The following is a 51,029-nucleotide window of genomic DNA, read 5'->3' on the forward strand; positions in this document are numbered from 1 at the left end:
CGGCTCGCGCCGACACGCAGGCGCCCGCGGCCGCGGCTGGCCCTCGTCCGGACGAACCGCCATCGCCGACGGCGCCGGCCGGCGCGCCGGCCGCGTGCGTCGCGCCGCTGCCGGTGGGCAGTTGCGGCGAACGCGCGGGCGGCTGGTGGGGCGTGCTCACGCTGATCGTCACCGAGGCCGGGCTGTTCGGCTACCTGCTGTTCTGCTACTTCTACCTGCAGTCGCAATGGCCCGCGCCGTGGCCGCCCGAAGGGATGCCGAAGATCGGGCTCGCGGCCGTCAACACGGTCGTGCTGCTGTCGAGCAGCGTGTTCGTGTGGCTCGCCGAGCGCGCGGTGCGGGCCGGCCGCCAGGGGCGCGCGGTCGCGATGCTCGTCGTCGCGCTGGTGCTCGGCATCGCGTTCGCGCTGGTCCAGCTGCACGAATGGCGCGACCATCCGTACGGCCCGACCGCGCATCTGTACGGCAGCCTCTACTTCACGATCACCGGCTTCCACCTCGCGCACGTCGTGGCCGGCCTCGCGATCCTCGCGCTGCTCGCCGGCTGGACCGCCGCCGGTTTCTTCGGCCGCGAACGGCGCGTCGCGCTGACGGTCGGCGGGCTCTACTGGCACTTCGTCGACATCGTGTGGCTGTTCATCTTCACCGCGCTGTACGTGTCGCCGTTCTGGCTGAGGAGCACCGGATGAACGATGCACGACGCACGTGGACACCGCTGCTCGCGATCGCCGCCGGCCTGGTCGGCGCACCCGCGCTGTGGTTCGCGCAGATGCTGGTGTCCGAGACGCTCGCGTCCACCGCGTGCTATCCGCTCGGCGTCGCGCAAGCCGCGCCGCGCTGGGCGCACGTCGGCGTATGGCTTGCGCTGATCGCCGCGGGCGCGTTCGCGCTGGCCGCGGCCTGCGCGACGTGGCTCGCGCGCGCGTGGCGGCGCCGGCACGATGCCGATGCGCCGGCCGCGACGCGCGACGACAGTACCCGCTTTCTCGCGCGCTGCGGGATGCTCGCCGCGCTCGGCTTCGTGATCGGTCTCGTATTCACGGGGATCGTCACCGCTTTCGTGGGGCCTTGCAGTCCATGGCGCTGATCTCGCTCGCTTCGTTGCCGTTCCGCGTTCCGGGCCGCCGCGCGCGCGTCGCGTTCGCCGTTTGCGTCGCGCTGTGCGGATGCGACATGCAGCGCGACGACAATGCGGCCGCACCCGGCGATGCGGCCGACGCCGCGTCGGCGGCGGAAGCGCCCGAGCCCGCGTCGGGCTGGCGGTTCGTGCGGATCGGTGCGTCGGCGGCCGACGCAGCTGCGTCGATGTCCGCGCGCGTGAAGGACGACCGGCGGCTGTCACGCGAGCGGGATGCGTCAGTGGCAGATTCGACATCGCCCGCGGCATCCACCCCACCGCCCGACGCCGCTTCCGCTTCGACCGCCCGCCGCCCGGTCATCGCCGCGGCTGCCGCGAGCGCCGACGCCGCGACGCTCGCGCGCGGCCGCTACCTCGCGCTCGCCGGCGATTGCGCCGCGTGCCACGACGCGGCCGACCATACGCCGTACGCGGGCGGCCAGCCGGTGAATTCGCCGTTCGGGCCGATCTACGCGCCGAACATCACGCCGGACCCGACGCACGGGATCGGCCACTACACGCTGCGCCAGTTCGACGATGCACTGCGGCGCGGCGTGCGCGCGGACGGCAGCCGGCTGTATCCGGCGATGCCGTACCCGTCGCTCGCGCACCTGACCGACGACGACGTGCGCGCGCTGTATGCGTACTTCATGCGCGGCGTCGCGCCGTCCGCGAATGCGGCCAAACTCACGCAACTGCCGTTTCCGTTCAACCAGCGCTGGGCGCTGGGGCTGTGGAGCCTCGTGTTCGCGAACCGCGACCGGTTCACGCCGCAGCCGTCGCAGTCGGCCGAATGGAATCGCGGCGCGTATCTCGTGCAGGGGCTCGGCCATTGCGGCGCGTGCCATACGCCGCGCGGGCCTGCCTACAACGAACGCGGCTACGACGAGCGAAGCCCCGCGTTCCTGACCGGCGGCATCAACGATCACTGGTTCGCGCCGAACCTGACCGGCGCGAGCCCGGACGGCCTCGGCCGCTGGTCCGCCGACGACATCGCCGCGTTCCTGCGCAGCGGCCATGCGGCGCGCGGCGCGGTGTTCGGCGCGATGGCGCCGGTCGTCGGCGAAAGCACCGCGTTGCTGACCGATGCCGACCGCCATGCGATCGCCGTGTACCTGAAGTCGTTGCCGGCGCAACCGACTGCCGCGACGAATCCGCTGGGCGTCGGCGTGCCGCGGCTGACGGCCGCCGGCCCGCGTCCGGAAGGCGGCCAGCAGGCGCCGGGGGCCGGCGTGTATGCGGGGTTCTGTGCGCGTTGCCACGGTGCGGACGGTCGAGGCGTACCCGATCACGGGCCGGCGCTCGCGGGCAGTTCGATCGTGCTCGCGGCCGATCCGACCAGCACGATCCGGATCGTGGTCGAAGGGGCGCGGCCCACGCCGGGCAAACCGGGGCCGGTGCAACGTATGCCGGCGATGCGCGGCGCGCTGACGAGCCGCGAAATCGCGGCGGTGGTCAGCTACGTGCGCGGCGCGTGGGGGAATCGGGCGGCGCCGGTGTCGGAGCGGGAGGTGCGGCGGTTGCGGGGAGCGATACACAAGTAGCGTGTCGGTGTCGTCGCACGCGCATCGAAACCGTTCAGCGATCGCCGACGATTCGATCTCGGGTGTTCATCCACACGGAGCCTGACTTCATCGACGCACCGGATCAGCGCGCCAGCACCGCCACCGCCTTGATCTCGACGACATAACCCGGCGCGCCGCCGAGCATGTGCGCGCCGACGGCCGTCCACGCAGGCCGCGGATGCGCATCGAAATAGCGGTCGCGCACCTGCATGAACAGCGGCAGGTCGCGCATGTCGGTGTGAAACGTCGTGAGGTCGACCACATCGTCGAACGATGCGCCGGCCGCCTCCAGCACCTGCTTCAGGTTCTCGAACGCCTGCACGATCTGCGCTTCGCGATCCTCGACCAGCTGCATCGCCGCGTCGCGGCCGATCTGGCCGGATACGTAAAGCGTATCGCCGACCTTCAGTCCCGGCGCGTAGCCGATCTTCTCGTACACCGCTTCCATTCCCGCCGGAACGATGGCTTTGCGTTCATGCATGATTGTCTCCGTGGCCGGCATCGTCGCGCCGGCCGTCTGCGGTTGTCGATGAAACAATGGCCCGCGATACGCCCTTCAACCCGTATCGCCACCCGCCACCGGCAGCACCGTGCCCGTGATGTAGCTCGCCTCGTCCGACGCGAGGAACAGGATCGGCGCGATCTGCTCGTCGAGGCTGCCGTAGCGCTTGAAGTACGTCGATTCCGTCACCTGCCGCACGGCCTCGCCCATCCACGCCTGTTCCTGCTCGGTGTCGCCGGCCGCATTGCGCGGCACGCGGCGCGGCGGCGCGCTGGTACCGCCCGGCGCGGTGGCGACGACGCGGATGTTGTGTTCCGCATATTCCATCGCAAGCGCCGACGTCAGCGCGTTGACGCCGCCCTTCGCCGCCGAATACGGCACGCGCCGGATGCCGCGCGTCGCGTTCGACGAGATGTTGACGATCGTGCCGCCGCCGCGCGCGAGCAGGTGCGGCAGCACGGCGTGACAGGCATAGAGCGTCGGCATCAGCGAGCGGCGGATTTCCGCGTCGATCTGCGCAGGCTCGAACTCGGCGAACGGCCGCATGCGGATCGCGCCGCCGACGCCGTTGATCAGGATGTCGATGCGGCCGAACGTCCGCACCGCGTGCGCCATCGCGGCATGCGCGCCTTCGTACGTCTCGAGATCGGCGACGAAGCCGGCCGTATCGCCGCCCGGCGCTTCCGCGGCCACCTCGGCCACGAAATCCGCACGATCGACGAACAGCACCCTGCCGCCCTCGGCCGCCGCGCGCAGCGCGACACCGCGGCCGATGCCCTGCGCCGCGCCGGTGACGACGACGACCTTGCCGGAGAATCGTTGCATGGTCATGCCGCCTTTGCCGTGACGTTGGGGGTGAACTTCTCGTAGTGGAAGCTGTTCGGCTTCACGCCTGCGTCGTCGAAGTACTGGCGCACCGCATCGACCATCGGCGGCGGCCCGCACAGATACACGTCGACGTCGCCGTCGTTCAGCGCGTCGGCCGGGATGTGCTGCGTGACCCAGCCCTTGCGCGGATGGCTCGACGCGGCGTCCGCGACGACCGTCGCGAAGCTGAAGTTCGGCAGCCTCGCCGCCACCGCCTCGAGCGCGTCGACCAGCACCAGATCGAGATCGCGCGTCACGCCGTAGACCAGGTGCACCTTCTGCTGCGAGCCGCTGCGCGCGAGCACCTCGAGCATCGACAGGAACGGCGCGAGGCCCGTACCGCCGGCGAGGAACAGCAGCGGCCGCTGCACGTCGCGCAGGTAGAAGCTGCCGAGCGGCCCGTGCAGTTCGAGCGTGTCGCCGGGCTGCGCCGATTCGAGCCACGTGCTCATCACGCCGCCTGGAATCTTCTTGATCAGGAAGCCGACCTTCGCGTCGCCCGGCGCCGACGAGAACGAATACGAGCGATGCTGGCCGCTGCCCGGCACGCCGATGTTCACGTACTGGCCCGGCAGGAACACCGGCGCGCTGGCGCCGACGTCGAGTTCGAGCACGACGGCCGCATCGTTGTGCTGCTCGACCTTCGTGACCGTCGCGGCAAAGGCGCTCTGCCCGGTCTTGCAGGCGACCGACGACGTCGGCACCGCGATCACGCAATCGCTTTGCGGCACCATCTGGCACGTCAGCACGAGGCCGCCGTCCTTCTCGTCCTCGGTCAGCGCATCGTCGATGTAATCGTCGCCGAGGTCGTAGCGGCCGCTTTCGGCGCGGCACTTGCAGGTGCCGCACACGCCGTCGGAGCAATCCATCGGCAGGTTGATCTTCGCGCGAAAGGCTGCATCGAGCACCTTCTCGCCGGCCTTGCAGTCGATGAAGCGGGTCACCCCGTCCTCGAAATTCAGTGCAATCCTGTAGCTGGACATGGCGTCACCTCCACTTCCTTTCATGACGAAACGACGGGCGTCAGACGTGATAGACGTCGAGCACCTGCCGGATGTAATCGTTCTTCAGCACGATCTTCTTGCGTGAAATCAGCAGCGCGTCGCCCGTGCGTCGCAACGTGACGAACATCGTGCCGAAAAAGTGATCGGTCACGCGATAACGGTGGTTCAGCGTGTGAAAGTTGTAGCGCACGTCGACCTCGTCGTCGCGTTCGGCCAGCACCTCGACGTTCGTGACGTTGTGGCTGGTGCGCGGCTCGGGCGTCGATGCGCCGCTGCGCTCGGTCTTGATCCGGAACACGCGATCCTCGAGGCCGCCGCGGTCCGCGTAATACATCAGCGAGATCTGGCTCTGCGGATCGTCGGTCGGCCGATCGTCGTCGTCCCATGCGGGCATCCAGTACGTGACGTCCTCCGTGTAGCAGGTCAGCCACGCGTCCCACTCGCGATCGTCAAGCAGGCGCGCTTCGCGATACAGCGCCGCGCAAATCGTCCGGTAATCGAAGCTCATGCCGCCACCTCCCCGCGTTCCTTCTTCAGCGCATCGCGCATCAGGTTCACCCAGTGTTCGTGCTGGCACACGAACAGCCCTTCGTCCTCGCTGCGCTCGCCCGAAATGCGCGGCTTCAGCCCCATCTTTTTCGCGTTCTCGTCCGGCCCGTCGACCCACAGCGGCGCGCCGCGCGACAGGTCGTTCCACATCGCCGTGATGCCCGCATAGCCGGCCTGGCACGCGCGGAACTCCTCGAGATCGTCGGCCGTGCCCATGCCGGTCACGTTGAAGAAATCCTCGTACTGGCGAATCCGCGTCGTGCGATCGGCCTCGCTCTCGCCTTTCGGCGCGAAGCAGAAGATGCTGACTTCCGTCTTGTCGACCGCGAGCGGCCGCACCACGCGAATCTGCGTGCTGAACTGGTCCATCAGGAACACGTTCGGGTACACGCACAGGTTGCGCGTCTGGTTCACGATGAAGTCGGCCTGCACGTCGCCGACGCGCGCCCGGATCTCGTCGCGGTGCTGATACACGGGCCGCACCTCCGGGTTCATCGTCTGCGTCCACAGCAGGATGTGGCCGTGGTCGAAGCCGTACACGCCCGCGACCGACTTGCTCCAGCTGTTCGCGTCGACCGCCTTGGTGCCGTCCGCCTTACGGCGGCCCATCGTCGCCGCATAGTTCCAGTGCACGGTGCTGACGTGATAGCCGTCGCAACCGTTCTCCATCTGCATCTTCCAGTTGCCTTCGTAGATGTAGGACGAGTTGCCGCGCAGCACTTCGAGCCCGTTCGGCGCCTGGTCGACGATCTGGTCGATGATCACGCGCGCTTCGCCGAGGTAGTCCTCGAGCGGCAGCACGTCGGCGTTGAGGCTGCCGAACAGGAAGCCGCGATAGTTCGCGAAGCGCGCGACCTTCTTCAGGTCGTGCGAGCCGTGCGTGTTGAACTGCACCGGGTATTCGGTCGTCTTCTCGTCCTTCACCTTCAGCAGCTTGCCGGTGTTCGAGAAGGTCCAGCCGTGGAACGGGCACGTGAAGCTGCCCTTGTTGCCGTGCTTGCGGCGGCACAGCATCGCGCCCTTGTGCGCACACGCATTGATGACCGCATGCAGCTCGCCGGTCTTGTCGCGCGTGATGACGATCGGCTGGCGGCCGATCCACGTCGTGTAGTAATCGTTGTTGTCGGGAATCTGGCTTTCGTGCGCCAGATACACCCAGTTGCCCTCGAAGATGTGCTTCATCTCGAGCTCGTACAGCGCCGCGTTCGTGAAGATGTCGCGGCGGCAACGGAAGACGCCGGCCGCCTTGTCATCCTGCACGGCGGTTTCCAGCAGGTGATCCAGGTCGTTCGTAGCGTCGATCGTGATGGACATGATGGCTCCTTCCATGCGCGTGCCGCGTCCTGCAAGCACGCTCGCATCGGTATCGGTTGAATCTCGGGGGACCGGCCGGCAGCGGCGGCGCACGCGCGCCGCCGTGCCGCCGGTAGTTATGCCGCGGCGGACGCGCGCAGGCGTTCGACGATCTGGTTGTCCTTGCCCTGCACGCGCGGCGTCAGCACGAAGTTGAACTCGATGTCCTGGTACGCATCGGCCTTCATGCCGAGCGCCGTGCCGCCGGTTCTTTCGGTCACGGGCGGGATCAATTCCTCGCGCGTCGCATACGCGAAGTCGTCCCAGATCAGCGGATCGCCGTCGATGTTGAACTGTGTCGTCAGCTTGCGGTGATCGTCGCTCGTCACGAAGAAGTGCACGTGCGCCGGACGGTTGCCGTGGCGGCCGAGGCGGTTCAGCAATTGCTGCGTCGCGCCCTGCGGCGGGCAGCCGTAGCCGACCGGCATCAGTGTGCGGAATTCGTACTTGCCGTCGACGCCCGTTTTCACCGCGCCGCGCAGGTTGAAATCGCTCTGCTTGCCGGTCGGGTCGAAGTGCGAATAGAAGCCCTTCGAATTCGCGTGCCAGCATTCGACCACCGCGCCGGCGATCGGCTTGCCGTCGAGACCGGTGACCGTGCCGTGGATCACGAGCGGGCCCGCGCCGTCGTCCGCGTCGAGGTCGATCTTCGCGACGCTGTCGCGCACCGGTGCTCCGGCCACGTACAGCGGCCCCTCGATCGTGCGCGGCGTGCCGCCGTCGAGCCCGATCGCCTCGTCCTCGGCGTCCATCCGGATGTCGAGATACTTCTCGAGACCGAGGCCAGCCGCGAGCAGCGCTGCTTCGCCATCCTGACCGAGCTTGTTCAGGTAGTTGACGCCCGCCCACACTTCGTCGGGCGTGATGTCGAGATCGTCGATCGCCTTGAACAGGTCGCCGAGCAGGCGCAGCACGATCTGCTGCGTACGTGCGTTGCCGCCGGTGCCGCTCCCGCCCGCGTTCGACGCGGCCTTCAGCAGGTCCTGCACTTCCCGGGTATCGAAAACTTTGACGCTCATGATGCTGTCTCCACGTGTATTTGGGGGATGACGGTCGTTGCCTGACTCGACTTACCGCGCGACTTTCGTCAGCCCGTCGCGGGTGAAGCGCCTGACCTTGTCCTCGTCGAGCGCGATGCCGAGACCGGGGCCGTCCGGCACGGTCAGTTCGAAGTCGCTGTAATCCAGCGGCTGCGTCAGGATTTCTTCGGTGATCAGCAGCGGCCCGAACAGTTCGGTGCCCCACTGCAGGTTCGCGATACTCGCGAACAGGTGCGCGGATGCCACCGTGCTGAACGCGCCTTCGAGCATCGTGCCGCCGTACAGCTCGATGCCGGCCGCATCCCCGATCGCGGCCACGCGCTGCGCGGCGAACAGGCCGCCGCTCTGTTCGATCTTGATCGCGAACACGTCCGCGCCGTGCTGCTTCGCGATGTCGAATGCGCTGTCGGGGCCCCGCAGGATTTCATCGGCCATCAGCGCGACGGGGAAGCGGCGCATCAGGCGCGCCAGCGCCGCGGCCGATGCGACCGGCTGCTCGACCAGTTCGCAGCCCGCATCGGCGAGCGCCGGAATCGCGCGCGCGGCCTGCGTTTCGCTCCACGCCATGTTCACGTCGACGCGCACCGACGCGCGATCGCCAAGCGCCTTCTTGATCTCGGCCACGTGCCGGATATCCGTTTCCGGCGCCTTCGCGCCGATCTTCAGCTTGAATACGTTGTGGCGGCGCGCGTCGAGCATGCGCTCGGCTTCGGCGATGTCGGTGGCCGTGTCGCCCGACGCGAGCGTCCATGCAACCGGCAGGCGATCGCGGCGACGGCCGCCGAGCAGTTCGCTGACCGGCACGCCGAGCCGCTTGCCGTGCGCGTCGAGCAGCGCGGTTTCGAGCGCGCTCTTCGCGAAGTGGTTGACCTTCGCAAGCTTGCCGACGAATGCCATCAGCGTCTGGACACGCGTGGCGTCACGGCCGACGATCGCCGGTGCGAGATACGCGTCGATCGCGAGCTTCATCGCTTCCGGGCTTTCCGGGCCGTAGGCCATGCCGGCGATCGTCGTGCCTTCACCGATACCGGTCACGCCGTCGCTGCAGAACACCTTCACGAGCATCAGCGTCTGGCCGTGCATCGTGGCCACCGACAGCTTGTGCGGGCGGATCGTCGGCAAGTCGACGAGACGGGTTTCGATGCGTTCGATGGTGGCGGAGGACATGGGGCGCGCTGCGTGGGGGCTGTTCATGGAACGGATTTATACGCGGCGGGAAAATGGGGCGTCCAATACTTTTGGGCGGGATTTTTGATACCTGGTGGGTATTGAAATCCGGCCGTGGGCGCGAAATATTGCGGTGCGCCATACCTGTTTTGGTTAGGTAGGCGGGCTCGGAGGGTTGATGGAACGGGGTTGCGCGGGGGTGGGGAGCGGTTGGGCGGGAGCCTATCGAGGCTGCTTGCGGCAGTGGGAAAATCGGCTGAAAACCGGTGCCCTACGGAGTCGGATCAGGGTTTTCCTGAGGGGAAAAACGGTGGAGCTGGACGTCCGGCCTTCAGGAGCGGCCTCTGCGAACGATCGAAAGGAGGCGGGTCGACGGAGATTGACGTTGTTGTCGATACGCGTCGTCCAACAGACGCTGACGGCCACTATCGGCCAAAACCGGTCGTGGACCAACAACAGCAACCAGACATCCGGTAGGCAGGTCGAGTTCCGACAACGGACACGCACGCTTTCATGGCGATCCATTCTTCCCATCTGGCCGGTGTTTGTTACGACCGCCCCCTCAATTTCCTGAAGATGAGCGGCATTGCTTCAGCATCCAGCCCATCCATGTCAACCAGTCGCAGGGACTTCACCATGTCCAGCGTCGAACGCTTGTACTTCTTGAAATGCGGCGACTGGATATGTGCGTCGTACGCATCGTGGCTCGCATAGATTTCCACAATCTTGATGTGCGTCGGGCTATCCTTTTGAGCCATCGGGAAAATGCACACTACCCCCGGCTCGACGCGCATCGACGCCTCAGCCTCCTCGTTCAAGATGCGCCGATATGCTTCGAGATGCTGATTGAATATCTCGATTTCGGAGATACGGACTAACATTTTCGGCTCCTGCGCATGGACGTTACCGTGCTGCCCCAACGGCAGTACCGCACACATCACAACGAGCGCGAAGAGGATAAGACGTCGGCACTCGATGAACGGGCCCTTCATATCTATTCTCGCATTCGATGTTCGTCCAGCGGCGGTACGTTCGACCGCGGCGGCGAGTTCGCAAGCTACCGCCATTGAACGTACCGCCGCTCGCGACATTCAGTTCCGCGGCATTGAAATCGTCGGCGGATGTTCCGGAAGCGGTGGCACGATGCCATCCACCGGATGGGGGACATACGGCGCTTCGAGCGCGGCGATTTCGTCCTGCGTCAGCGAGAAGTCGAGCGCGCCGATGGCGATTGCCAGATGCTCGGGCTTCGTTGCCCCGATGATCGGCGCGGTGATCGCCGGCTTCGTCAACAGCCACGCCAGTGCGACGTGCGCGCGCGGCACATGGTGCGCCTCGGCGATACGCGCGACGACGTCAACCACCTTCTGGTCCTGGATTTCAGCGTTCCGATACATTTGCAGCGCAAAGGCATCGTTCTGCGTGCGGCGCGTGGTTTCGCTCCAGTCGCGCGTCAGCCTGCCGCGCGCCATCGGGCTCCATGGAATGACCCCGACGCCCTGGTCGGCGCAAAGAGGCAACATTTCGCGTTCCTCCTCCCGATAGAGCAGGTTGTACTGCGGTTGCATGGAGATGAAGCGTGTCCAGCCGTTGCGTTCCGCGACGTGCTGCATTTTCGCGAAGCGCCATGCCTCCATCGACGATGCACCGATGTAGCGGGCTTTGCCTGACTTCACTATGTCGTGCAGCGCCTCCATCGTTTCCTCCACAGGCGTGCCGTGGTCGAAACGGTGGATCTGGTAGAGGTCGACGTAATCCATGCCGAGGCGGGTCAGACTGTCGTCGATCGACTGAAGGAGCGCTTTCCGCGAGAGAAACCCGGTATTGGGTGAATTGCGCCACGGAAAGAACGCCTTGGTGGCGACGACGACCTCTTCGCGCCGCGCCATGTCGTTGAGCGCTCGGCCCGTGATCTCCTCGGAGCTTCCGACCGAATAGATATTGGCAGTGTCGAAGAAGTTGATGCCCGCCTCGAGCGCTTGCCGAAAAAACGGGCGGGAGGCTGCTTCATCGAGGGACCAAGGCTGGGGCAGGCGGGCAGGCTCCCCATAGCTCATGCATCCCAGGCAAAGACGAGATACTTTCAGACCCGTTCGGCCCAGATTGACATATTCCATGTCACCTTCAAAGGTCTACGGTCACACAACGCCGATAAGCAGACTGCGGCAGGCCCGTGGTTGACGATTTATCCCGCGTCAGCGCTACACGACAACCACGGACCGACACCGCGATAGACGCTGCCGCAGCAGTCAAGCGTCGCGCGACGCGAACAGCGACTCCCAGCCGACGAACGGGCCGAGCGGAATGATCTCCCAGTCGATCAGGCCGACCTTGGCCAGCGGAAACTCGGCGAGCGCCTGTCTCGCGGCATCGACCGAATCGCTTTCGGCAATGATGGCGACGCCCGGGCGGTCCTGACGGAACGAGATTTCGCGCACGAAGCCCGTTTTATACAGATGCCACGCATGGCGCACTTCTTCGAGAAGATGGGGCTGATAGGCGTCCGGGCTGGCCCCCGGCAGCGGGACGTCGAGACAAAGCAATTTCATCGTGCGGCTCCTGACATGAACTGGCTGGTCACGTGAGCGACGCGCTCGCCCAGATACGCAGCGGTATCGATATCGCTCTCGATGGGGGTGATGTCCGGTGATGCATCATCCGATTGCGCCATCGCGCCCAGCCATCCGCCGACACGATTCTTCTCCTGCGGCGACTTGCCCGGGAAGATATCGAGTCCGACCCAGATCATCCCGTGCTGGGCGGCAAACAGCGCCATCGTGACGAGGGAATTCAGCTTGTCGCCGTGCATGGCGCCCGAATTCGTAAAGCCTGCGGCAACCTTGTTCCGCCACGACTGGGGAATCCACGCGGGCCGCGTCGAGTCCTCCATCACCTTTTTGAGCCTCGCGCTGACGGTGCCGTTGTAGGTCGGCGAACCGAAGATGATCGCGTCGCTCGCGGCGAGTTTTCCCAGGGCGTATCGCCATCTGCAACGGCGATCAACTGCGCTTCGGCACCCGGCACGCGACGAACGCCGTCTGCAACGGCTTGGGCCTGTTTCGCGGTGTGGCCATAGCCACTGTCATAGAGGATCGTGATGAGCATTGAAGACTCGCAAGCTTCGGACGGAGGGGCGATGTCCGCCATTGTCACCAGCGTCACTCATTACGAGAAGTTCTGGCAGGGTTGAACCACCCTCAACTGAAAGTTTAGAATCCGGCGGCGCGACGACAGGTCGGCGCGATGTCAGTCATGGAGGAAATGTGGATTCTTCGCAGCGTGTTCGAGCCATCGTTTCTCTCGTCCAGGCCGTGGATGCGGGAAGTTTTGCGGCAGCGGCCCGACAATTGGGCGTCACGTCGGCTGCCGTGAGCAAGAACGTGGCGGGCCTCGAAAAAGCATTGGGTGTGCGGCTGATGAACCGGACGACCCGCACACTCAAACTCACAGAGGAAGGCGAGGCGTTTTTGCGCCACGCGCGCATCGCACTTGAAACACTGGATGCCGCGATCGATACGGTTTCCGCCCAGCGGGCCGTGCCGGCCGGGCGCGTGCGGATTTCGACGAGTGCCGCCTTCGGGCATAACCACGTGCTTCCGGCGCTGCCCGCGCTGCTCGCTCGCTACCCGGCGCTGTCGGTCGAGGTCGATTTCGACGATCGGGTCATCGATATTGTCCGGGACGGCTACGACATTGCGGTAAGAGGCGGCAACATCCCGGATTCCGCGCTCGTGACTCGCCCCATTTGTCGCTTGAATACAGTACTGGTAGCGTCTCCCGACTATCTGGCGAACCATGGCGTGCCCGAAACGCCGGATGCGTTGCACGCGCACCGGCTCATTGCACGGCGATTCCTGAGCGGCCAGGTCGCGCCGTGGAACTTCACGGGCGACGACAAAAGCATCACGACGATCGACCCCTCCGGCAAGGCAATGCTGACACTATCCGCACCGGAATCGCTGGTGCAGGCGGCGTGCGATAGCGTTGGCATCGCGGAGGTCGGGGTGCATCTTGCGCGGGATCGGTTGCGTTCCGGTGCGCTGAAGGTCATTCTCCACAGGTTTCACCATCCCGGAAGCTATGAGATGGTGATGCAGTATCCACACCGGGCGCTTGTCGCGCCACGAGTGCAAGTTACCGTCAAACATCTGCTGGAAGCGCTAACGGCGGATAGCAAATTGCATGTGCCTACGGATGCCTTGGATAGCTATAGCGTGTAGCAGTCAGCCATCGTTGTATTACCAAACGTGTGGTTCCGCGTGGAAATTGCGTGTGCAGCATCGCGACGGCCGGAAGTATTCATCGAGCGACCGCCGAAGATCGACAAACCGACGTTGCACGTCCGATGCGGTGAAAGGCGACTCTGGGTCGGTAACTGCCACTCGGAAGAAGCGTGAGCGCAGGTCTTGTCGCGTCATCAGATCGCATGCCGCAAAAAACCGCCCCCCCAACTGTCCAATTTCCGCACACCGAATCACAAACGGCCCCCAATCCACGCGCCTCCCCCACATGGGAAGAAACCCGGATACCCCCGCTTCCCCGCCCCCGCCTACCCTCGCGCGCATGCCGATCGGCGCCAACCAACGCCGATCCGGCCGATCCGAATTTCCCCAGGAGCGCAAATGGATAGCAACACCCCCGCACTGTTCGACACCGACATCTGGCGCGGCAAGATCTTCAACGGAAGCTGGCACGCGAGCCCGCACGCGGCCGACGTAATCGAACCGGCGACCGGCAACGCGCTCGGCCGCATCGGCGTCGCCGACGCCGCAGCCATCGGCGAAGCATCAGCGACCGCCCACCGCGCCCAGCCCGCGTGGTTCGCCCTCCCCTACGACGAGCGCGCAGCCGTCCTGCGCCGCGCCGCAGCCATCGCCGAAACGCACGCCGACGCGATCGTCGACTGGCTCGTGCGCGAAAGCGGCTCGACCCGCGCAAAAGCTTCCTTCGAAACCGCCATCACCATCAAGGCACTGCACGAAGCCGCCAGCCTGCCATCACGCGCAGCCGGCGAAGTGCTCCCGTCTGCGGCCGGCCGCCTGTCGCTCGCGCGCCGCCGTCCGCGCGGCGTGGTCGGCGTGATCTCGCCGTTCAACTTCCCGCTGTACCTCGCGATGCGCGCGGTCGCGCCGGCGCTCGCACTCGGCAACGCGGTCGTGCTGAAGCCCGATCCGCGCACCGCCGTGTGCGGTGGCGTCGCGATCGCGCGCGTGTTCGAGCTTGCCGGCTTGCCCGAAGGCGTGCTGCACATGCTGCCCGGGGACGGCGCGGCCGGCGCGGCACTGGTCGCCGATCCACACGTCGCGATGATCCAGTTCACCGGCTCCACCGCGGCCGGGCGCAAGGTCGGCGAAGCGGCGGGCCGCCATCTGAAGAAGGTGTCGCTCGAACTCGGCGGCAAGAATTCGCTGATCGTGCTCGACGATGCCGACCTCGACCGCGCGGTCGCCAACACCGCATGGGGCGCGTATCTGCATCAAGGCCAGATCTGCATGGCGACCGGCCGCGTGCTCGTGCAGCGCGCGATTCACGACCGCTTCGTCGCGAAGCTCGTCGAGAAAGCGCGCAGCCTGCGCGTCGGCGACCCGGCCACCGGCGACGTCGGCCTCGGCCCGCTGATCAACGCCGCGCAACGCGACCATGCGGCGAGCGTGGTCGATGCGGCCCGCCGCGCAGGTGCACGCATCGAGACGGGCGGCGGCCATCGCGGCCTGTTCTTCGAGCCGACCGTGCTGAGCGGCGTCGCGCCGGGCAATCCGGCGTTCGACGAGGAAATTTTCGGGCCGGTCGCGATCGTCGTGCCGTTCGATACCGACGAGGACGCGATCGCGCTCGCGAACCGGACCGAATACGGGCTGTCGATGGCGATCCTGTCCGCCGACGTCGGACGCGCACTGCGGATCGGCGAGCGCCTGAACACGGGGCTGCTGCACATCAACGACCAGACGGTCAACGACGAAGTGATCAACCCGTTCGGCGGTGTCGGCGCATCGGGTAATGGCTCGAGCATCGGCGGTGCGGCAAACTGGGAGGAATTCACGCAGTGGCAGTGGCTGACGATCAAGGGCGAAGCGCCGCCGTATCCGATTTGACGAGGAGACCGACCATGTACACCGAACACGACACACGCGCCGTCACCGCGGCCGTCGCGCGCGCCGCCGGCGCGCCCTTCTCGATCGAAGCGGCCCGCATCCGCGCGCCGCGCGGCGACGAAGTGCTGGTGCGCGTCGTCGCGACCGGCTTGTGCCATACCGACCTGATCGTGCGCGACCAGTACTATCCGGTGCCGCTGCCGGCCGTGCTCGGTCACGAGGGCGCCGGCGTGGTCGAGGCGGTCGGCCCGAACGTGAAGACGCTCGCCGCGGGCGACCACGTCGTGCTGACCTACGGCGCGTGCGGTCACTGCACGTCGTGCGTCGGCGGTCACGGCGCGTATTGCCGGCAGTTTTTCGCGCTGAACTTCGGCGGCGCCGACGCGGACGGGCAGACCGCGCTTCGTGACGAATCCGGCCAGCCGCTGCACGATCATTTCTTCGCGCAGTCGTCGTTCGCGAGCTACGCGCTCGCCCGCGAGAACAACGCGATCAAGGTGCCGAAGGAAGCGCCGCTCGAACTGCTCGGCCCGCTCGGCTGCGGGATCCAGACCGGCGCGGGCGCCGTCATCAATTCGCTCGCGGTGCGCACCGGCAGCAGCTTCGCGAGCTTCGGCGCGGGCGCGGTCGGGATGAGCGCGGTGATGGCCGCGCGCATCGCCGGCGCAACGACGATCATCGCGGTCGACATCGTACCGTCGCGGCTCGCGCTGGCGCTGGAGCTCGGCGCGACGCACGCGCTCAACAGCCGGGAGGTCGACGTGGTCGACGCGATCCGGGAGATCACCGGCGGCGGCGTCGACTTCGCGCTCGAATCGACCGGGCTGCCGGCGGTGTTGTCGCAAGGGATCGACGCGCTCGGCTCGCGCGGCACGATGGGCGTGGTCGGCGCGCCGAAGCTCGGCACCAGGGCCGAATTCGACGTGAACAGCCTGCTGCTCGGCGGCCACACGATCCGCGGCATCGTCGAAGGCGACAGCGTGCCGCAGACGTTCATTCCGCAACTCGTGCAACTGCATCTGCAAGGGCGGTTTCCGTTCGACCGGCTGGTGAAGTTCTATCCGCTCGACCAGATCAACCAGGCGGCGGAAGACAGCAGCAAGGGGATCACGCTCAAGCCGATCCTGCGTTTGCCGCATTGAACGCAACAGGCGCCGCCGGCCGCACGCCGACGCACACGGCGGCGCCCCTTCCCGGGAAAATACCCGCCTTCAGGCGCCGGGCTATATTACGCATTCGCGCGACACGCCAGGCCGACACGCCTGGCCCGGACCTCGACTTCAAATGGAGCGCAGCGTGAACACGGCCCCCGAATCCCTTTCACGGCCGGTCGACCTCGACCGGCTCCGCGCCCGCTTCGCCGCGGGCGAGCCGCTGCCGGAAACGGCGTTGCCGGCCAGCGTCGCGCGTTCGTGGCTGCGTTCGCGCGACGCCGGGCTGCGGCCCTGGCAAACCGCCCGCTATGAAATGCAGCGCGAACCGGACGAATCGCGCGCGGACCGGCGGCTCACCCGCTGCGTCGCGCAGGAGATCGAGCCGCTGTGGGCCGCATTCGGCGGCAGCGAATGGACGATCATGTGCGTCAATCCGCACGGCACGATCGTCCATGCGCGCCGCAGCCCGCAATGCGACGACGCGCTGCTCACGCCGATCGTCGCCGGGCGCCGGATCGTCGAACCGAACATCGGCACGACCGCGCCGAGCTGCGTGATTCACGACGGCGCCGAAACCGTCGTCGCGGGCGCGCAGCACTATCTCGACGAGTTGTCGCGAGTGTTCTGTCTGGCCGTGCCGCTCGTGGGTTTCGACGGCGAAGTGATCGGCGCGCTCGATATCACCGGCATCGGCCGGCGTAATATCGCGCAGCTGCGCGAGTCATTCCGGCACGCATCGCTGTCCGCCGAACAGCGGCTCTATGCGATGCTGCGCGACTGCCATCTGCTGCAGGTGCAATTCGATCCGCGCTGGCTCGGCACGCCGCTCGCCGGCGTCATCGCGCTCGACGAAGCGGGCCGCGTGCGCGCGGTGAGCCGCCTGGCCCGCCAGATGCTCGATCTCGCGCCCGCCGGGCCGGTGGCGCCGGTCGATCTCCGGCAACTGTTTCCGGGCGCGACGCCCGCGCAGCAGCGCCGGTTGCTGACACCGGCACGTACGCCGCAGCGGATCGCGCGCGACGATGGTAGCCACGTATGGGTGCGCACCGTGCGTGCGCCGCTCGATCGCGCGACCAGGGCGCGGCACGCCGATGTGCTCGAAGACGCTGCCGACGTGTGCAACGTCGCGTCGGCCGCCGGCCCGCAGGCGAGCCTGCACGAACAGTCGCTCGACGCGATCCGCCGCGCGCTCGACGAGCACGACGGCAACGTGTCGGCGGCCGCGCGGCAGCTCGGCATTTCGCGCACGACGCTGTACGCGAAACTTCGGCAGCTCGATGCGGCTGGGATCAGGCACGACGGGCCGCATTGACGATGCGGGGTGAAGTGAGCCGTGTGGCGATGGCGCCGATCCACGGCGGCCCAAAGTCGCCCGGGATCAACGATACGGGTGCGTCGGCACCATGATGACGCCGCAGCGTGTCGGCCCACGGTGCAGCCGCGACGATCCCTACTCCCGCCACGTCGCCTCCGCGAGCTTCGCCACCAGTTCGTCGTACACCACCCGGATACGACGCGGCATCGGCCCGCGCCGCGGCCGATAGACGTGCAGCTTCCACGGCTCGGGCTCGAGGCTCGGCAACACCCGCACGAGGCGCCCCTTCCTGACGTACGGCCGCACCAGATATTCCGAACACTGGCCTACTCCCACCCCCGCGCACACGGCCTCGATCTCCACCTCGGTGTCGTCCGTCAGGTAAGCCGGCGACGACGGCACGAACTGCTGCTCGCCGCGAAACATCCACGGCCACGGCCGCCCGCTTGCACGATCGATCAGGCACGTCACCGGCATCGCTTCGAGTGCCTTGCGGTTTTTCGGCTCGCCCAGCCGCCGGATCAGCGACGGCGCGGCCACCACCCACATCGGCAGCGGCCCGACCATGCGCGCGACGAAGCGGTTGTCGCCGATCGCGCCGACGCGCACGCCGATGTCGATCTGCTCGTCGACCACCGGCGACGGCACGTCGGACAGCCGCAGATCGGGCACGAGCCCCGGATATCGCTGCATGAGGCCGGTGAGGATCGGCTGCACGTAATGCCGCCCCATGCCCGACGGCGCGGTGATCCGGACGACGCCGACCGGCTCGTCGCGCTGGCCGGTCGCGGGCCCGAACAGCCCGTCGACCACGGCCAGCGCGCCCTGCACCTCGCGCGCGAACGACTGGCCGAACGCGGTGATCCGGATGCTGCGGGTCGTCCGGTGAAACAGCGTTTCGCCGAGCATCTCCTCCAGTTCGCGCACCGCGCGCGTGACGACCTGCGGCGACACGCCGAGCCGCGCGGCCGCCTCGCGAAACGTCGGCGCCGCGGCGGCCGCGGAAAAGATCTTCAGGATGTCGAGGCGGTTGAGCATGGGAAGCCTTTATGATGCTCGCGAAAAAGCGATTTTAATTCCCCAAAAAGGAATTCTGAATGCGCCATTGTTCCATTTTTTTGTCGACGTCGAACGACCACAATGCGCATCGGACGTCGCTTCGACGCAACGGATCACCCCTCACGGAGAAACGCATCATGAACGCAAGCACGCACTCTGCCCCGCTCGACGGTCGCATCGCCCTCGTGACGGGCGCCAGTTCCGGCATCGGCCGCGCGTCGGCGATCGAACTCGCGCGCCGCGGCGCGAAGGTCGTCGTCAGCGCCCGACGCAAGGCCGAACTCGATCGACTGGTCGACGAGATCGCGACCGCCGGCGGCAACGCAACGGCCTTTGCCGCGGATGTCGCGAACGAAGCCGAGCTCCGCAAGCTATTCGATTTCACACTGTCGACCCACGGACGGCTCGACGTCGCGTTCAACAATGCGGGCACGGAAGGCGTGTTCGCGCCGATGCTCGAGCAGGACGCGCAAAGCTACGACCGGGTGTTCGAGCCGAACGTGCGCGGCGTGTTCAATTCGATGAAGTTCGCGGCTGAGATCATGCTGCGTCAGGGCAAGGGCAGCATCATCAACAATGCGTCGATGGGCGGCGTCATCGGCTTCGAGAACGCGTCGGTGTATATCGCGAGCAAGCACGCGGTGATCGGGATGACGAAGACGGCTTCGATCGAATGGTTCAAACGCGGCGTGCGCGTCAACGCGCTGTGCCCGGGGCTGATCGATACGCCGTTCCATCACCGCGGCATCTGGGCGTCGGAGGAAGCACGGCTCGCCTTTGCCGAATCGACGCCGGCCGGCCGCTGGGCATCCGCCGACGAGATGGCGACGGTCGTCGCGTTCCTCGCGTCGGACGATGCCAGCTATGTGTCGGGGCACGCGCTGGTGGCCGACGGCGGCTATTCGGTCGCGTGATGCACCGGCGGCGTGCCGGGCAGCGGCTTCACGGCGTGGGGGCCGCGAGCGCCGCTTCCCGTTTCGCGTGCAGCCGCAACGCGGCCCACGCGACCCCGGCCGCGAAGATCGCGACCACGCCGCCGAAGGTACCGATCCACGGCAGCCCGAAGTCGCCCGCGATATGGTTGCCGAGCAGCGCGCCGGCGCCGATGCCGACGTTGTACAGCCCCGAGTAGATCGACACGGCCAGGTCGGTCGCGTCCGGCGCCAGCTTCAGCACCCATGCCTGCATCGCCAGCCCGAAGCAGACGATCGCGCCGCCCCACACCAGCGTGTGCACGGACAGCGTGACGATGTTCAGCGCGCACGGGAACAGGATCAGCAGGCAGCCCGACAGCGCGACGATCGACGCCAGCAGGAAATCGTCGGGCCGGTGCGGATAGACGCGATTGAAGCAGACCGCGGCCGGCAGGCCGGCGATGCCGAACAGGATCAGCACGTACGTGATCCGGCTGTTGCTCGCATGGTTGATGCTCTGCACGAACGGTTCGATGTACGTGTACGACGTGAAGTGCGCGGACACGACCAGCACGGTGATCGCATACAGCGCGACCAGCGCCGGCTTGCGCAGGAACACGCCGATGCTGCTCAGCGACCCGGCGCCCTGGCTCGGCAGCAACGGCAACGTGGCGCGCAGCAACAGCAGCGCGATGCCCGCCGTGCCCGCGATGATCAGGAACGTGACGCGCCAGCCGAACGCCTCGCCGATCACGCGTCCGAGCGGAATCCCGGCGACCATCGCGATCGCCGAGCCCATCGCGATCAGGCTGAGTGCACGGCTTTTGCGGTCGCTCGGCGCGAGCCGCACCGCGAGCGGGATCGAAATCGACCAGAACACCGCATGCGCACACGCGATGCCGAGCCGGCCGATCATCAGCACCGCGAAATTCCACGCGACGCCGGTCACGACATGGCTGCCGATGAACACCAGCAGCGCCACGCTCAACAGCTTGCGGCGCTCGACGTGGCGCGTGACGAACGTCAGCGGCAGCGACACGACCGCGACGGCCCACGCGTAGATCGTCAGCATCAGGCCGACGGCGGTCGGCTGCATCTGCAGGCTGTCGCCGATCGCGCTCAACAGCGCGACGGGCACGAATTCGGTGGTATTGAAGATGAAGGCGGTGAGCGCCAGGGCCAGAACGCCCCACCACGATTGTTCGGAACTGACGGCGTCGGGGGTTGCCATACGGGGATTCGACGAAGGTTGGGCGTGCGCGGGCGGCCCGCCCGGCGCATCGGCGCGATTGTACCAGCGGTGTTCGACCCGCCGCCGCCGGGCGCGGTGCGTGCGGCGCGGGACATGGCGGTGACACGGCCGTGCGCCGATAATGTGACGCATTGGGTTTTGCCGACGATTTGCCCGACGATCATCGGGCCAGGAGAGTTACATGCGCATTGAAACGTCATTTCTGTTCGATCTCGACGGCACGCTCGTCGACAGCGTCTATCAGCACGTACTCGCGTGGAAGGAAGCGCTCGATGCCGAAGGCATCGAACTGTCGGTGTGGCGCATCCATCGCAAGATCGGGATGAGCGGCGGCCTGTTCCTGAACCAGCTGCTGCGCGAAACGGCCGGCGACATCGACGCCGAGCGCGTCGAGCGGCTCGCACGGCTGCATGCGGCCGCGTACCAGCGGCTGCGCGCGCAGGTCCGGCCGCTGCCGGGTGCGCGCGAACTGCTGGCCGCGCTGTCGAATGCCGGCATTCGCTGGGCGATCGCGACCAGCGGGCGGATGGAAACGGCGGCGATCAATCTGGAGGCGCTCGGCGTCGATCCGGCGAAGAACGTCGTCGTCACGCGCGATCAGGTGAAATACGCGAAGCCGGACCCGGACCTGTTCCTGACCGCGGCCGCGAAGCTGAACGTGCCGATCGAGCATACGGTGGTGGTCGGCGACAGCATCTGGGACATGCTCGCCGCCGCCCGCTGCCGCGCGCTCGGCGTCGGGCTGCTGGCGGGCGGGTACGGCAGCGATGAGCTGGAACGGGCCGGCGCGCTGCGCGTGTACGACGATCCGGCGGATCTGCTGTGGCACCTCGACGAGGTGGCTGCGCGGCCGTAGGCGCCAGTACGCCGCGCCCGGTCCGTTCCTCCGTGAGCGAGCGTTTCAGTCGAGCTTGACGTCATGCGGCCGCACGAGCTCGTCCGGCCGGATAGCCGCGCGCGCGATCGTTCGCGTCGCGGCTTTTTTCGATTCATCGAATCGAAACAATCCCCACCGCCATTGACAAGCCCGATTTTAATATTTTTATTCGCACCTGTTTTCCTGTGTTTTTAAAACACACGGGAAGATTCTTGAAAAATCGAATCGCCTTTCATATAACAAAAACACTTCGCTTCCGGTTCACGATCGCAGTGCCAGAATCGTGAAAATACGCGTTGCGTACGGAGCCGAACCGGCCAGCCAGCGCCAGCCCGCGTCGCCAGACGTCCCAGGCACGATATGGGGTCTGTGTCGCAATGTGGCGTCGTAGCGCCCTTTCCGCCATTTATCCGGGGATTCTATAAATGCGCACGGATCTTTCACCTTCATAACGTTTCGACCGAAGCATTACCTCGATTTATTCGATTGCACGATCACAGGTATCGGCCGGGGTATTTTTGTGCCGGCGTTTCGTAAAGACGTGCGCCGCCGCTCGATCGGCGGGCATTGTTTTGTCCGGTTTGACGGAAATGGACGACGCGAGGATTTCGATGAATCAGATCAGCGAACAGGCGATCGCCGAACTGCGCGCGCCGCACCTGGAACCCGCCCTGCCGATCCGGGTGCTGCATGGCGAGACGGTGAGCGATTACGAGCGGAAAGTGCAGACGACCTACGCCGGCAGCCCGGACGACTGGCGCAAGGCGATCGGCGAGTACCTGTTGTTCCAGTTCGGTGTGTACGACGATCCGCGCTCCACGCCGCCGATCTCGCTCGATGAATCGGGCATTCGCTACTTCGAACGCCAGCTTCATCTCGCCGGCTTCGACGACCCCGTTCCCGCCCGGGTCGAACGCATTCTCGACATCGGCTGCGGCTGGGGCTACATCCTCAAGTATCTGGCCGGCCGCTTCCCCGGCTGCATGCGCCTCGACGGTATCAACGTCAGTCGCGAACAGCTCGACTACTGCGCCCGCTTTCATGCGCAACACGGGCTCGCGGAACGCATCAACCTGTATCAGTGCAACGCTCAGGACGTCGATCGACTGCCCGATCCCGCGACGCCGTACGATCTCGTGATCATTCGCGGCGTGATCTCGCACTTCCCGAACGCGCTGTACGAAAAGGCGATGCGCGCGCTGCATGCGCGTGTGCGCGGCGGCGGCTCGGTGGTGATCTCGGACAATCTGTACAACGTCGACCTGAGCGAATACGCATCCGACACGCCGGACGAGGTCGACCGGATCGCGTGCAAGCACAGGAAGACGCCCGATTATTTCAGGCAGGTGCTGATCGACGCCGGGTTCGCGATCCGCGACATGCGCGTGCTGCCGTCGAACATCGACGTCGCGCGCTGGCTGATGGATGCCAGGGCCAACATCGACCGCCATTTTCCGCACCGTGCGCCGGACACGCTGGAAGAACTGCGCGTGCTCGCCGAAAACTGGTCCGTCGCGCTGATCAAGAACAAGGTGTCGACCTACAGCATCGTCGCGGTCAAACCGGACGCGTAACTTGGAGAGCCGCATGCAAGCATCCGGAACGCCACGCGCCACGAGCGCCCCGCCCAGCGAGACGCAAACGCTGGTGCTGCCGCTGCCGCATCTGTCGCTGCCCGTCGCACGGCACCCGCAGCATGAAGCAATCGAGCGGCAGCTCGCGATCGACGACTACCCGTACATCGTGCAGCACTATCGCAGCGACGCCGCGGCGCGCCGTTTTCTCGCGCAGCGCATTCCCGCGTATGGCAGCCTGTGCTACCCGAATGCGCGGCCCGATCGCGTGTACGCGCTCCACCGCATGATGCACGTCACGACGCTGATGGACGACGCCTTCACGCATCTCGCACGCACCGGCGATCAGGCGGGGCTCGACACGTTGCGCGAGCATTTCCTGGCGGCCGTCGACGGCACGCCGCCGCCGGCCGACGCACCTTCCGCGCGGCTGCTGCACGACACGCTGCAGTTGATGCGCACCCGGAGCGAGGCGCGCCCGGCCTTCTGGCGGCGGTTCGTCGAATGCATCCGCGAGCAGATCCATACGCAGGCCAGCCCGACGGCAACCGACGCAACGCGCCTGTCGTTGGCCGACTATCTGGCGTTTCGCCGGGTCGAGGGCTTCGGCCACTGGATCACGCTGCTCACCGAATACGCGCTCGACATCGACATGCGGCAGCGCCTCGCGCAACACGCGGCACTCGCCGATGCGCGCGATGCGACGATCGACTCGGTGATCCTCGTCAACGACCTGTTTTCGTTTCGCAAGGAATGGTCCGCGCACGAGCGATTCAATGCCGTGTGGATCCTGATGCGCGTCGAGCAACTGAACGCACAGGCGGCGCTCGACCGGCTGGCGGTACTCTGCATGTCGAACGAACACCGTCTGATCGACGCGCGTGAAGCGGTCGCGACGGGCGCGCTGGCCGGCGACGCCGACGCGCAGGCCTACGTGACGGAGCTGTGTTACATGAGTGCCGGCAATGCGGAGTTTCATGCATTCAGCACCCGCTACCACGGCGACGATCTCGGCGGCGGGCGCTTCGCCGGCGGCGCAGTCGCGATGACGGCGCTGCCGACGCTCGAGGAAATCGCGGCGGCGGACCGGCATGCTCGGCCCCGGTGACTGGAGACGCACATGCACGCACCGACCCCTCTTGTGCCAGAACTCGCCGCCGCTTCGCGACATCGCTATCCGGACGGCTGGTTCGCGCTGGCCTACAGCCGCGACGTCAAACCCGGCGCGCTCGTCGTGACGCGCTTCATGGGCGCGGACGTCGTGCTGTATCGAACGGCATCCGGCCTGATTCGCGCGGTCGCGCCGCATTGTCCGCACCTCGGCGCGCATCTCGGGCACGGCGGCGTCGTGCGCGGCGAGGAGATCGTATGCCCGTTCCATCACCTCGCGTTCGCCGCGGACGGCACCTGCGTGCGCGCCGGGCGCGACGGCAAGCCGCCCGCCGCCACGCTGCGGCAGCGCCCCGTATGCGAATGGAACGGCCTGGTGCTCGCATGGCAGGACCGTGCGGGCGCAGCGCCGTCGTGGTCGCTGCCCGAACTCGACCTCGACGGCTATTCGCGGCCGCGCGGCCAGTGCCACACGCTGAACGGCAGCCTGCAGAATCCGGCCGAGAACGGCGTCGACGTCAATCATTTCAGCCCGGTGCACGGCTGGTCGAATCCGGTGCTGGAGCCGCTGCAAGCCGAGGGCCACCGGCTGACGATGCGCTCGACGCTCGTGCTGCTCGGGCAACGGCTGCTGCTGGACATCACGATGCACGGCCTGGGCTGCATGGCCGCGCGCATGGAACTGCCGGACCTCGGGCTGCACGCACGGGTCGTGCTGTTCCCGACGCAGATCGAACCCGACCGCTGGACCTGCCGCGAATTCGTCGCGCTGCGCGTCGAACGTGCGTCGGCGTGGCCGTCGCCGCTGCGCCGGGCCCTGCACGAGGTCCTCGCGAGCGCCGCATACCGGCTGTGGTTCGTGCCGCAATTCAAGCGCGACCTGCGCATCTGGGATCACCGCGACTACGACGCACGCCCGACGCTGATGGCCGGCGAGCTGCCGATCATGACGTTCCGGCGCTGGGCCGCGCAGTTCTACCCGGCGCCCGGCGGCGACGCACCCGACGGGCGAGACGGCCCCGTGTCGGCGGCCGTCGCACATGCCGATCGGGAATTCGCGCGATGAGTGCCATGCCGATGCAGGAGCGCGCGATGCATGCAGCCGGCCCCGTCGACGAAACCGCGCCGCTGCCCTATCCGGACGGGTGGTTCGCGCTGTGTTTCAGCCGCGAGCTGAAGCGCGGGGCCGTGCTCGCGACGCCGTTCATGGGACGCGACGTCGTGCTGTACCGGACGGCCTCGGGCGTCGCCTGCGCGGTCGACGCGTATTGCCCGCACCAGGGCGCGCATCTCGGCCACGGCGGCACGGTCGACGGCGAGCAGATCGTCTGTCCGTTCCATCACTACGCGTACGGCCCCGACGGCCGGCGTATCGCCGCCGGCTGCACGAAAGGCGGCCAACGGCTGACGCTTCGCACCTGGCATGTGCGCGAGTGGAACGGCTTCGTGTTCGTATGGCAGAACGCCGACGGCCTGGCGCCGACCTGGGAACTGCCGGAAGTGGACATGACCGGCTTCTCGGCACCGGTCGGCCAGGCATTCACGCTACGCGGCGTGATGCAGAACCTGCCGGAAAACGGCTTCGATCTCGAACATTTCGGCGCGCTGCACCGCTGGAAGGACATGAAACCGCATACGCCCGTGATCGACGGCCCGCGCATTTCGATGCAGGTGGACATGGCGTGGAAGCACATCAGATGGCGCACGGTGATCGGCGTTCACGGCCTCGGCTGCGTGTCGTCCGACCATGAAATGAAGGCGATCGGCCTCGAAGCGAAGATCTTCGCGTGCGGCGTGCAGGTCGCGCCGTTGCGCTGGACCTTCCGGGACGGTATCTCGTTCCGCTTTTCGTGGCTGTCGAGGTGGCCGGCTCCGTTGCAGCGGATCGTCTACGCCGCGCTCGGCCGGTTGCTGCACCGGCTGTGGCTGGTGCCGGTGTTCAAGGAAGACATCATGGTGTGGAGCCATCGCGACTACACCGGCTACGGTACCCCGGTCGCAGGCGACGGGCCGTATCCGGTATTCCAGCGATGGGCGCGGCAGTTCTATCCGGCCGGCGATCGCGTTGCGGCACGGCATCGCACCGCGCAGGCGGACGCGTTTGCCGGGAAATAGCGGGAGCCGGTGGCGCCGGCAACGACGCACTGGAACGCGCCAGCGCTCTGCTCTGCTCCGCCGCATCCGGCATTTCGCGCACCTTCAGATAGCGCCACCGCCGTGCAGACGTCAGTAATGATTCGCCATATCCGCACAAATTGGCATCGACCGTTGCCGTCACAGAGATCGGCAACGGCAGATTGCTATCCGGCCCATCGCCATCCACTAAATCGACATCGAGCTTCGCGGCCCGCGCAAGGAGCATGACGCGTACGACGCCGGAATCGACGCCCGCTGCGACTAACGCCTATACGTTTTCCCGTTATTCAAGTGCCAACGAATAATTCTCCCGCGTGAATATACGTGGGCGAGCGATTTTATGGCATGCGAGGAACTTAATTATTAATTATCGAACAGGTGCGACCATTTAATCCCCCGATCGATTATAAAACCATTTTCCTCGGACATCCGTGGTCGCACCTCAGCACTTCTGCATCCCGGTACACTAGATCGGGTTCGACGCGCGAATAGGAGTAATCAACACGACGGCACGAGCCACCTGCACCTATCTGCACGTTAAAGCAGGACTCGAAAAGCCATGGTTGACGGCGGAAGCGCTGAGGCACAGGAATGAGCAGCCGTCGTAGCTGATGTCGACATCGTATAGAGCGGGACATGCCAATTGGCTCGGGTTGCCCCTGACAGTGGCCCAGTTCATGTCTTTACGACCATCGAGTACGCAGGCTGACGTAACAGTTTTTTTCATTGTTGCCATTCAATTTTCCTGGATATCGATTAACTCACCTGTTCATTTCAAAAATTACTATCGAAATCCCTATGCCGGACATCAAAAAATTACCGTATTATGAAATCAAGACATCATCGATTCCCTTTTCAATGCCGAAGTGGAAGGAATACGCTGGCGTCAACGGATGTGTTCCTCTGAATACACCGCACGGCGTTTGCATGGACAAGCTTGCTCCGGGCGAACCCAAGCCCTTCAAGCCTCCGGAGCCCAACCCAGCAAAGCCTGAGACGATCAAAGCGCCCGAGCCGGCGAAGGCTCCTCCACCCAAGCAAGCGCCACCTCGCAAGTCATCCGAGCCAGCCGACGCGGAAGATTGCGAGAATCCCCCTCCCTTTGACCTGCTGGATGTTCCTGAGGCGATGGAACGAATGAAATGGCCTGTTGCGGCCAAACTCGCCCGACGATGGTTCAGCGGCCCCAAACACGTTTGGGACAACAGCTTCAAAACTGACCAGCCGTTTGACAACACCACCGTCACGCTCGATTGGGCCCTCAGGTTCGGGAAGGTCAAAGAGCGATATGACGAGCTCATCTCGAAAAATATCTACAACGAAAGCGCCAGAGCAAGGTTGAGAGATCTGCTACGGCGTGCGGTGAAAGAAAAATTCGCATCTTCGGTAGCTTTCGATTTTCAGACGGTCGGCGACAAAGGCAATCTCGTCGAGTTTTGCAGGAAGTGGCAATTTCAACTCATTAATATATCCAGCTTCGACACGACGGGGGGGCTCCCGTATGCGCCTACAGATTTGACTGCTGCTCTGGCCAACTTCAACATCTATGCCGCCATTGGGCGTGCGGAGTTTTCCGGAGACAGATATTAAAAATACGACAACCATGAAAAGACCAAATCCTACTGCACGGACTTGACCGCATCCATAACACATATCTACGCGTACATAAAAGATAGCTATTCTTTCAATGACGGAAAGCCGCCATCGAGCAGCCAGTATTTGGGGCACTGGAATAAAAACGGAATGATCATCACGAACGGAGGGAGACTCAGGGAGCTTCTATATCGAAGCGGCGTCAATTCCAACCTCGGCGACGCCCTTGAGGTTGAATCGAGTATTAAATGGAAGTATCTGCTCGATGATTTTCTGGATAAACCAATTGACACACGAAAAGGTCTGTTCAAGAAATTCAGGGCATGCGATGTGCACTATCCTGTTTTCAACAAAACCTACAACGACTGGAGACTCAAGCATAATCGCGGAGAGGATTTCGTGATATATTCTCGACTTCGATACCTCAAATTGAAAAATCCCATCAAATTGAGCCTGGGCGAAATATGCAGGTCACCAGAAAAAATTTAATCGCGATCGCGGTCGTCTTGGCTTTGGCGATTCCGTCCCTCATGTTTCTGAAATCATATGGCGGGTGCGAAAGCTATACTCAGGCTCTCAACGGTGGAACGAAAGAGTTCGGTGGCGAGAAATATAAAATCGAACTGTGCGGCGCACGCCGCTCTTTTGGCGACGGCGACGAAATTCGGCTCCGGGTGACAGGGCCGGCCGGGGATGTGCTGGCGGAGAGGTATTTCGCGGTGCGCACGATTAATGATGCAACCCCTCGGGAACTGGAGTACGGCGACGACACTATTTTCTACTACGACCAATCGAAGTCGTCGCCCTTGCGCTTCATCCCCATGCCGCCTTCCAGACTGGACGCGTGGACGGCGCGAATACCGCTCCTGCAACGGCTAATCGCGTTATTTTCATAAGTCCATGAGCAAGCATCCAGACATCGCGCGTCACACCGTCCGCCTGACCAGCATCGTCCGGATCTCCGAAATCGCCTTGGTCGGATTCAGCCCCTTCGGGCACACGTCCGTGCAGTTCATGATCGTCCGGCAGCGGAACAGCCGGTACGGGTCCTCGAGATCGTCGAGCCGCTCGGCCGTCGCGAGATCGCGCGAATCGGCGATGAAGCGGTACGCCTGCAGCAGCCCGGCCGGACCGACGAACTTGTCCGGGTTCCACCAGTAGCTCGGACACGACGTCGAACAGCACGCGCACAGGATGCATTCGTACAGCCCGTCGAGCTGGTCGCGCTCCTCCGGCGATTGCAGCCGTTCGCGCGCGGGCGGCGTCGTGTCGTTGATCAGGTATGGCCGGATCGAGTGGTACTGGTTGAAGAAATCGGTCATGTCGACGATCAGGTCGCGCACCACCGGCAGCCCCGGCAACGGCCGCAGCACGATCTCGCGCGGCAGCGTCTGCATGTTCGTCAGGCATGCGAGGCCGTTCTTGCCGTTGATGTTCATCGCGTCCGAGCCGCAGATGCCTTCACGGCAGGAGCGCCGATACGACAGCGTCTCGTCGTCGCATTTCACGCGGCCCAGCACGTCGAGCAGCATGCGGTCGTCCGGATTCACGTCGATCTCGTAGCGCTGCATGTAAGGCGCCGCGTCGCGGTCGGGGTCGTAGCGGTAGATATGCAGGGTACGCGGATCGCTCATCGGTTCCTCCCGGCGCGGGCCGGCATGGGTTCACAAGGTACTTGCCGTGGTGCGCTGTCGCGGCACACGGCGCCGCAAGCGCGATGCCGGTCAGTCGTCGTCCACGCGCTTGTCGATCAGATAGCGGCCGCGCTCGAGGCCCGCCCTCAGCGCCTCGACCTCGGTCAGCCATTCCGGGCCGGCGGCTTCCGGCACCACCAGCTCGATGCGCGCGCCGTTGACGTACACCTGCACCTCGTCGCGCCATGCGCCGCGCTCGTTGGGTCGCGCCCACACGAAAATCTCGTGGCCGCGATACGGGTCCCGAACCTGTGCGTCCTGTTGATGTGCCACGGTGGCCTCCTGTCTTATCTGCGATAGCGATGCAAAAAATGCGCGCCGCATGCTCGTCAGGCGCGCCGCCGGCCTTGCGCGCACGCGCCGTGCCCGGCCGGCACGCTGCTTGCGTCCCTTTTCCGCATCGAACCGCTACCGGGCCCGCCTCGCTGAGGGCCGGAAGGGATGCACATCATGATCGGCCACCTCGAATTACTCGGACGCCTGCTGCTGGCCGCGCTGCTCGGCAGCGTGATCGGGCTCGAACGCGAACGCCTGAACTGGGCCGCCGGGCTGCGCACGCACATGCTCGTGTGCGTCGGTTCCGCGCTCGCGATGCTGGTATCGACGTTCGGCTTCGAGGACGTGCGCGGGCAGAACGGCGTCGTGCTCGACCCGTCGCGGGTCGCCGCGCAAGTGGTGTCCGGCATCGGCTTTCTCGGCGCGGGCTCGATCCTGCTGCGCGGCGAAGTGGTGCGCGGGCTGACGACGGCCGCGAGCCTGTGGGCGGTGGCCGGCGTCGGGCTCGCCGCGGGCGGCGGCATGGTGGTTGCGTCGGTCGGCGCGACGGCGATCGTGCTCGCGATCCTCGCGGGCGTGAAGCCGCTCGAGCGTCGCTTCATCGCGCAGCGCCAGCAGCGCACGCTGCTGCTCGTGGCCGAGCGCGGCGGCCTCACGCTCGGCACGCTGCACGAAGCGCTCGGCCCCGGCCGGGTGCGCGTGAAACGGTTCATCGTCCAGCAATCGGACGACGACCCGGACACCGACGACATCTCCGTCTCGTTCTCGCGCACGAGCGGGCCGGAATTTGCGGCGATCTGCGAGACGCTGCAAAACATCGCGTGCGTACGGACCTGTCAACCCGACACCTCGTCAAGGAGTTTCGTGTGACCCAGACCGACCTGCTCTCCTATCTCGTGACGAGCCAGCTCGCCGCGCGCATGCGCAGCGGCGCCTGGCTCACGACCAGCCAGCTGGTGGGCGCGCTGCGCGCGTGGCTCGCGTGCCAGCGCGCCGAATGCGACTGGCTCGACCGGATCAGGATCGCGCACGCGTCGGCGACGATCGCGCAGGAGATCTACGACATCGCGGTCGCGCACGGCGAGCATGCGCGGCTCGACGCACATTCGCCGGAGTTGCAGGGGCTTCGGGCACGCTGCGATGCGCTGCTGCAGCGGATCGACGGCAACCGCGACGTCGGGGCCCGATGATCGCGCCGGATCGCATGACCCGCGCCGACGACCGGCGCGTCGACGCCGCGCCGGCGGCCGGCCCGCCGCGGCACGGCCTGCTCGAACGCGGGCGCAACTGCGACACGATCCGCGGCGCGGACCGCTTCGCGATGCTGGTCGACGGCGATGCGTACTTCTCGACGCTGCGCGCCGCGCTGCTGCGCGCGCGCCACACGGTGTTCATCGTCGGCTGGGACGTGGACAGCCGGATGCGGCTCGCGCCCGGCGGCGCCGACGACACGCTGCCCGACACGCTCGCGGCCTTCCTGCACGCGCTCGCGTCTGCTCGTCACAACCTGCGCATCTACGTACTCGCGTGGGACTTCGCGATGATCTACGCGCTGGAGCGCGACTGGCCGCCCGTGTATCGGGCCGGCTGGCGCGCGCATCGCGGCATCCGGTTCCGGCTCGACGATGCGCATCCGCGCGGCGCGTCGCATCACCAGAAGCTCGTCGTGATCGACGACCGGCTCGCGTTCGTCGGCGGGCTCGACCTGACGCGCGCCCGCTGGGACACGCCCGCGCATGCGGCCGACGATCCGCGCCGCCGCGACGAGCACGGCATGCCGTACGGGCCGTTCCACGACGTGCACGCGATGTTCGACGGCGACGCCGCCGCCGCGATCGGCGAACAGGCGCGAGCGCGCTGGCTGCAGGCGTGCGGGCGCCCGATCGCGATCCGCGCGCAGCGGCATCTCGACCGCGCGGACGACGACGATCCGTGGCCGCCCGATGCGCGCGTCGACGTGCGCGACGTGCAGCTCGGCATCGCTTATACGGCGCCGCGTCACGGCGGCCGCGAGCCGGTGCGGCAGGTGCGCGCGCTCGTCGAGGACGCGATCCGCGCCGCGCGGCGGCACCTGTATGTCGAAAACCAGTATTTCACCGCCGCGGTGGTGCGCGAAGCGTTGTCCGCGCGCCTCGCCGACACGCACGGGCCGGACGTGACGGTCGTCGCGCCGCGCGTGCAGAGCGGCTGGCTGCAGGAAGCGACGATGGGCGTGCTGCGCGCGCGGCTGCACGCGACGCTCGCGTCGGCCGACCGCTTCGACCGCTACCGGCTGCTGTATCCGCACGTCGACGGGCTCGGCGACGGGTGCGTGAACGTGCACAGCAAGGTCGCGATCGTCGACGACGAATGCATCGTGATCGGCAGCGCGAACCTGAACAACCGCTCGATGCTGCTCGACACCGAATGCTGCATCGCGCTCGTCGCGGCCGGCGATCCCCGCATTCGCGCCGCGATCGCCGCCATGCGCGAGCGGCTGCTGGCCGAGCATCTCGGTACGACGCCCGCGGCGGTGGCCGACGCGTTCGCGTGCGGGGAACGGCCGAACGTCGTGCTCGACCGGCTGCGCGCGAAACCCGGCCGCACGCTGCGCACGCTCGATCCGGCCGTGTCGCCGCAATTCGAAGCGCTGGTGCCGGTCAGCGCGCGGCTCGACCCGGAACAGCCGATCGAACCGGACCGGTTCATCCGCGAATTCGTGCCGCACGAACAGCATCGCACGCTCACCGCGCGCTTTTTCGTGCTCGGTGCGATCGTGCTCGCGATCGCCGCGCTGGCGCTCGCGTGGCGTTTCACGCCGCTGGGTGCGCACCTGAACGTCGCATCGCTGTCGCACGCGGTGGCCGGCATCGCGCGGCTGCCGGCCGCGCCGGTGCTCCTGCTCGCGGCCTACGTGATCGCGGCGACCTGCGCGGTGCCGATCACGCTGCTGATCGCCGCGACGGGGCTCGTGTTCGGCGCGTGGCCGGGTTTCGCGTATGCGGGCATCGGCTCGATGGCAGCAGCCGCCGCGACCTACGCGCTCGGCCGCTGGCTCGGGCGCGACGCGGTGCGCCGGCTCGCCGGCCCGCGCGCGAACCGGCTGAGCGAGCGCATCGGCCGGCGCGGCGTGGTCGCGATGGCCGTGCTGCGGCTGCTGCCGATCGCGCCATTCACCGTCGTGAACCTCGTCGCCGGCGCGTCGCACATCGGGCTGCGCGACTTCCTGATCGGCACCGCGCTCGGGATGCTGCCGGGCATCGTGCTGACCGTCACGTTCGCGCACCAGCTGACCGCCGCGCTCAGCCATCCGGGGCCCGGCGCGTTCGCATGGCTCGCGGCGATCGGCCTCGTGCTGGTCGGCGTGTCGATCCTGCTCGTGAGGATGCTGCGACGATGGCGCTGAGCGAACACGCGGCCCCGCCACCGCACGTCGTCACCGCCGACGCGGCGCCCGCCGCCGCGCCGGGCGGGCGCGACCTGCGGATCGCGACCTACAACATCCACGGCGGCTACGGTGCGTGGCCGGCGCGCGCGGTCGACCGGATCGCGGCCGTGATCGACGAACTGGACGCGGACGTGATCGCGCTGCAGGAAGTGCCCCTCGGCGGCACGCGCGCGCCCGACGTGCTCGCGCATTTGCGCGACGCGACCGGCATGCACGCGGTGGCCGGCCCGACGATCGACACGCCGGAGCGCCGCTACGGCAACGCGGTGCTGTCGCGCTGCCCGATCCGCGCGGCGCGCACACTCGACCTGTCGTTCCACCCGCGCGAGCCGCGTGGCGCGCTCGACGCCGACATCGACTGCGGCGCGGGCACGATCCGCGTGGTCGCGACCCATCTCGGGCTGTCCGCCAGCGAACGCAGCGCGCAGGTGCAGCGGCTGCTCGCGGCGTTCGACACCGGCGCGATGCCGGTGATCCTGCTCGGCGACATCAATGAGTGGTTCGTGCGCGGCCGCGCGCTGCAGGCGCTCGTCACGCGATTCCGGCGCGCGCCGGCGCCGCGCACGTTCCCGACCGTGTGCCCGGTGTTCTCGCTGGACCGGATCTGGATCCATCCGGGCGAGCTGCTGGTCGACGTGGTCGTGCACCGCAGCGCGCGGGCCCGGCACGCGTCGGACCACTATCCGCTGGTGGCCCGGATGCGCGCGACGCCCGCGACGGGCACGGCGCTTGCGCGGTGAGGCGTTTTTCGATCCGACGGAGTCAGCCCATGCGAACCGATGCCCTCGACGGAAAGGATCTCGATTACTGGTGCGCCCGCGCGTTGTGCGCCGATGACGAAGACACGCTGCGCTTCACGGCGGTCGCGCCGACCGTCGTCGTGACGGCCGCGTGCGACGCGTTCCGGCATCTCGACGCGCCGTTCGCGCCTTCGGCGTCGTGGGCCGACGCGGGCGCGGTGCTCGATCGCGTGGAGGATCTGCGGATCGCCCGCCATGGGAACGACGTCGAATGCGACGCGACCTTCGTCGACGGCCCGTCGACGTGCGGCGCGCATGGCCGCGATGCGCGCGTGGCGCTGCTGCGCGCGTTCGTGCGTGCGCGCTTCGGCGACGAGGTGGACGCGCCGCCGTCGTTCCCGCACCGGATCGAACATGGCGCGGTGGTGCGGTATGACCCGGGTGTGCCGATTCCTACTTCGGACGACGATCCGGCGACGGGCGACAGTTCGGATATTCGGTCGATTCCGCGCATGTAAGTGCAAGCGCGTGCCCGGCAATCATGTAAAAACGGCAGCCCCTTCAAGCCGGCCTCCCGCACACACCGTGCTCCGCAGGCGATCCGGCAGCAGGCACGCAGGTTGCGACGCACCGGCGTTACCGCTCGCCGCCACCCGCCCGCGCCACGCCATGGACTCCACACCACCGTTCGCTCCGCACCTCTACTTCTGCGACGCCCGCCTCGTCGGGCCGCTCGACGTATGGCCGCAAACCTTCGCGCATATCGCCGGGATGGGCTTCGATCACGTGCTGGTCGGCGCGTTCTGGGCCGCGAGCGTCGCCGGCTTCCCGCGCCACGTGGCCGATTTCCGGCGGCCGGCCCAGTCGTTCGACACGCGCGCAAGCGCGCTCGAAACCTTCTCGCGGCTCGCGCAGCTCGCGAAAGGCCACGGGCTGCGCCTGCTGCTCGAAGTCGTGCCCGATCGCATCGCGCGCGAGAACCCGCTGCGCGCCGAGCATCCGGACTGGTACGTCGAGCGCACGCACGACGACGCGCTGATCGATCCGCGCGGCACCGCGCACGCGCTGGACATCGCGCATGCAAACGCCGGCGACGAAGCGGTGCGCGACGCGCTGTCCGCGTGGTGGTGCACGCATCTCGCGACGTTCGCCGATGCGGGCGCGGCCGGCTTCCTGATCGACGCACCGCATCATCTGCCGGCCGACTGGTGGCCGGGCTGGCGCGCGGCGCTGCGCCGTGCGCGCCCGGACGTCGCGGTGCTCGCCGGGGTGCCCGGCCATGCGCGCGACGCGCTCGCGCAGCTCGAAGCCGCCGGATTCGACGCGGTGTTTTCATCGGTGCGCTGGTGGGACCTGCGCGCGCCGTGGTTCGCGGACGAGCACCGGCTGCTGCGGCGCATCGGCGCGCCGATCGCGTTTCCCGATGCGCCCGACGGCCCGCGCCTGGCCGACGACTGGCCCGACGCGCCGGACGACACCGTCGCCCGCGCGTATCGCCGCGCGCTGTGGACGGCCGCGGCCGTCGGCACCGGCTGGCTCGTGCCGATGGGCTTCGAGCGCGGCGTGACGGTCCCGCTGATGGCGCGCGACGCGGATGCCGCGCGCTACCGCGCCGCATTCGAGCACGCCCGTTTCGATCTGTCGGGCGCGCTCGCCGATGCGAACGCATGGCGCCGCGCCACGCCCGTCGCGGCGGCACGCGGCGAAATCGTGCAACTGAGCGCGCCCGGCGCGCCGGCAACCGCGCTGCTGCGCGGCACCGGCCCGTTGCTCGACCACGACGACGCGGCGTTGCTGATCGCGTTGAATCCCGATCTCGACGCGCCGGCGACCGTCGACCCCGCGACGATCCTGCCCGGCGTGCCGGGCGGCTTTACGCGCGTCGTCACGCAGGACGGCGCGCACACGCATCCGCCGGCCGCGCTCGAACCGTTCACGCTCGCGCCCGGCGCATATGCGCTGCTGCATGCATGGCGAGCGCCGCCCGTCACGACGCGCGCGGACGCTGCACGCGAGCGCACCGTGCTGTCCGCGGCGCTCGCGGCCGACCGGATCGCGATCGAGCGCGTCGAGCCATCGGTCGACGGCGGCCGCTTCGCGATCAAGCGCGTGATCGGCGAGCCGCTCGTCGTGAGCGCCTCGATCTTCACGGACGGGCACGCGCACCTGGCAGCCGTGCTCCAGTGGCGCGGCGATGGCGACGACACCTGGCGCGAAGTGCCGTTCGAAGCCGAGCCGAACGATCGCTGGCACGCGCGCGTCATGCTCGACCAGCTCGGCCGCCATGAATTCCGCGTGATCGCATGGCGCGACGACTGGGCGTCGCTCGTCACCGACATCGCGAAAAAGCGCGCGGCCGGCCAGGACGTGACGCTGGAGGTGCGCGAAGCGCAACTGCTGCTCGCGACCGCGCTGAAGCTCGCCGATCCCGCCGATCCGCGCGCGCTCAAGCAGATGGAACGGCTCGCCGCCGAGCTCAAGGACGCGTCGCCCGACGACCGCCTCACGCTGATCGGCGCGCCCGCGCTCGCCGACGCGTTCGCGGCGCTGCGCTACCGCCCGTTCGTCACGCACGACGCGACGACCTACCCGGTCGACGTCGAACGCCGCAAGGCGCGCTTCTCGAGCTGGTACGAGATGTTTCCGCGCTCGGCGAGCGACGATCCGCACCGGCACGGCACGTTCGACGACGTGATCGCGCATTTGCCGCGCATCCGCGACATGGGTTTCGACGTGCTGTATTTCCCGCCGATCCACCCGATCGGCACGTCCGCGCGCAAGGGCCGCAACAACAGCCTGACCGCCGGCCCCGACGATGTCGGCAGCCCGTACGCGATCGGCTCACCCGACGGCGGCCACACGGCCGTGCATCCGCAGCTCGGCACGCTCGAGTCGTTCCGCGCGCTGGTCGACGCCGCGCGCGGGCACGGGCTCGAGATCGCGCTCGATTTCGCGATCCAGTGCTCGCCCGACCATCCGTGGCTCGCCGCGCATCCGGGCTGGTTCGCGTGGCGGCCCGATGGCTCGCTGCGCTTCGCGGAGAATCCGCCGAAGCGCTACCAGGATATCGTGAACCCCGATTTCTACGCGCCGGACGCGCTGCCCGACCTGTGGCTCGCGCTGCGCGACGCGGTGCTGTTCTGGGTCGACGCGGGCGTGCGGATCTTCCGCGTCGACAACCCGCACACGAAGCCGCTGCCGTTCTGGGCGTGGATGATCGCCGACGTGCGCGGCCGGCATCCGGACGTCGTGTTCCTGTCCGAGGCGTTTACGCGGCCGGCGATGATGTATCGCCTCGCGAAAGTCGGCTTCTCGCAGTCGTACACGTACTTCACGTGGCGCGAGTCGAAGCGCGACTTCATCGACTACCTGACCGAGCTGACGGCCGGCCCGCCGCGCGAATTCTTCCGGCCGAACTTTTTCGTCAACACGCCCGACATCAATCCGCGCCACCTGCAGAACGCGCCGCGCTCGCAGTTCGTGATCCGCGCGGCGCTCGCGGCGACGCTGGCCGGCTCGTGGGGCCTGTACTCGGGTTTCGAGCTCGGCGAATCGGCGCCGCTGCCGGACAGCGAGGAATACGCGGATGCCGAGAAATACGAGCTGCGCGCGCGCGACTGGAGGAAGGCCGCGCACATCGGCGCGGAAATCGCGCGGCTGAACCGCGCGCGGCGCGATCACCCGGCGCTGCAGACGCATCTCGGGCTCACGTTCGTCGAGGCGGACAACGATTCGGTGCTCGTGTTCATGAAGGCGACGCCCGCGTTCGACAGCGTGGTGGTCGTCGCGATCAGCCTCGACCCGTGGCATCCGCAGGCCGCGAACTTCACGCTCGACGCGGCGCTGTGGCGCGGCCTCGGGCTGGTCGACGGCGAACCGCTCGATGCGCTCGAACAGGACGCCGCGCACGCGGAAACCTGGCGCGGCCATCGCCAGTACGTCTCGCTCGATCCGCACGTGCGGCCGTACGCAATCTGGCGGCTCGCGCCGTCTCCGGGCGCCGCGCGGGCGGCGGCGCCCGAACCGGATCCCGCCCGCGGCCCTTCGGGAGCGCATGCATGATGAAACGCGAAGATTCCCTCGACGACGTGCGGCGCGCGCAGTTTCCGTCGCTCGCGCCGGCCGGCACGCCGCGCCGGCGCCGCGCGCGCCGCCGCGAACCCGCGCTCTGTGCGGACGATCCGCTGTGGTACAAGGACGCGATCATCTACCAGGTGCACGTGAAGTCGTTCTACGACTCGAACAACGACGGCATCGGCGATTTCCCCGGCCTGATCGCGAAACTCGACTACATCGCCGAACTCGGCGTCGACACGATCTGGCTGCTGCCGTTCTATCCGTCGCCGCGCCGCGACGACGGCTACGACATCGCCGACTACCGCGACGTGCATCCCGACTACGGCACGCTGGCCGACGTGCGGCGCTTCATCCGCGAAGCGCATGCGCGCGGCATCCGCGTGATCGCCGAACTCGTGATCAACCACACGTCGGACCAGCATCCGTGGTTCCAGCGCGCGCGCCGCGCGAAGCCGGGCTCCACGCATCGCGACTACTACGTGTGGTCCGACACCGACACGAAATACGCGGGCACGCGGATCATCTTTCTGGATACCGAAACGTCGAACTGGACCCACGACCCGGTGGCCGGCCAGTATTACTGGCACCGCTTCTATTCGCACCAGCCCGACCTGAACTTCGACAACCCGGCCGTCGTGCGCGAAGTGATCCAGGTGATGCGCTTCTGGCTCGACCTCGGCATCGACGGGCTGCGGCTCGACGCGGTGCCGTACCTGGTCGAGCGCGAAGGCACCAACAACGAGAACCTGCCGGAGACGCACGCGATCCTGAAGCGGATCCGCGCGACGATCGACGCCGAGTACCCGAACCGGATGCTGCTCGCGGAAGCGAACCAGTGGCCGGAAGACGTGCAGGAATACTTCGGCAACGAGGACGAATGCCACATGGCGTTCCACTTCCCGCTGATGCCGCGCATCTACATGTCGATCGCGAGCGAGGATCGCTTCCCGATCGTCGACATCATGCGGCAGACCCCGGCGCTCGCGCCGAGCAACCAGTGGGCCGTGTTCCTGCGCAATCACGACGAGCTGACGCTCGAGATGGTCACCGATTCGGAGCGCGACCTGCTGTGGCAGACCTACGCGAGCGACCGGCGCGCGCGGCTGAACCTCGGAATCCGGCGCCGGCTCGCGCCGCTGATGGAGCGCGACCGGCGCCGCATCGAGCTGATCAATTCGCTGCTGCTGTCGATGCCGGGCACGCCGGTGATCTATTACGGCGACGAGCTCGGGATGGGCGACAACATCCACCTCGGCGACCGCGACGGCGTGCGCACGCCGATGCAGTGGTCGTCGGACCGCAACGGCGGCTTCTCGCGCGCCGACCCCGAACTGCTCGTGCTGCCGCCGGTGATGGGCTCGCTGTACGGCTATGACGCGATCAACGTCGAGGCGCAGACGCGCGATCCGCATTCGCTGCTGAACTGGACGCGCCGCATTCTCGCGACGCGCCGCGCGTCGCAGGCGTTCGGGCGCGGCACGATCCGCTTCCTGCGCCCGGAAAACCGCAAGGTACTCGCGTACCTGCGCGAACTCGACGGCCACGAGCCGGTGCTGTGCGTCGCGAACCTGTCGCGCGCGTCGCAGGCGGTGGAACTCGACCTGTCCGAATTCGCGGGCCGCGTGCCGATCGAGATGACGTCCGATTCGCCGTTTCCGCCGATCGGCCAGCTCCCGTATCTCCTCACCTTCCCGCCGTACGGGTTCCTGTGGTTCGTGCTCGCCGAGCACGGCCGCGAGCCGTCGTGGCGGCAGCCGCATGCGGAGCCGCTGCCCGAATACGTGACGCTGGTGATGCGGCGCGGCGATACGCGGCCGGACGTCTCGCAGCTGCACGCGCTCGCGCACGACGCGCTCGCGTCGTGGCTTGCGCGGCGGCGCTGGTTCGCGTCGAAGGATCGCAAGATCGGCGACGCGTGGCTGAACGTCGTCACGCCGATTCCGGACGAGCCGTTCCAGTACGCGGAGGCGTGGGTGTCGGCGAGCGACGGCGGCGCAGAACGCTACGTCGTGCCGCTCGCGGCCGCGTGGGGCGGCGAGACGTCCAATCCGCTGTTCACGCAGCTCGCGCTGGCGCGCGTGCGGCGCGGCCATACGGTCGGCTACCTGACCGACGCGTTCGCGCTGCCGGCGTTCGCGCGCGGGATGCTGCGCAAGCTGCGCGTCGGCGCGACGGTGCTCACGTCCGACGGCGGCCGGCTCACCTTTCTGCCGGAAAACGCGCTCGCCGGGCTCGACCCGGGCGACGACGCGGAAGTGCGCTGGCTCGCGGCCGAGCAGAGCAACAGCTCGCTCGTGATCGGCGACACGATCGTGCTGAAACTGGTGCGCAAGGTCGCGCACGGCATTCACCCGGAAGCGGAAATGAGCCGGCACCTGACGCGCATCGGCTACGCGAACACCGCGACGCTGGCCGGCGAGGTCGTGCACGTCGATCCGGACGGCACGCCGCACACGGTCGCGATCCTGCAGCGCTATGTCGACAACCAGGGCGACGCATGGACGCGATCGTTCGATTTCCTGCGCCGCGCGATCGACGAGCTCGCGCTGCCGGCCGCGGACGAAGGCGAGGCGGCCGAAACGGGCGAGGAACCCGATGCGCTGCTCGGCTATGCGGCGTTCGCGGGCATCATCGGTACGCGGCTCGGCCAGTTGCACGTCGCGCTCGCGCAGCCGTCCGACGATCCCGCGTTCGCGCCGGAGCGCGCGACGCCCGAACACGTCGACAGCTGGTGCGTCGATGCGATCGCGTCGTTCGAGCGCGCGCTCGACGTGCTGCGCACGCGGCTCGACGCGCTCGATCCGACCACCCGTGCATCGGCCGATGCGCTGCTCGCGTCGCGCGACGCGGCCGTGCAGGCGCTCGGCGAACTCGTGCCGCGCACGCTCGATGCGCAATGCACGCGGATTCACGGCGATTTTCATCTGGGCCAGGTGCTCGACGTGCAGGGCGACGCGCTGCTGATCGACTTCGAAGGCGAACCGGCGCGCCCGCTCGAGCGGCGTCGCGCGAAATCGCATCCGCTGCGCGACGTGGCCGGTTTGCTGCGCTCGCTGTCGTACGTGAGCGCGACCGCGCAGTTCGCGATCGAAAAAGCGCCGCCGCAGGCCGCCGGCCGCAAGCGCGCGCTGTTCGACCGCTTCGGGCAGGCAGCCGCCGACCGCTTCGTCGAATGCTATCGCGCGGCGGCCGACCTCGCGCCCGCGCGCTTCGTCGATCCGCACTATGCGGACCGCCTGCTCGCGCTGTTCCTGATCGACAAGGCGTCGTACGAGCTGTGCTACGAAGCCGCGAACCGGCCCGACTGGCTGAGCGTGCCGGTCGGCGGGCTCGCGGCGCTGGTCGACCGCCTGCTCGGCGACGGCGTGCTGCCCGACGACGGAGGAAACCCATGACCGACACGTTGTTCGCGCGCGCCGACATCGACGCGCTGCTCGCCGGCCGCCATCCCGACCCGTTCGCGTGCCTCGGCCCGCACGAACAGGATGACCGGATCGTCGTGCGGGCGCTGCTGCCCGGCGCCGAGCGCGTGCGCGCGCTGTCGCCGGACGGCGCCGAACTCGGCACGCTCGCGTGCGTCGATCGCGCCGGTTGCTTCGCGGGGACCATTGCGCACAATGGCGGCACGCCGCACTATCTGCTCTCGATCGACTGGCCGGATGCGCATCAGGTGACCGACGATGCGTACGCGTTCGGCACGCTGCTCGACGAAGCAGCGCTGGCGCGTTTTTCGGCCGGCGATCCCGAAGCCGTGCTCGACTGCCTCGGCGCGACGCCGGTGCGCATCGACGACACCGACGGCGTGCGGTTCGCGGTGTGGGCGCCGAACGCGCAGCGCGTGTCGGTGGTCGGCGATTTCAACGCATGGGACGGCCGCCGCCATCCGATGCGGCTGCGGCGGCCGTCCGGCGTGTGGGAGCTGTTCGTGCCGGGTATCGGCCCGGGCGAGCGCTACAAGTACGAGCTGTGCGCGGCCGACGGGCGCGTGCTGCCGCACAAGGCCGATCCGTGCGCACGGGCGACCGAGGCGCCGCCGCGCACGGCGTCGGTGGTCGCCGACGTTGCGGCGCTTCACGCGTTCGCCTGGCACGACGACGGCTGGATGCATGCGCGGCCGCGCGTCGACCGCTACCGCGTGCCGTGGTCGATCTACGAGGTCCATCCGGAGTCGTGGCAGCGCATTCCCGAGCAGATGGACCGCAGCGCGACGTGGGACGAACTCGCCGAGCGGCTGATTCCGTACGTGAAGGGGATGGGCTTCACGCACGTCGAGTTCATGCCGATCGCGGAATACCCGTTCGGCGGCTCGTGGGGCTACCAGCCGCTCGCGCAGTTCGCGCCGTCCGCGCGCTTCGGGCCGGTCGAAGGCTTCGCGCGGTTCGTCGACCGCGCGCACGCGGCCGGCATCGGCGTGCTCGTCGACTGGGTGCCCGCGCATTTCCCGAACGACGCGCACGGGCTCGCGCAATTCGACGGCAGCGCGCTGTACGAGCACGCCGATCCGCGCGAGGGCATGCATCCCGACTGGAACACCTGCGTGTTCAACGTCGGGCGCACCGAGGTCAGCGCGTTCCTCGTCGCCTCCGCGCTCGCGTGGGCGCGCCGCTATCACGTCGACGGCATCCGCGTCGATGCGGTCGCGTCGATGCTGTACCGCGACTATTCGCGCAAGGAAGGCGAATGGGTGCCGAACGTGTACGGCGGCCGCGAGAACCTCGAATCGGTCGCGTTCCTGCGCCGGCTGAACGACACGCTGCACGGTGACGCCGCGCCGGCCGGCGTCGTCACCGTCGCGGAGGAATCGACCGCGTGGCCGGGCGTCACCGCGTCGACCGGCGACGGCGGGCTCGGCTTCGACTTCAAGTGGAACATGGGCTGGATGCACGACACGCTCGCGTACCTGCACGAAGACCCGATCCATCGCCGCTACCACCACGACCGGATGACGTTCGGGCTCGTGTACGCGTTCTCCGAACGCTTCGTGCTGCCGCTGTCGCACGACGAGGTCGTGCACGGCAAGGGCTCGCTCGTCGCGAAGATGCCGGGCGACGCGTGGCAGCGGCTCGCGACGCTGCGCGCGTATTTCGGCTTCATGTGGGCCCACCCCGGCAAGAAGCTGCTGTTCATGGGCAGCGAATTCGCGCAGTGGAGCGAGTTCGCGCACGATGCGACGCCGCACTGGGACTTGCTCGACGCGCCCGCGCATCGCGGCGTGCAGCGGCTCGTGCGCGATCTCAACCGCGCGTACGCGGCCGAGCCGGCGCTGCATGCGCTCGACTGTCACGCGGCCGGCTTCTCCTGGCTGATCGGCGACGATCGCGACAACAGCGTGTTCGCGTTCGCGCGCCGCGACGATGCGGGGCGCCTGGTCGTCGCCGTCTGCAACTTCACGCCCGTGCCGCGCAGTGGCTACCGCCTCGGGCTGCCCGCGCCCGGCCAGTGGCGCGAACTGATGAACACCGATGCCGCGTCGTACGGCGGCACCAACGCCGGCAACGACGGCGCCGTGTGGGCCGAAGCCGTGCCCGCGCACGGCGAGGCGTGGTCGGCGACCTTGCGCCTGCCACCGCTCGCGACACTGTGGTTGACGCCCGCTTGACTCCTCGCGCCCTCGACACGGAGATCCGCCCCATGCCGACCGCCCTGCCCACCCGTCTCGAATCCGGCCGCAGCTATCCGCTCGGCGCGACCTGGGACGGCCTCGGGACCAACTTCGCGGTGTTTTCCGCGCACGCGCATCGCATCCAGCTGTGCGTGTTCGATCCGACCGGCCGCAAGGAACTCGCGCGCCTCGACCTGCCCGAATGCACCGACGAGGTGTGGCACGGCTACCTGCCGAACGCGCATCCGGGCACCGTGTACGGGTTCCGTGCAGACGGCCCCTATCAGCCGCAGCACGGCCATCGCTTCAACCCGACCAAGCTGCTGCTCGACCCGTACGCGCGCAAGCTGGTGGGCCAGTTCCGCTGGTCGGACGCGCTGTTCGGCTATCGCGTGCATTCGAACCGGGCCGACCTGTCGATGGACCGCCGCGATTCGGCGCCCGCGATGCCGAAGGCCGTGGTCGTCGACGAAGCATTCGACTGGAGCAACGACCGCCGCCCGAACGTGCCGTGGCGCAGCACCGTGATCTACGAGACCCACGTGCGCGGCGCGTCGATGCGCCGCGCGGGGCTGCGCCCGCCGGAGCGCGGCACGTTCGCGTCGCTCGCGCATCCGGCGTTCATCGATCACCTGCTGTCGATCGGCGTGACGACGGTCGAGCTGCTGCCGATCCACGCGTTCCTGCAGCAGCGCGAGCTCGTGAAACGTGGACTGCGCAACTACTGGGGCTACGACACGGCCGCGTTCTTCGCACCGGAGCCGTCGTATCTCACGACGCGGCGGCTCGACGAAATGCGCATCGCGGTCCGCCAGCTGCATGCGGCCGGCATCGAGGTCGTGCTCGACGTGGTCTACAACCACACGTGCGAAGGCAACCAGCTCGGGCCCACGCTGTCGTGGCGCGGCCTCGACAACGCGAGCTATTACCGGCTGCGGCCCGACGATCCGCGCTACCACGTCGACGAAACCGGCTGCGGCAACACGCTGAACCTGTCGCATCCGCGCGTCGTGCAGATGGTGATGGATTCGCTGCGCTACTGGGCGACCGCGTTCAACATCGACGGCTTTCGCTTCGATCTCGGCGTGACGCTCGGCCGCGAGGATCACGGCTTCGAGCCCGGCGCCGGATTCTTCGATGCGCTGCGGCAGGACCCGGTGCTCGCGCAGCGCAAGCTGATCACCGAGCCGTGGGATCTCGGCCCCGGCGGCTATCAGCTCGGCCGCCACCCGCCCGGCTTCGCCGAATGGAACGACCGGTTTCGCGATACCGTGCGGCGCTTCTGGCGCGGCGACGCGGGGCAGCGCCCGGAACTGGCCGCGCGGCTGTCGGGCTCGGCCGACCTGTTCAATCACGGGCGCCGCCGCACGTGGGCATCGGTCAATTTCGTCACCGCGCACGACGGCTTCACGCTCGCCGACCTCGTGTCGTATGCGGGCAAGCACAACGACGCGAACGGCGAGGACAACCGCGACGGCCGCGACGACAACTGCAGCGCGAACTGGGGCACCGAAGGGCCGACCGACGACGCGGCGATCCGCGACGTGCGCCAGCGCGTCGCGCGCTCGATGCTCGCGACGCTGTTTACCGCGCTCGGCACGCCGATGATCGTGGCGGGCGACGAATTCGGCCGCACGCAGCACGGCAACAACAACGCGTATTGCCAGGACAACGAACTGTCGTGGCTCGACTGGGACCTGGCGCACAGCGAGGACGGCGTGCAGATGACCCGCTTCGTGTCGCGGCTCGCCGCGCTGCGGCGCATGTATCCGGTGATGTCGGCACCGCGCTACCCGTCGGGCGACCGCGACGGCGCGCCGGGCATGCGCGAGATCGACTGGTTCGACGAACGCGGCGACGCGCTCACCGTGCCCGCCTGGGAGGACGGCGAACGCCGCGCGCTGACCATGCGGCGCGTCGGCACCGGCCGCACCGGACGCACCGAGGCGTTGCTCGTGATGCTGAACGCATCGGCCGACACCATCACGTTCATGCCGCCCGCACCCGTGCTCGATTACCGCATCCTGCTCGACACCGCGACGCCCGACTCGGGCCCGCGCTCGTGGCCGGAAGCGGGGCTCGACGTCGCCGCCCATGCAGCCGTAATCGCGGTCGCCGCCGTGCCGCCCGATCAGTCTTCCTGAGGACCGCCATGACTTCCCGTTCCGCCCGCCCCACCGGCACGCATGCATTCGAAGCGTCGTTCGGCGCGACCTGCATCGATGCCGAGCACACACGCTTCCGGCTATGGGCGCCCGCGAGCCGCACCGCCGCCGTCGAGCTGCAGGACGAAGGCGGTCGCGCGCTGCCGATGACGCCGGCCGGCGACGGCTGGTTCGAGACGGTCGCGCCGTGCGGCCCCGGCACGCTGTACCGCTACCTGCTCGACGACGCGCTCGCGGTGCCCGATCCCGCGTCGCGCTTCCAGCCGTACGACGTGCACGGCCCGAGCCAGGTCGTCGATCCGGCCGCGTACCGCTGGCGCCACGACGCATGGCGCGGCCGCCCGTGGCACGAGACGGTGCTGTACGAGCTGCATGTCGGCGCCTGCGGTGGCTACGCGGCCGTCGAGCGGCGGCTGCCGGCGATCGCCGAACTGGGCGTGACCGCGGTCGAACTGATGCCGGTCAATGCGTTCCCCGGCGCGCGCAACTGGGGCTACGACGGCGTGCTGCCGTTCGCGCCCGACGCGTCGTACGGGCGGCCCGAGGAGCTGAAATCGCTGGTCGATACCGCGCACGGGCTCGGGCTGCAGGTGTTCCTCGACGTCGTGTACAACCACTTCGGCCCCGAAGGCAACCTGCTGCCGCGCTACGCGCCCGAGTTCTTCCGCGCGGACCGGCAGACCGCGTGGGGGCCCGCGATCGATTTCTCGCGCCCGCAGACGAGTACGTTCTTCATCGACAACGCGCTGTACTGGCTCGACGAATACCGTTTCGACGGGCTGCGCATCGACGCCGCGCACGCGATCGACGACGATGCGTGGCTGCGCGAACTCGCGCGTCGCGTGCGCGCGCATGCGGGCGACGCGCGCCACGTTCATCTCGTGCTGGAGAACGAACGCAATACCGCGAGCCTGTTGGGCCCGGGCGGTTTCGATGCGCAATGGAACGACGACTTCCACAACAGCGCGCACGTCCTGCTGACCGGCGAGCGCGACGGCTACTACCGCGCGTACGCCGACGCGCCGCTGCGCCATTTCGCGCGCACGCTCGGCGAAGGCTTCGCGTACCAGGGCGAACCGTCGCCGCTGCACGACGGTGCCGCGCGCGGCGAGCCGAGCGCGCACCTGCCGCCGACCGCGTTCGTCGCGTTCCTGCAGAACCACGACCAGATCGGCAACCGCGCGTTCGGCGAGCGGCTGCGCGCGCTCGCGAACGACGACGCGGTGCGCGCGGCCACCGCGCTGATGCTGCTCGCGCCGTCGATCCCGCTGCTGTTCATGGGCGAGGAAGACGGCAGCACGCAGCCGTTCCAGTTCTTCACCGACTATCGCGGTGCGCTCGCCGACGCGGTGCGCGACGGCCGGCGTCGCGAATTCGCCGCGTTTCCCGCGTTCGCCGACGCCGCGCATCGCGACGCGATTCCCGACCCGAACGACATCGCGACCTTCGTGCGCTCGTCGTCGCACCATCCGCCCGACGAGTCGTGGCCCGACGCGGCCGCGTGGCGGCGCTTCTATCGCAGCGCACTGGCCGTGCGCGCGGCGCTCGTGACGCCACACCTGGCCGGCGCGCAGTCGCTCGGCGTCGAACTGCTCGCGGGCGACGACGACCCGCCCGCGCTCGTCGCGCGCTGGCGCCTCGGCGACGGCAGCACGCTGACGATCGCGCTGAATCTCGGCTCGCACGACGCGACGCTGCCCGATCTGCCGGTCGGCAAGATCGTGTTCGAGACGCCGCCGCGCGCGCGCGACCGGCTGCCGGGCGGACACGTGCCGCCGCGCGCGTGCCTCGCGTGGCGCGACGGCGCGGTCAACCAGGATGCGCGGCATCACCGCGCGAACGGACGGAGCCCGTCATGACGACCGACGTCCCGATCGCGGCGCTCGCCCGCGCGGCCGGCCTCGAACCCGACTGGACCGACGCGGGCGGCGTCGCGCAACGCGTGGACGACGACGCGCTCGTCGCGCTCGTCGATGCGCTCGGCTGGCCGTGCGGCACCGCGATCCAGCGGGTCGACAGCGCGGCGGCGCTCGCGGACGCGAACGCGTCGCCGCCGCGCGTCGTGACCGGCGACGCCGGCCTGCCATTGACGCTGCCCGCGACCGTCGCGCCGCCGGGCGCGCGCTTCCGGATCTCGCTCGAGACCGGCGGGCACGTGGACGGACGCGTGGGCGGCGCGGGCGAACACGGCACGCTGCCGCCGCTCGCGATGCCCGGCTATCACGCGCTCGACATCGGCGAGCAGCGCATCGGGCTCGCGATCGCGCCGCCGCGCACGCGCCCGTTCGACGCGTTCGCCCGCACCCATGACGCGGGCCGCCGCTGGGGCATCGCGGCGCAGCTCTACAGCCTGCGCCGCACCGGCGACGACGGCGCGGGCGACTACACGGCGCTCGCGCGGCTGGCCGCGCAGGCCGCGCGACACGGCGCGCAGGCGGTGGCGATCAGCCCGACGCATGCCGGCTATCCGGCGCTGCCCGCGCACGACAGCCCGTATTCGCCGTCGTCGCGACGCTGGCACAACGTCGCGTATCTCGACTGCGACGCGGTGCCGGGCGCGGGCGCCGCGTCGCATCCCGCGGCGGCCGCCACGGCCGACGCCGCGCTGATCGACTGGCCTCGCGTGCTGCCGATGAAGCTGCGCCGTTTGCGCGCATGCTTCGACGCGTGGCGCGCGAGCGACGACCCGTCGCGCGACACCTACCAGCGGTTTCGCGCGGCGGGCGGTGCGGCGCTCGACGCGCATGCGCGCTTCGATGCGCTGCAGGCGTTCTGCATCGAGCACGGGATCGGCGCGGATTGGCGGCAGTGGCCGGCGCCGTGGCGCACGCCGGGATCGGCGGAAGTCGACGCGTTCGCGCATGCGCATGCCGACACGATCGCGTTCCACACGTTCCTGCAATGGTGCGCGTCGCGCGCGCTCGGCGACGCGCAGCACGCGGCGCGCGGCGCGGGCATGGCGACCGGGCTGATCGCCGATCTCGCGGTCGGCTCGGATCGCGCCGGCAGCGACGCGTGGGCGCACGGCACGACCTTGCTGCGCGGCGTGTCGCTCGGCGCGCCGCCCGACCTGTTCAACGCCGCCGGCCAGGCGTGGGGCGTGACGACGTGGACGCCCGCCGCGTTGCGCGCGGATGGCTTCGCGCCGTTCATCGAGCTGCTGCGCGCCGCGTTCGCGCACGCGGGCGGCATCCGCATCGATCACGTGCTCGGCTTCGCGCGGATGTGGATCGTGCCGGGCGGCGGCTCGCCGCGCAGCGGCGCGTACCTGCGCTATCCGCTCGACGATCTGGTGCGGATCGTCGCGCTCGAGGCGGCACGCCATCGCGCGATCGCGATCGGCGAGGATCTCGGCACCGTGCCGGCCGGGTTGCGCGAACGGCTCGGCGCGCAGGGTGTCGCGGGCATGCGCGTGCTGTGGTTCGAGCGCGACGCGCAGGGTGCGTTCCGCCCGCCGTCCGCGTGGGATCGCGATGCGATCGCGACGACCTCGACGCACGATTTGCCGACCGTGGCCGGCTGGTGGCGCGGCGTCGATCTCGGATGGCGGCGCGTCGCGGCCGAGGCCGCAGCCGCGAAGCGACGCGACGAATCGCAACCGCGCGACGTCGCCGCCCCGGCGCCGGACGATGCGAGCGCGCACGATTCGGATGAGATCGTGCAAAGCATGGCGTTCGGACACGACACCGTGCAGCGCCCCGAACCGGGCAACCCGACGCCGCCGCCGGCGTCGCCGCCCGAGCTGCTCGCCGCTCACGCGGAACGCGCGACCGAGCGCGCCGCGCTGTGGCACGCGCTGCAGCAGGCCGGGTGCGTGCCGGCCGACGCCGCGACGCCGCCCGCCGACATGCCGCCGGTGAACGCGATCCTCGGCTACGTCGCGAGCGGCCCGGCGCCGCTCGCGCTGCTGCCGCTCGAGGATCTGCTCGCGCTCGACGCGCAGCCGAACCTGCCGGGGCAGCCGTGCGGCCATCCGAACTGGCGGCAGCGGCTGCCGCGCACGATCGACGCGCTGTTCGACGCCGACGTGCGCACGCGCATCGCCGCCGTCGTGCATGCGCGCCGCGCGCAGGGGCGCCGCCGATGATCCCGCGCGCGACGCTGCGACTGCAGCTGCATGCGGGCTTCACGTTCGACGACGCGGCCGCGCACGCCGACTACTTCGCGCGGCTCGGCGTCAGCCACCTGTACCTGTCGCCGGTCTCGACGGCCGAGCCGGGTTCGCTGCACGGCTACGACACCGTCGACTACGGCACGCTCGGCGCGGCACTCGGCGGCGAAGCCGGCTTCATGCGGCTCGTCGACGCGCTGCGCGCGCGCGGCCTCGGCGTGATCGTCGACATCGTGCCGAACCACATGGGCGTCGGCGGGTCGTCGAACGGCTGGTGGAACGACGTGCTCGAATGGGGGCCGGCGAGCCCGTACGCACGCTATTTCGACATCGACTGGCATCCGCCCGACCCCGCGCTCGACGGCAAGGTGCTGCTGCCGTGCCTCGGCGCGCCGTACGGCGACGCGCTCGCGGCCGGCGACATCACGCTGCGCGCCGATCCGGCCGCCGGCCGCTTCTACATCGCATGCCCCGGCCGGCGGTTGCCGGTCGCGGTCGCCACCTACGCGGAGATCCTGCGCATCGCGAACCGCGCGGACCTGAACGCGCTGGCCGAGCGTTTCGACGCCGCGCCGGCACGCGACAGCGCGCGGCTCGCCGCCGCCCATGCGGCGCTGCGCGATCATGCGGCCGCGCACGGCCCGCACGCGCTCGACGCGGTATTGCGCGGCGCCGACCCGCGCCGCGCGCGCTCGCG

40 protein-coding genes and 2 pseudogenes are annotated in these 51,029 nt (G+C 68.2%); 27 read left to right on the top strand and 15 right to left on the bottom strand.

The window, feature by feature from the left end; all coding sequences use genetic code 11:
* The 3 genes from MMB92_RS27325 to MMB92_RS27335 all read left to right on the top strand — a co-directional run.
* Nucleotides 1–689 (top strand): cytochrome c oxidase subunit 3 (locus tag MMB92_RS27325; RefSeq protein WP_277563066.1); only part of this gene is annotated, 689 nt, incomplete at its 5' end.
* Nucleotides 686–1,087: a hypothetical protein gene (locus MMB92_RS27330; RefSeq protein ID WP_060214389.1), complete on the top strand. Its 402-nt coding sequence runs from the start codon at nt 686–688 to the stop codon at nt 1,085–1,087. The genes MMB92_RS27325 and MMB92_RS27330, both read left to right, overlap by 4 nt.
* Nucleotides 1,078–2,661 (top strand): cytochrome c, encoded by a 1,584-nt coding sequence (locus tag MMB92_RS27335; RefSeq protein ID WP_200064126.1) that lies wholly within the window; start codon nt 1,078–1,080, stop codon nt 2,659–2,661. Before MMB92_RS27330 ends, MMB92_RS27335 begins: the two co-directional genes overlap by 10 nt.
* Before the next feature lie 103 nt (nt 2,662–2,764).
* Here MMB92_RS27335 and MMB92_RS27340 read toward each other — a convergent pair whose 3' ends face one another.
* The 11 genes and pseudogenes from MMB92_RS27340 to MMB92_RS27390 form a co-directional block, all read right to left on the bottom strand.
* Nucleotides 2,765–3,163: a RidA family protein gene (locus MMB92_RS27340; protein ID WP_006485395.1), complete on the bottom strand. Its 399-nt coding sequence runs from the start codon at nt 3,161–3,163 to the stop codon at nt 2,765–2,767.
* Between the two features lie 75 nt (nt 3,164–3,238).
* A complete protein-coding gene (benD, locus tag MMB92_RS27345; protein WP_062886067.1) occupies nt 3,239–4,015 on the bottom strand; it encodes a benzoate diol dehydrogenase BenD in 777 nt (258 codons plus the stop codon).
* A complete protein-coding gene (benC, locus tag MMB92_RS27350; RefSeq protein ID WP_062886068.1) occupies nt 4,012–5,034 on the bottom strand; it encodes a benzoate 1,2-dioxygenase electron transfer component BenC in 1,023 nt (340 codons plus the stop codon). The genes benD and benC overlap by 4 nt, the downstream gene beginning before the upstream one ends.
* Nucleotides 5,035–5,074: 40 nt before the next feature.
* Nucleotides 5,075–5,563: a benzoate 1,2-dioxygenase small subunit gene (gene benB / locus MMB92_RS27355; RefSeq protein WP_006485355.1), complete on the bottom strand. Its 489-nt coding sequence runs from the start codon at nt 5,561–5,563 to the stop codon at nt 5,075–5,077.
* Nucleotides 5,560–6,918, bottom strand: coding sequence for a Rieske 2Fe-2S domain-containing protein (locus tag MMB92_RS27360; protein ID WP_062886069.1), 1,359 nt, complete (start codon nt 6,916–6,918; stop codon nt 5,560–5,562). Before MMB92_RS27360 ends, benB begins: the two co-directional genes overlap by 4 nt.
* Nucleotides 6,919–7,034: 116 nt before the next feature.
* A complete protein-coding gene (catA, locus tag MMB92_RS27365) occupies nt 7,035–7,976 on the bottom strand; it encodes a catechol 1,2-dioxygenase (protein WP_048987225.1) in 942 nt (313 codons plus the stop codon).
* Between the two features lie 51 nt (nt 7,977–8,027).
* Nucleotides 8,028–9,164: a muconate/chloromuconate family cycloisomerase gene (locus MMB92_RS27370; protein ID WP_062886070.1), complete on the bottom strand. Its 1,137-nt coding sequence runs from the start codon at nt 9,162–9,164 to the stop codon at nt 8,028–8,030.
* Nucleotides 9,165–9,712: 548 nt separating this feature from the next.
* Entirely contained in the window at nt 9,713–10,156 is a 444-nt protein-coding gene (locus MMB92_RS27375; RefSeq protein WP_012493759.1) for an antibiotic biosynthesis monooxygenase, read from the bottom strand.
* A gap of 99 nt (nt 10,157–10,255) precedes the next feature.
* Nucleotides 10,256–11,281, bottom strand: a complete 1,026-nt coding sequence (locus MMB92_RS27380; protein WP_208090697.1) for an aldo/keto reductase — start codon at nt 11,279–11,281, stop codon at nt 10,256–10,258.
* A gap of 132 nt (nt 11,282–11,413) precedes the next feature.
* Nucleotides 11,414–11,713 carry a hypothetical protein gene (locus MMB92_RS27385; RefSeq protein ID WP_006498287.1) on the bottom strand — a complete coding sequence of 100 codons (300 nt, stop codon included), beginning with the start codon at nt 11,711–11,713 and terminating at the stop codon, nt 11,414–11,416.
* A pseudogene (locus MMB92_RS27390) lies at nt 11,710–12,269 on the bottom strand (flavodoxin family protein). The gene MMB92_RS27385 and the pseudogene MMB92_RS27390 overlap by 4 nt, the downstream one beginning before the upstream one ends.
* A 158-nt stretch (nt 12,270–12,427) precedes the next feature.
* Here MMB92_RS27390 and MMB92_RS27395 point away from each other — a divergent pair.
* The 4 genes from MMB92_RS27395 (at nt 12,428) to MMB92_RS27410 (ending at nt 17,722) form a co-directional block, all read left to right on the top strand.
* Entirely contained in the window at nt 12,428–13,384 is a 957-nt protein-coding gene (locus MMB92_RS27395) for a LysR family transcriptional regulator (RefSeq protein WP_277563067.1), read from the top strand.
* A gap of 402 nt (nt 13,385–13,786) precedes the next feature.
* Nucleotides 13,787–15,256 carry a benzaldehyde dehydrogenase gene (locus MMB92_RS27400; protein ID WP_062885672.1) on the top strand — a complete coding sequence of 490 codons (1,470 nt, stop codon included), beginning with the start codon at nt 13,787–13,789 and terminating at the stop codon, nt 15,254–15,256.
* Nucleotides 15,257–15,270: 14 nt separating this feature from the next.
* On the top strand, nt 15,271–16,398 hold the full coding sequence (locus tag MMB92_RS27405) for an NAD(P)-dependent alcohol dehydrogenase (RefSeq protein ID WP_023476648.1): 1,128 nt from the start codon (nt 15,271–15,273) through the stop codon (nt 16,396–16,398).
* Nucleotides 16,399–16,552: 154 nt separating this feature from the next.
* On the top strand, nt 16,553–17,722 hold the full coding sequence (locus MMB92_RS27410; RefSeq protein ID WP_230205761.1) for a helix-turn-helix domain-containing protein: 1,170 nt from the start codon (nt 16,553–16,555) through the stop codon (nt 17,720–17,722).
* Nucleotides 17,723–17,860: 138 nt separating this feature from the next.
* Here the strand turns inward: MMB92_RS27410 and MMB92_RS27415 are convergent, their stop codons facing one another.
* Nucleotides 17,861–18,763: a LysR family transcriptional regulator gene (locus tag MMB92_RS27415; protein ID WP_062885673.1), complete on the bottom strand. Its 903-nt coding sequence runs from the start codon at nt 18,761–18,763 to the stop codon at nt 17,861–17,863.
* A gap of 158 nt (nt 18,764–18,921) precedes the next feature.
* Between MMB92_RS27415 and MMB92_RS27420 the strand changes: the two genes are divergently transcribed.
* Nucleotides 18,922–19,698: a glucose 1-dehydrogenase gene (locus tag MMB92_RS27420; protein ID WP_058903664.1), complete on the top strand. Its 777-nt coding sequence runs from the start codon at nt 18,922–18,924 to the stop codon at nt 19,696–19,698.
* A 28-nt stretch (nt 19,699–19,726) separates the two neighbouring features.
* Here the strand turns inward: MMB92_RS27420 and MMB92_RS27425 are convergent, their stop codons facing one another.
* Nucleotides 19,727–20,929 carry a sugar transporter gene (locus MMB92_RS27425; RefSeq protein ID WP_058903665.1) on the bottom strand — a complete coding sequence of 401 codons (1,203 nt, stop codon included), beginning with the start codon at nt 20,927–20,929 and terminating at the stop codon, nt 19,727–19,729.
* 202 nt (nt 20,930–21,131) lie between these two features.
* On the opposite strand from MMB92_RS27425, the gene MMB92_RS27430 reads away from it, so the two are divergent.
* The 7 genes and pseudogenes from MMB92_RS27430 (at nt 21,132) to MMB92_RS27460 (ending at nt 29,136) form a co-directional block, all read left to right on the top strand.
* The gene (locus MMB92_RS27430) at nt 21,132–21,806 is read left to right on the top strand and encodes an HAD family hydrolase (RefSeq protein ID WP_011545523.1); all 675 of its coding nucleotides are present in this window, start codon (nt 21,132–21,134) and stop codon (nt 21,804–21,806) included.
* Nucleotides 21,807–22,438: 632 nt separating this feature from the next.
* Nucleotides 22,439–23,401, top strand: coding sequence for a class I SAM-dependent methyltransferase (locus MMB92_RS27435; RefSeq protein ID WP_058903959.1), 963 nt, complete (start codon nt 22,439–22,441; stop codon nt 23,399–23,401).
* A gap of 13 nt (nt 23,402–23,414) precedes the next feature.
* Nucleotides 23,415–24,509: a methyltransferase type 12 gene (locus MMB92_RS27440; protein WP_058903666.1), complete on the top strand. Its 1,095-nt coding sequence runs from the start codon at nt 23,415–23,417 to the stop codon at nt 24,507–24,509.
* A gap of 12 nt (nt 24,510–24,521) precedes the next feature.
* The gene (locus MMB92_RS27445) at nt 24,522–25,577 is read left to right on the top strand and encodes a Rieske 2Fe-2S domain-containing protein (RefSeq protein ID WP_062885674.1); all 1,056 of its coding nucleotides are present in this window, start codon (nt 24,522–24,524) and stop codon (nt 25,575–25,577) included.
* A complete protein-coding gene (locus tag MMB92_RS27450; protein WP_058903668.1) occupies nt 25,574–26,626 on the top strand; it encodes a Rieske 2Fe-2S domain-containing protein in 1,053 nt (350 codons plus the stop codon). The genes MMB92_RS27445 and MMB92_RS27450 overlap by 4 nt, the downstream gene beginning before the upstream one ends.
* A 948-nt stretch (nt 26,627–27,574) precedes the next feature.
* Nucleotides 27,575–28,729, top strand: a pseudogene (locus MMB92_RS27455) (DUF6402 family protein).
* Nucleotides 28,705–29,136: a hypothetical protein gene (locus MMB92_RS27460; RefSeq protein ID WP_058903669.1), complete on the top strand. Its 432-nt coding sequence runs from the start codon at nt 28,705–28,707 to the stop codon at nt 29,134–29,136. Before MMB92_RS27455 ends, MMB92_RS27460 begins: the two are co-directional and overlap by 25 nt.
* 30 nt (nt 29,137–29,166) lie before the next feature.
* Here MMB92_RS27460 and MMB92_RS27465 read toward each other — a convergent pair whose 3' ends face one another.
* Together MMB92_RS27465 and MMB92_RS27470 are read right to left on the bottom strand one after the other, a co-directional pair.
* The gene (locus MMB92_RS27465; protein ID WP_011545529.1) at nt 29,167–29,874 is read right to left on the bottom strand and encodes a succinate dehydrogenase/fumarate reductase iron-sulfur subunit; all 708 of its coding nucleotides are present in this window, start codon (nt 29,872–29,874) and stop codon (nt 29,167–29,169) included.
* A 90-nt stretch (nt 29,875–29,964) separates the two neighbouring features.
* The gene (locus MMB92_RS27470) at nt 29,965–30,207 is read right to left on the bottom strand and encodes a DUF6566 family protein (protein WP_023476627.1); all 243 of its coding nucleotides are present in this window, start codon (nt 30,205–30,207) and stop codon (nt 29,965–29,967) included.
* A 177-nt stretch (nt 30,208–30,384) separates the two neighbouring features.
* Between MMB92_RS27470 and MMB92_RS27475 the strand changes: the two genes are divergently transcribed.
* The 12 genes from MMB92_RS27475 to MMB92_RS27530 all read left to right on the top strand — a co-directional run.
* Nucleotides 30,385–31,080, top strand: a complete 696-nt coding sequence (locus MMB92_RS27475) for an MgtC/SapB family protein (RefSeq protein WP_062886072.1) — start codon at nt 30,385–30,387, stop codon at nt 31,078–31,080.
* The gene (locus tag MMB92_RS27480; protein WP_012336640.1) at nt 31,077–31,400 is read left to right on the top strand and encodes a hypothetical protein; all 324 of its coding nucleotides are present in this window, start codon (nt 31,077–31,079) and stop codon (nt 31,398–31,400) included. The genes MMB92_RS27475 and MMB92_RS27480 overlap by 4 nt, the downstream gene beginning before the upstream one ends.
* A 14-nt stretch (nt 31,401–31,414) precedes the next feature.
* The gene (locus MMB92_RS27485; protein ID WP_230391128.1) at nt 31,415–33,595 is read left to right on the top strand and encodes a VTT domain-containing protein; all 2,181 of its coding nucleotides are present in this window, start codon (nt 31,415–31,417) and stop codon (nt 33,593–33,595) included.
* Nucleotides 33,586–34,377 carry an endonuclease/exonuclease/phosphatase family protein gene (locus tag MMB92_RS27490; RefSeq protein ID WP_006498305.1) on the top strand — a complete coding sequence of 264 codons (792 nt, stop codon included), beginning with the start codon at nt 33,586–33,588 and terminating at the stop codon, nt 34,375–34,377. Before MMB92_RS27485 ends, MMB92_RS27490 begins: the two co-directional genes overlap by 10 nt.
* 29 nt (nt 34,378–34,406) lie before the next feature.
* Nucleotides 34,407–34,895: a phage protein NinX family protein gene (locus tag MMB92_RS27495; protein ID WP_034203618.1), complete on the top strand. Its 489-nt coding sequence runs from the start codon at nt 34,407–34,409 to the stop codon at nt 34,893–34,895.
* Nucleotides 34,896–35,046: 151 nt separating this feature from the next.
* Nucleotides 35,047–38,439 carry a maltotransferase domain-containing protein gene (locus MMB92_RS27500; RefSeq protein ID WP_062885677.1) on the top strand — a complete coding sequence of 1,131 codons (3,393 nt, stop codon included), beginning with the start codon at nt 35,047–35,049 and terminating at the stop codon, nt 38,437–38,439.
* A complete protein-coding gene (gene treS, locus MMB92_RS27505) occupies nt 38,439–41,849 on the top strand; it encodes a maltose alpha-D-glucosyltransferase (RefSeq protein WP_034204035.1) in 3,411 nt (1,136 codons plus the stop codon). Before MMB92_RS27500 ends, treS begins: the two co-directional genes overlap by 1 nt.
* Nucleotides 41,846–44,053, top strand: coding sequence for a 1,4-alpha-glucan branching protein GlgB (glgB, locus tag MMB92_RS27510; protein WP_048987166.1), 2,208 nt, complete (start codon nt 41,846–41,848; stop codon nt 44,051–44,053). The genes treS and glgB overlap by 4 nt, the downstream gene beginning before the upstream one ends.
* 32 nt (nt 44,054–44,085) lie before the next feature.
* Nucleotides 44,086–46,200, top strand: a complete 2,115-nt coding sequence (gene glgX / locus MMB92_RS27515) for a glycogen debranching protein GlgX (RefSeq protein WP_034203621.1) — start codon at nt 44,086–44,088, stop codon at nt 46,198–46,200.
* An 8-nt stretch (nt 46,201–46,208) separates the two neighbouring features.
* Nucleotides 46,209–48,080 (top strand): malto-oligosyltrehalose trehalohydrolase, encoded by a 1,872-nt coding sequence (gene treZ / locus MMB92_RS27520; RefSeq protein ID WP_006498315.1) that lies wholly within the window; start codon nt 46,209–46,211, stop codon nt 48,078–48,080.
* On the top strand, nt 48,077–50,308 hold the full coding sequence (gene malQ / locus MMB92_RS27525) for a 4-alpha-glucanotransferase (protein ID WP_277563068.1): 2,232 nt from the start codon (nt 48,077–48,079) through the stop codon (nt 50,306–50,308). The genes treZ and malQ overlap by 4 nt, the downstream gene beginning before the upstream one ends.
* Nucleotides 50,305–51,029 (top strand): alpha-amylase family glycosyl hydrolase (locus MMB92_RS27530; protein WP_277563069.1); only part of this gene is annotated, 725 nt, incomplete at its 3' end. The genes malQ and MMB92_RS27530, both read left to right, overlap by 4 nt.

It is taken from the genome of Burkholderia sp. IO2 (genome assembly GCF_029522185.1).
Lineage (GTDB): Bacteria > Pseudomonadota > Gammaproteobacteria > Burkholderiales > Burkholderiaceae > Burkholderia > Burkholderia cenocepacia.

Bases quoted from the DNA above. Each gene is read 5' to 3' on its own strand.
- MMB92_RS27420 (WP_058903664.1), top strand. From the start codon at position 18,922: ATGAACGCAAGCACGCACTCTGCCCCGCTCGACGGTCGCATCGCCCTC.
- MMB92_RS27330 (WP_060214389.1), top strand. From the start codon at position 686: ATGAACGATGCACGACGCACGTGGACACCGCTGCTCGCGATCGCCGCC.
- benD (WP_062886067.1), bottom strand. From the start codon at position 4,015: ATGACCATGCAACGATTCTCCGGCAAGGTCGTCGTCGTCACCGGCGCG.
- MMB92_RS27465 (WP_011545529.1), bottom strand. From the start codon at position 29,874: ATGAGCGATCCGCGTACCCTGCATATCTACCGCTACGACCCCGACCGC.
- MMB92_RS27340 (WP_006485395.1), bottom strand. From the start codon at position 3,163: ATGCATGAACGCAAAGCCATCGTTCCGGCGGGAATGGAAGCGGTGTAC.
- MMB92_RS27425 (WP_058903665.1), bottom strand. From the start codon at position 20,929: ATGGCAACCCCCGACGCCGTCAGTTCCGAACAATCGTGGTGGGGCGTT.
- MMB92_RS27460 (WP_058903669.1), top strand. From the start codon at position 28,705: ATGCAGGTCACCAGAAAAAATTTAATCGCGATCGCGGTCGTCTTGGCT.
- glgX (WP_034203621.1), top strand. From the start codon at position 44,086: ATGCCGACCGCCCTGCCCACCCGTCTCGAATCCGGCCGCAGCTATCCG.
- MMB92_RS27370 (WP_062886070.1), bottom strand. From the start codon at position 9,164: ATGTCCTCCGCCACCATCGAACGCATCGAAACCCGTCTCGTCGACTTG.
- malQ (WP_277563068.1), top strand. From the start codon at position 48,077: ATGACGACCGACGTCCCGATCGCGGCGCTCGCCCGCGCGGCCGGCCTC.
- catA (WP_048987225.1), bottom strand. From the start codon at position 7,976: ATGAGCGTCAAAGTTTTCGATACCCGGGAAGTGCAGGACCTGCTGAAG.
- MMB92_RS27385 (WP_006498287.1), bottom strand. From the start codon at position 11,713: ATGAAATTGCTTTGTCTCGACGTCCCGCTGCCGGGGGCCAGCCCGGAC.
- MMB92_RS27475 (WP_062886072.1), top strand. From the start codon at position 30,385: ATGATCGGCCACCTCGAATTACTCGGACGCCTGCTGCTGGCCGCGCTG.
- MMB92_RS27405 (WP_023476648.1), top strand. From the start codon at position 15,271: ATGTACACCGAACACGACACACGCGCCGTCACCGCGGCCGTCGCGCGC.
- MMB92_RS27435 (WP_058903959.1), top strand. From the start codon at position 22,439: ATGAATCAGATCAGCGAACAGGCGATCGCCGAACTGCGCGCGCCGCAC.
- benC (WP_062886068.1), bottom strand. From the start codon at position 5,034: ATGTCCAGCTACAGGATTGCACTGAATTTCGAGGACGGGGTGACCCGC.
- MMB92_RS27415 (WP_062885673.1), bottom strand. From the start codon at position 18,763: ATGCTCAACCGCCTCGACATCCTGAAGATCTTTTCCGCGGCCGCCGCG.
- MMB92_RS27445 (WP_062885674.1), top strand. From the start codon at position 24,522: ATGCACGCACCGACCCCTCTTGTGCCAGAACTCGCCGCCGCTTCGCGA.
- MMB92_RS27380 (WP_208090697.1), bottom strand. From the start codon at position 11,281: ATGGAATATGTCAATCTGGGCCGAACGGGTCTGAAAGTATCTCGTCTT.
- MMB92_RS27485 (WP_230391128.1), top strand. From the start codon at position 31,415: ATGACCCGCGCCGACGACCGGCGCGTCGACGCCGCGCCGGCGGCCGGC.
- MMB92_RS27335 (WP_200064126.1), top strand. From the start codon at position 1,078: ATGGCGCTGATCTCGCTCGCTTCGTTGCCGTTCCGCGTTCCGGGCCGC.
- MMB92_RS27360 (WP_062886069.1), bottom strand. From the start codon at position 6,918: ATGTCCATCACGATCGACGCTACGAACGACCTGGATCACCTGCTGGAA.
- glgB (WP_048987166.1), top strand. From the start codon at position 41,846: ATGACCGACACGTTGTTCGCGCGCGCCGACATCGACGCGCTGCTCGCC.
- treS (WP_034204035.1), top strand. From the start codon at position 38,439: ATGAAACGCGAAGATTCCCTCGACGACGTGCGGCGCGCGCAGTTTCCG.
- MMB92_RS27450 (WP_058903668.1), top strand. From the start codon at position 25,574: ATGAGTGCCATGCCGATGCAGGAGCGCGCGATGCATGCAGCCGGCCCC.
- MMB92_RS27495 (WP_034203618.1), top strand. From the start codon at position 34,407: ATGCGAACCGATGCCCTCGACGGAAAGGATCTCGATTACTGGTGCGCC.
- MMB92_RS27490 (WP_006498305.1), top strand. From the start codon at position 33,586: ATGGCGCTGAGCGAACACGCGGCCCCGCCACCGCACGTCGTCACCGCC.
- MMB92_RS27400 (WP_062885672.1), top strand. From the start codon at position 13,787: ATGGATAGCAACACCCCCGCACTGTTCGACACCGACATCTGGCGCGGC.
- MMB92_RS27430 (WP_011545523.1), top strand. From the start codon at position 21,132: ATGCGCATTGAAACGTCATTTCTGTTCGATCTCGACGGCACGCTCGTC.
- MMB92_RS27440 (WP_058903666.1), top strand. From the start codon at position 23,415: ATGCAAGCATCCGGAACGCCACGCGCCACGAGCGCCCCGCCCAGCGAG.
- benB (WP_006485355.1), bottom strand. From the start codon at position 5,563: ATGAGCTTCGATTACCGGACGATTTGCGCGGCGCTGTATCGCGAAGCG.
- MMB92_RS27500 (WP_062885677.1), top strand. From the start codon at position 35,047: ATGGACTCCACACCACCGTTCGCTCCGCACCTCTACTTCTGCGACGCC.
- MMB92_RS27375 (WP_012493759.1), bottom strand. From the start codon at position 10,156: ATGAAGGGCCCGTTCATCGAGTGCCGACGTCTTATCCTCTTCGCGCTC.
- treZ (WP_006498315.1), top strand. From the start codon at position 46,209: ATGACTTCCCGTTCCGCCCGCCCCACCGGCACGCATGCATTCGAAGCG.